The organism is Amycolatopsis alkalitolerans (assembly GCF_006152065.1).
GTDB classification, from domain to species: Bacteria; Actinomycetota; Actinomycetes; order Mycobacteriales; family Pseudonocardiaceae; genus Amycolatopsis_E; species Amycolatopsis_E alkalitolerans.
In genome coordinates, this window is record NZ_VDFW01000029.1 from 1 (window position 1) to 57671 (window position 57671).

General features: G+C 68.7%; 52 protein-coding genes, 1 tRNA gene, 4 pseudogenes and 1 CRISPR repeat array (1 of these 58 running past the window's edge). Of the genes and pseudogenes, 47 read left to right on the forward strand and 10 right to left on the reverse strand.

The genetic code is table 11. The features are described from left to right. Positions 1 to 80 precede the first annotated feature (80 nt). From cas3 to FG385_RS26255, 11 genes are all read left to right on the forward strand, one after another. Entirely contained in the window at positions 81 to 2723 is a 2643-nt protein-coding gene (gene cas3, locus FG385_RS26210; protein ID WP_139099471.1) for a CRISPR-associated helicase Cas3', read from the forward strand. Further along, entirely contained in the window at positions 2713 to 4356 is a 1644-nt protein-coding gene (gene casA / locus FG385_RS26215; RefSeq protein WP_139099472.1) for a type I-E CRISPR-associated protein Cse1/CasA, read from the forward strand. The genes cas3 and casA overlap by 11 nt, the downstream gene beginning before the upstream one ends. Then, the gene (gene casB, locus FG385_RS26220) at positions 4353 to 4970 is read left to right on the forward strand and encodes a type I-E CRISPR-associated protein Cse2/CasB (RefSeq protein ID WP_037364597.1); all 618 of its coding nucleotides are present in this window, start codon (positions 4353 to 4355) and stop codon (positions 4968 to 4970) included. Before casA ends, casB begins: the two co-directional genes overlap by 4 nt. Before the next feature lie 9 nt (positions 4971 to 4979). Beyond that, complete coding sequence (gene cas7e / locus FG385_RS26225; protein ID WP_139099473.1) at positions 4980 to 6110, forward strand: type I-E CRISPR-associated protein Cas7/Cse4/CasC; 1131 nt, start codon at positions 4980 to 4982, stop codon at positions 6108 to 6110. Beyond that, positions 6107 to 6844 carry a type I-E CRISPR-associated protein Cas5/CasD gene (gene cas5e, locus FG385_RS26230; RefSeq protein ID WP_139099474.1) on the forward strand — a complete coding sequence of 246 codons (738 nt, stop codon included), beginning with the start codon at positions 6107 to 6109 and terminating at the stop codon, positions 6842 to 6844. The genes cas7e and cas5e overlap by 4 nt, the downstream gene beginning before the upstream one ends. Further along, positions 6835 to 7509 carry a type I-E CRISPR-associated protein Cas6/Cse3/CasE gene (gene cas6e, locus FG385_RS26235; protein ID WP_037364604.1) on the forward strand — a complete coding sequence of 225 codons (675 nt, stop codon included), beginning with the start codon at positions 6835 to 6837 and terminating at the stop codon, positions 7507 to 7509. Before cas5e ends, cas6e begins: the two co-directional genes overlap by 10 nt. After that, positions 7506 to 8456 (forward strand): type I-E CRISPR-associated endonuclease Cas1e, encoded by a 951-nt coding sequence (gene cas1e / locus FG385_RS26240; protein ID WP_037364606.1) that lies wholly within the window; start codon positions 7506 to 7508, stop codon positions 8454 to 8456. The genes cas6e and cas1e overlap by 4 nt, the downstream gene beginning before the upstream one ends. Next, complete coding sequence (gene cas2e / locus FG385_RS26245; protein WP_081655202.1) at positions 8453 to 8884, forward strand: type I-E CRISPR-associated endoribonuclease Cas2e; 432 nt, start codon at positions 8453 to 8455, stop codon at positions 8882 to 8884. The genes cas1e and cas2e overlap by 4 nt, the downstream gene beginning before the upstream one ends. A 65-nt stretch (positions 8885 to 8949) precedes the next feature. After that, a CRISPR array of direct repeats spans positions 8950 to 12273; the repeat unit is 28 nt; unit sequence GTGCTCCCCGCGCAGGCGGGGATGATCC. Positions 12274 to 12704: 431 nt separating this feature from the next. Further along, on the forward strand, positions 12705 to 12872 hold the full coding sequence (locus tag FG385_RS34065; protein WP_158684522.1) for a hypothetical protein: 168 nt from the start codon (positions 12705 to 12707) through the stop codon (positions 12870 to 12872). Then, a complete protein-coding gene (locus FG385_RS26250) occupies positions 12869 to 13576 on the forward strand; it encodes a cytochrome b N-terminal domain-containing protein (RefSeq protein WP_139099475.1) in 708 nt (235 codons plus the stop codon). Before FG385_RS34065 ends, FG385_RS26250 begins: the two co-directional genes overlap by 4 nt. Further along, positions 13573 to 14571: a hypothetical protein gene (locus FG385_RS26255; protein ID WP_051166191.1), complete on the forward strand. Its 999-nt coding sequence runs from the start codon at positions 13573 to 13575 to the stop codon at positions 14569 to 14571. Before FG385_RS26250 ends, FG385_RS26255 begins: the two co-directional genes overlap by 4 nt. Here the strand turns inward: FG385_RS26255 and FG385_RS26260 are convergent. From FG385_RS26260 to FG385_RS26275, 4 genes and pseudogenes are all read right to left on the reverse strand, one after another. Continuing rightward, a pseudogene (locus FG385_RS26260) lies at positions 14553 to 14929 on the reverse strand (arsenate reductase/protein-tyrosine-phosphatase family protein). The gene FG385_RS26255 and the pseudogene FG385_RS26260 sit on opposite strands and share 19 nt — an antisense overlap. A 58-nt stretch (positions 14930 to 14987) precedes the next feature. Next, positions 14988 to 15551: pseudogene (locus FG385_RS26265) on the reverse strand (ACR3 family arsenite efflux transporter); the annotation flags it as partial. Positions 15552 to 15762: 211 nt separating this feature from the next. Further along, positions 15763 to 16080, reverse strand: a pseudogene (locus tag FG385_RS26270) (IS1380 family transposase); the annotation flags it as partial. Positions 16081 to 16280: 200 nt separating this feature from the next. Beyond that, complete coding sequence (locus tag FG385_RS26275; protein WP_139099476.1) at positions 16281 to 16976, reverse strand: GntR family transcriptional regulator; 696 nt, start codon at positions 16974 to 16976, stop codon at positions 16281 to 16283. A 165-nt stretch (positions 16977 to 17141) separates the two neighbouring features. Between FG385_RS26275 and FG385_RS26280 the strand changes: the two genes are divergently transcribed. From FG385_RS26280 to FG385_RS35715, 11 genes and pseudogenes are all read left to right on the forward strand, one after another. Further along, positions 17142 to 18329, forward strand: coding sequence for a CaiB/BaiF CoA transferase family protein (locus FG385_RS26280; RefSeq protein ID WP_235022802.1), 1188 nt, complete (start codon positions 17142 to 17144; stop codon positions 18327 to 18329). 10 nt (positions 18330 to 18339) lie between these two features. Continuing rightward, positions 18340 to 20430, forward strand: coding sequence for a hydantoinase/oxoprolinase family protein (locus FG385_RS26285; protein ID WP_037364614.1), 2091 nt, complete (start codon positions 18340 to 18342; stop codon positions 20428 to 20430). Positions 20431 to 20432: 2 nt separating this feature from the next. Next, positions 20433 to 22304 (forward strand): hydantoinase B/oxoprolinase family protein, encoded by a 1872-nt coding sequence (locus tag FG385_RS26290; RefSeq protein ID WP_037364616.1) that lies wholly within the window; start codon positions 20433 to 20435, stop codon positions 22302 to 22304. A gap of 5 nt (positions 22305 to 22309) precedes the next feature. Next, the gene (locus FG385_RS26295; RefSeq protein ID WP_037364921.1) at positions 22310 to 22924 is read left to right on the forward strand and encodes an isochorismatase family protein; all 615 of its coding nucleotides are present in this window, start codon (positions 22310 to 22312) and stop codon (positions 22922 to 22924) included. Continuing rightward, on the forward strand, positions 22921 to 23814 hold the full coding sequence (locus FG385_RS26300) for a hydroxymethylglutaryl-CoA lyase (protein ID WP_037364618.1): 894 nt from the start codon (positions 22921 to 22923) through the stop codon (positions 23812 to 23814). The genes FG385_RS26295 and FG385_RS26300 overlap by 4 nt, the downstream gene beginning before the upstream one ends. Before the next feature lie 477 nt (positions 23815 to 24291). Then, on the forward strand, positions 24292 to 24528 hold the full coding sequence (locus tag FG385_RS26305) for an acyl carrier protein (RefSeq protein ID WP_037364620.1): 237 nt from the start codon (positions 24292 to 24294) through the stop codon (positions 24526 to 24528). A gap of 4 nt (positions 24529 to 24532) precedes the next feature. Further along, complete coding sequence (locus tag FG385_RS26310; protein ID WP_106965007.1) at positions 24533 to 25765, forward strand: beta-ketoacyl-[acyl-carrier-protein] synthase family protein; 1233 nt, start codon at positions 24533 to 24535, stop codon at positions 25763 to 25765. Positions 25766 to 25786: 21 nt separating this feature from the next. Further along, positions 25787 to 26551, forward strand: coding sequence for an SDR family NAD(P)-dependent oxidoreductase (locus tag FG385_RS26315; RefSeq protein ID WP_037364621.1), 765 nt, complete (start codon positions 25787 to 25789; stop codon positions 26549 to 26551). A gap of 26 nt (positions 26552 to 26577) precedes the next feature. Beyond that, the gene (locus tag FG385_RS26320; RefSeq protein WP_139099478.1) at positions 26578 to 28632 is read left to right on the forward strand and encodes a beta-ketoacyl synthase N-terminal-like domain-containing protein; all 2055 of its coding nucleotides are present in this window, start codon (positions 26578 to 26580) and stop codon (positions 28630 to 28632) included. Beyond that, positions 28629 to 30365 carry an acyl-CoA dehydrogenase family protein gene (locus FG385_RS26325; protein WP_139099479.1) on the forward strand — a complete coding sequence of 579 codons (1737 nt, stop codon included), beginning with the start codon at positions 28629 to 28631 and terminating at the stop codon, positions 30363 to 30365. The genes FG385_RS26320 and FG385_RS26325 overlap by 4 nt, the downstream gene beginning before the upstream one ends. 352 nt (positions 30366 to 30717) lie before the next feature. Next, positions 30718 to 31137, forward strand: a pseudogene (locus FG385_RS35715) (recombinase family protein); the annotation flags it as partial. Positions 31138 to 31191: 54 nt separating this feature from the next. Here the strand turns inward: FG385_RS35715 and FG385_RS26335 are convergent. Then, positions 31192 to 31587: a hypothetical protein gene (locus FG385_RS26335; protein ID WP_139099480.1), complete on the reverse strand. Its 396-nt coding sequence runs from the start codon at positions 31585 to 31587 to the stop codon at positions 31192 to 31194. Positions 31588 to 31726: 139 nt separating this feature from the next. Continuing rightward, a tRNA-Arg gene (locus FG385_RS26340) sits at positions 31727 to 31799 on the reverse strand. 165 nt (positions 31800 to 31964) lie between these two features. Here FG385_RS26340 and FG385_RS26345 point away from each other — a divergent pair. Next, positions 31965 to 32873 carry a cation diffusion facilitator family transporter gene (locus FG385_RS26345; protein WP_139099481.1) on the forward strand — a complete coding sequence of 303 codons (909 nt, stop codon included), beginning with the start codon at positions 31965 to 31967 and terminating at the stop codon, positions 32871 to 32873. Between the two features lies 1 nt (position 32874). Here the strand turns inward: FG385_RS26345 and FG385_RS26350 are convergent, their stop codons facing one another. Both FG385_RS26350 and FG385_RS26355 read right to left on the reverse strand, forming a co-directional pair. Then, positions 32875 to 33543: a DUF305 domain-containing protein gene (locus FG385_RS26350; protein ID WP_139099482.1), complete on the reverse strand. Its 669-nt coding sequence runs from the start codon at positions 33541 to 33543 to the stop codon at positions 32875 to 32877. Further along, positions 33543 to 34349 carry a DUF3105 domain-containing protein gene (locus tag FG385_RS26355; protein WP_139099483.1) on the reverse strand — a complete coding sequence of 269 codons (807 nt, stop codon included), beginning with the start codon at positions 34347 to 34349 and terminating at the stop codon, positions 33543 to 33545. The genes FG385_RS26350 and FG385_RS26355 overlap by 1 nt, the downstream gene beginning before the upstream one ends. Before the next feature lie 89 nt (positions 34350 to 34438). Here FG385_RS26355 and argS point away from each other — a divergent pair, with 89 nt between their 5' ends. The 24 genes from argS (at position 34439) to FG385_RS26475 (ending at position 56992) form a co-directional block, all read left to right on the forward strand. Beyond that, on the forward strand, positions 34439 to 36094 hold the full coding sequence (argS, locus tag FG385_RS26360; RefSeq protein ID WP_139099484.1) for an arginine--tRNA ligase: 1656 nt from the start codon (positions 34439 to 34441) through the stop codon (positions 36092 to 36094). Between the two features lie 3 nt (positions 36095 to 36097). Further along, complete coding sequence (gene lysA / locus FG385_RS26365; protein ID WP_139099485.1) at positions 36098 to 37531, forward strand: diaminopimelate decarboxylase; 1434 nt, start codon at positions 36098 to 36100, stop codon at positions 37529 to 37531. A gap of 2 nt (positions 37532 to 37533) precedes the next feature. After that, positions 37534 to 38841, forward strand: a complete 1308-nt coding sequence (locus FG385_RS26370; protein WP_139099537.1) for a homoserine dehydrogenase — start codon at positions 37534 to 37536, stop codon at positions 38839 to 38841. Next, positions 38838 to 39896 carry a threonine synthase gene (thrC, locus tag FG385_RS26375; RefSeq protein ID WP_139099486.1) on the forward strand — a complete coding sequence of 353 codons (1059 nt, stop codon included), beginning with the start codon at positions 38838 to 38840 and terminating at the stop codon, positions 39894 to 39896. The genes FG385_RS26370 and thrC overlap by 4 nt, the downstream gene beginning before the upstream one ends. Beyond that, a complete protein-coding gene (thrB, locus tag FG385_RS26380) occupies positions 39893 to 40774 on the forward strand; it encodes a homoserine kinase (protein WP_139099487.1) in 882 nt (293 codons plus the stop codon). The genes thrC and thrB overlap by 4 nt, the downstream gene beginning before the upstream one ends. 363 nt (positions 40775 to 41137) lie before the next feature. Beyond that, positions 41138 to 42994: a transcription termination factor Rho gene (gene rho / locus FG385_RS26385; protein ID WP_139099488.1), complete on the forward strand. Its 1857-nt coding sequence runs from the start codon at positions 41138 to 41140 to the stop codon at positions 42992 to 42994. Positions 42995 to 43124: 130 nt separating this feature from the next. Then, the gene (gene rpmE / locus FG385_RS26390; RefSeq protein ID WP_139099489.1) at positions 43125 to 43352 is read left to right on the forward strand and encodes a 50S ribosomal protein L31; all 228 of its coding nucleotides are present in this window, start codon (positions 43125 to 43127) and stop codon (positions 43350 to 43352) included. 87 nt (positions 43353 to 43439) lie between these two features. Continuing rightward, the gene (gene prfA / locus FG385_RS26395; protein ID WP_139099490.1) at positions 43440 to 44504 is read left to right on the forward strand and encodes a peptide chain release factor 1; all 1065 of its coding nucleotides are present in this window, start codon (positions 43440 to 43442) and stop codon (positions 44502 to 44504) included. Positions 44505 to 44619: 115 nt separating this feature from the next. Then, positions 44620 to 45483 carry a peptide chain release factor N(5)-glutamine methyltransferase gene (gene prmC, locus FG385_RS26400; protein ID WP_139099491.1) on the forward strand — a complete coding sequence of 288 codons (864 nt, stop codon included), beginning with the start codon at positions 44620 to 44622 and terminating at the stop codon, positions 45481 to 45483. A 123-nt stretch (positions 45484 to 45606) separates the two neighbouring features. Further along, a complete protein-coding gene (locus tag FG385_RS26405; RefSeq protein ID WP_139099492.1) occupies positions 45607 to 46257 on the forward strand; it encodes an L-threonylcarbamoyladenylate synthase in 651 nt (216 codons plus the stop codon). Continuing rightward, on the forward strand, positions 46257 to 47417 hold the full coding sequence (locus FG385_RS26410) for a glycosyltransferase family 4 protein (protein ID WP_139099493.1): 1161 nt from the start codon (positions 46257 to 46259) through the stop codon (positions 47415 to 47417). The genes FG385_RS26405 and FG385_RS26410 overlap by 1 nt, the downstream gene beginning before the upstream one ends. 396 nt (positions 47418 to 47813) lie before the next feature. Further along, positions 47814 to 48014, forward strand: a complete 201-nt coding sequence (locus FG385_RS26415) for an AtpZ/AtpI family protein (protein WP_139099494.1) — start codon at positions 47814 to 47816, stop codon at positions 48012 to 48014. A gap of 87 nt (positions 48015 to 48101) precedes the next feature. After that, complete coding sequence (locus tag FG385_RS26420) at positions 48102 to 48440, forward strand: ATP synthase subunit I (protein WP_139099495.1); 339 nt, start codon at positions 48102 to 48104, stop codon at positions 48438 to 48440. Then, positions 48437 to 49165 carry a F0F1 ATP synthase subunit A gene (gene atpB / locus FG385_RS26425; protein ID WP_139099496.1) on the forward strand — a complete coding sequence of 243 codons (729 nt, stop codon included), beginning with the start codon at positions 48437 to 48439 and terminating at the stop codon, positions 49163 to 49165. The genes FG385_RS26420 and atpB overlap by 4 nt, the downstream gene beginning before the upstream one ends. 77 nt (positions 49166 to 49242) lie before the next feature. Beyond that, a complete protein-coding gene (locus FG385_RS26430; protein WP_139099497.1) occupies positions 49243 to 49500 on the forward strand; it encodes a F0F1 ATP synthase subunit C in 258 nt (85 codons plus the stop codon). A gap of 2 nt (positions 49501 to 49502) precedes the next feature. Continuing rightward, the gene (locus FG385_RS26435; protein WP_139099498.1) at positions 49503 to 50033 is read left to right on the forward strand and encodes a F0F1 ATP synthase subunit B; all 531 of its coding nucleotides are present in this window, start codon (positions 49503 to 49505) and stop codon (positions 50031 to 50033) included. Next, complete coding sequence (gene atpF, locus FG385_RS26440; RefSeq protein WP_160148889.1) at positions 50033 to 50563, forward strand: F0F1 ATP synthase subunit B; 531 nt, start codon at positions 50033 to 50035, stop codon at positions 50561 to 50563. Before FG385_RS26435 ends, atpF begins: the two co-directional genes overlap by 1 nt. After that, the gene (locus FG385_RS26445; protein WP_139099500.1) at positions 50560 to 51381 is read left to right on the forward strand and encodes a F0F1 ATP synthase subunit delta; all 822 of its coding nucleotides are present in this window, start codon (positions 50560 to 50562) and stop codon (positions 51379 to 51381) included. The genes atpF and FG385_RS26445 overlap by 4 nt, the downstream gene beginning before the upstream one ends. 51 nt (positions 51382 to 51432) lie before the next feature. After that, a complete protein-coding gene (gene atpA, locus FG385_RS26450) occupies positions 51433 to 53079 on the forward strand; it encodes a F0F1 ATP synthase subunit alpha (protein WP_139099501.1) in 1647 nt (548 codons plus the stop codon). A 14-nt stretch (positions 53080 to 53093) separates the two neighbouring features. Further along, positions 53094 to 54047: a F0F1 ATP synthase subunit gamma gene (locus FG385_RS26455; protein ID WP_139099502.1), complete on the forward strand. Its 954-nt coding sequence runs from the start codon at positions 53094 to 53096 to the stop codon at positions 54045 to 54047. Between the two features lies 1 nt (position 54048). Further along, entirely contained in the window at positions 54049 to 55488 is a 1440-nt protein-coding gene (gene atpD / locus FG385_RS26460) for a F0F1 ATP synthase subunit beta (protein WP_139099503.1), read from the forward strand. 105 nt (positions 55489 to 55593) lie between these two features. Then, the gene (locus FG385_RS26465) at positions 55594 to 55950 is read left to right on the forward strand and encodes a F0F1 ATP synthase subunit epsilon (protein ID WP_139099538.1); all 357 of its coding nucleotides are present in this window, start codon (positions 55594 to 55596) and stop codon (positions 55948 to 55950) included. Positions 55951 to 56077: 127 nt separating this feature from the next. Then, a complete protein-coding gene (locus FG385_RS26470; RefSeq protein WP_139099504.1) occupies positions 56078 to 56512 on the forward strand; it encodes a DUF2550 domain-containing protein in 435 nt (144 codons plus the stop codon). Between the two features lie 183 nt (positions 56513 to 56695). Beyond that, complete coding sequence (locus tag FG385_RS26475; RefSeq protein ID WP_139099505.1) at positions 56696 to 56992, forward strand: hypothetical protein; 297 nt, start codon at positions 56696 to 56698, stop codon at positions 56990 to 56992. Between the two features lie 4 nt (positions 56993 to 56996). Here FG385_RS26475 and FG385_RS26480 read toward each other — a convergent pair whose 3' ends face one another. Next, a complete protein-coding gene (locus tag FG385_RS26480) occupies positions 56997 to 57569 on the reverse strand; it encodes a cob(I)yrinic acid a,c-diamide adenosyltransferase (protein ID WP_139099506.1) in 573 nt (190 codons plus the stop codon). A 10-nt stretch (positions 57570 to 57579) separates the two neighbouring features. Then, a protein-coding gene (locus FG385_RS26485; RefSeq protein WP_139099507.1) for a M16 family metallopeptidase crosses the window boundary here: on the reverse strand, positions 57580 to 57671 show its end. Its footprint extends 1414 nt past the window's final position; the window shows 92 of its 1506 coding nt (coding positions 1415-1506); the start codon falls outside the window, past its right edge; its stop codon occupies positions 57580 to 57582.

Genomic DNA, 57671 nt, shown 5'->3' on the forward strand with positions numbered 1-57671 from the left:
CATCGTGAAAGCCGCACTCACCCTGACCCATTTTGAACATCGAATGATCAAATGAAAGTCGTTGAGATCACGTCAATGTTGTGGCGCTGTTCGTTGACCAGTTCGGTGGCGACCGGATGCTGGCCCGGTCCGCGATGCAGTTCTTGGCGGGCTCGCACGATTTGGGAAAGGCAACTCCGGCTTTCGCGGTGCAGCATGTCGGGCTCGCCCAGGTCATGCGCGAACACGGGCTCTATATGCCCACCGGCAAGAGCGGGCTGGTGGATCGGCACGTGGCCCACCACGCGGTGGCGAGTCACCATTTGCTGGTTGGATGGCTGGTCGGGAACGGGTGGCCGAAGAATGTCGCTCGGACGTGGGGCGCGATTCTGGGCGGGCATCACGGTGTCCCGCCGGACGCCGATTCGGAGAAAGCAGCCCGGCCGAGCGAGGTTCCCGACTTGTACGGCCGGGACACCTGGTCGGCTGTTCAGCGGGAACTGGTGGAGCGTGTCGTTGGCCGCGTGGGCTTGAGAGCCCGTCTGGACAGGCTGGCCGAGGTGTCCTTGTCCGCCCCGTTTCAGGTGCTGGCGACGGCGTTGGTGATCGTGTCGGACTGGATTGCCAGCAATCAGGACCTCCTGCCGTATCACCATGGGCGGTTGCCCGAAGTCACTGCAGACCAGGGCCGGGTGCGGCAGGCTCTCGCTCGACTTCAGCTGCCCTGCCCATGGGCGCCGCGCCCACCGGTCGGTGACAGGGAGTCCTTCTTCGCGGCGCGCTTCCGGTTACCCGCTGGCGCGCGACCTCGCCCGGTGCAGGAGGCGGCCTGCGAGGTGGCGGAGGCGATGACCGAGCCTGGGCTGCTGGTCGTCGAAGCACCGATGGGTGAGGGCAAGACCGAGGCAGCGCTGGCGGCGGCCGAGATCCTGGCGGCTCGGTGGGGCGCGGGCGGTGTGCTGGTCGCGCTCCCGACGCAGGCAACGACCGATGCCATGTTCACGCGGGTGGTCGACTGGCTGGATGGGATGAAGGCAGCAGGGTGCCACGTGGGGGGCTCGATCGTGCTCGGCCATGGCAGAGCACGGTTCAACCGTTTGTATGAGGGGCTTCTCCCGGCCGGTCGGCTCCGGCAAGTGGGCTGTGACGAGCGAGACGGCGACGGACCTGACCACGCTGTCGCGGCTCATTCCTGGCTGGCCGGGCGGAAGAAGGCGTTGCTCGCGAACTTCGCTGTCGCGACGATCGACCAGTTGTTGTTCGCAGGGTTGAAAGCGCGCCACCTGATGCTGCGCCATTTGGCGCTGGCGGGCAAGGTCGTGGTGATCGACGAGATCCACGCCTATGACGCCTACATGAACTCGTATCTGCTCAAGGTGCTTACCTGGCTGGGGGCCTATCGCGTGCCGGTTGTGACGCTTTCGGCGACGCTGCCGGTCGAGCAACGCAGGGCTCTGCTGGCGGCGTACCAGTCCGGATCGGGATCTGACGCGGTCGCGACAAGTGACGAGACCACATACCCGGCGCTGACGTGGACCCGCGGCAACTCCACGACGACGCGCGCGGTGCCGGCCTCGGGACGGTCTACTTCGGTCGCCCTGAACAGTCTCCCGGATGATCTCGACCATCTGGTGTCGCTGCTGTGCGACACGCTTGCCGAGGGAGGAACGGCGCTGGTCGTGCGCAACACCGTGCGCCGGGTTCTCGCCGCCGCGCAGCGGCTCGAGCAGGAGTTTCCTGGCGAGGTCAGCGTGACGCATGCGCGTTTCATCGTGGCTGACCGGCTGCGCAAGGACACCGAACTGCTGGATCGCTTCGGCTCCCCACAACGGTCGACGCACCGGCCGTGGCGGCACATCGTGGTCGCGTCGCAGGTCGTGGAACAGTCGCTCGACGTGGACTTCGACCTTCTGGTCACGGATCTGGCGCCGATCGATCTCGTCCTGCAACGCGTAGGCCGAGTCCATCGGCACCAGCGGGATCGGCCCGCGAGACTCCGTCATGCGTGTGTTTACGTCACGGGAGCGGATTTCGACGCGAGCCCGCCCCAGCTCGACCCGGCTGCTGAGCGCTACGTGTACGGGCGGTATCCCCTGCTACGTGCGGCGGCGGTCCTGGTCGGCCATTTCGGTTCGACAGTCGATCTGCCCGGCGACATCGCCCCGCTGGTCCAACTCGCCTACGGGGCCGGTGACATCGGTCCCGCCGAGTGGCAGGAGGCCATCGCCACGGCACGTGAGCAGTGGTCGGATCGCACGGCGCGGCGCGAGCAGCGGGCCCACGATTTTCAGCTGGCGGGGCCGACGCGGCCTGGTAAGGCGATCGTCGGGTGGCTGTCGGCCGGCGTCGGAGAAACCGATGACGACGCGCAGGGTCAGGGGCAGGTCCGGGACGGGGCGCCGAGCCTGGAAGTACTGCTCGTCTGCCGCGACGCGGACGGCCAGTGGCGCACGCCGGCGTGGCTCGCCGATCAGGGGAGATCGCCCATTCCCTGTGAGAAGACGCCGCCGAACGACCTCGCCGAAGTCATGGCCGCGTGCGCGTTACGCCTCCCGCTCACCTTCAGCAACGCCGCCGCGGAAGAAGAGCTCTGGCAGGCTACGCCGCCGGCGTGGGAGCAGTCTCCACTGATTTATCGGCTACCTGTCCTGGTCGTGGATGAGGACGGGTGGGGTCGGATCACCGACCGCCGCATCCGCTACAGCCAGGAGCGCGGATTGGAGGTCTTCGACGATGCCGGGTGAGAGCGAGTTCAATCTTCTCGACGAGCCGTGGATCCTTGTCCTGGCGCCGAATGGGCGCGAGCACGAGGTCTCGATCCTCGAGTTGTTCGAGCAGGCGGCCGGTTTGACGGTGATCGGGGGTGAGGTTCCCACCCAGGCCTTCGCCATCACGCGGTTGCTGCTGGCGTTTCTGCATCGCGCGCTCGATGGCCCGCAAGATCAGCAGGAATGGGCAGGTCTGTGGCAGGAACCGATGTTGCCGATGCCGGTGATCCAAGATTATGCCGCGCGTGTCCGGTCTCGCTTCGACCTGTTCGATCCGCAGGCCCCGTTCTTCCAGGTCGCTGATCTGCGGACAGAAAAGGGAGAGGCCTCCGGGCTGGAGAAGATTGTCGCGGATGTGCCCAATGGCGAGCCGCTGTTCACCACGCGGTCGGCGTCGAGCCTGCGGCGGCTTCGCCCTGGGGAGGCCGCGCGCTGGCTCGTTCACGTGCATGCCTTCGACCCGTCGGGCATCAAGTCGGGTGCCGCAGGGGATCCCACTGTGAAAGGCGGTAAGGGATATCCCATCGGTCCGGGCTGGTCCGGTCAACTCGGCGGTGTCCTGGCGCAGGGACGTAATCTCCGTGAGAGCCTGTTGCTGAACCTGATCGCCCGGGATGTGCCGTCCTATGTGGACGTCGGTGGCCCTGGTGACGTGCCGCCGTGGGAGCGGGAGCCGGACACGGCGCGGTGGCGGGAGCGCCCGCCGGAGGGCGCGATCGATCTGTACACGTGGCAGACCCGGCGGGTCCGGCTGTTCGGTGGCCGCGATGGGGTCACCGGTGTGTTGCTGTCCAATGGCGACAAGATCCAGCCGCAGAACCGGCACATGGTGGATCCGCACAGCGCCTGGCGATACAGCGAGGCGCAGAGCAAGAAACTCAAGACGACCGTCTACATGCCGCGGGCGCATGACCCCAATCGGTCGGTGTGGCGGGGCTTGGCCGCGATGTTGCCGTCGGTCTCGCCAACGACGGGCCGGGGCGATCAGCCGCAGGCCTTTCTGGCCCCGGGCGTGCTGAAATGGGTCGACGACCTGGCCGCGGAGGGCGTGCTGCCCGACGAGTTCGTGGTGCGGCTGCGCGCGCTCGGAGTCGAATACGGTGCGCAAAGCGCGACCTACGCCGAGATCGTCGACGATGTGTTGCCGTTGCCGGTGCTGCTGCTGCGGGAGGCCAGGCCGGACGCGGGCCGAACGGCCACGGGCGCTGTCGAGGACGCCGAGCAGGCGGCCGGGCGGGTATGGCGGTTCGCGGAGAACCTCGCGCAGGCCGCGGGGGCGGAGCCGAAGTCGGGCGCGGGTGATCGAGCACAGGAAACGGTGTATGCGGTGCTCGAGCGGCCGTACCGGGAGTGGCTTGCCGGGCTCGGACCTGGCCGGGAACTCACGGTGGCTCGCACCGCGTGGCAGCGAACCGTGTGGGGCGCCTGCCGGCAGATCGGTGACCAGCTGATCAGCGGGGCACCGGCGGCGGCCTGGTCCGGACGTGAGGTGAACCAGCGGTTGGTGAACGTGCCGCTGGCGGAGGTGTGGTTCCACTCGGCGCTGCGCACAGCACTTTCGCTCGTGTTCGCCCCCTCGGCGGACCAGGACCTGGAGGCAGTCCGATGACCCTGGCGGCGGCGGACACCCGATCGCGGCGGCTGGGCCCACTCGGCCGGGCGCTGGCGTGGCGGATCGAACGGCTGCAGCGCGAGTACCTGCGCGCCGCACCCTCCGCGCGTGCCGATCTGGCGCGGTTGCGGCGCGGGCTGGGGAAGCCCGCGGGCAGCGTGCCGGACCTGTGGGAGATCACGGTGGGCGCGGTCCCGGAGGAACTCACCTGGCAGCGGGACGAGCCGAGCTACGCCGAGCAGGCCGCCCATGCGGCGCTGACCCTGTACGCGCTGCACCAGCAGTCGCTGACGGTGCCCGCCCACGTGCCCGGGGTGTCGTTCGGGCGTGCGGTGGGCCGTCTGCGGTTCAGCGATGCGCGCAGCGAGGAGGCCGTGACTCGGCGGTTCATGGCGGTGGCGACCGCCCAGTCGGTCGACGAGGTGCTCATGCACGCTCGCGGCCTGATCACCCAGCTGCGTACCGAGCGGCAGGGGCTCGACTACGCCCGGTTCGCCGATGACGTGGCCGGGTTGCTCACGCCGGCCGGTGCGCAGCGCGTCCGGTTGGCGTGGGGACGCGCGTTCTATCGGACCACGGCCGATGACGACTCCACCAGCGATCCGGAATGAGGACAGTTCATGAGCCAGACTTTCATCGACCTGCACATCCTGCAGACCGTGCCGCCGAGCAACATCAACCGTGATGACACCGGTAGCCCGAAGACCGCGACCTACGGCGGGGTACGCCGGGCACGGGTCTCCAGCCAGGCCTGGAAGCGCGCCACGCGCGTCGCGTTCGACGACTACCTCGACCGCAATGAGCTGGGAGTGCGCACCAAACGCGTACCGGAGCTGATCGCCGAGGCGATAGAAACTCGCGCTCCGTATCTGGGGCAGCAGGCACGGGAGCTGGCCGCCGAGACGACACGGCAGATCGGCATGAAGGTCGACGTACCGAAGAAGCAGACCGGGCACGAGCCGGCCCCCGAGGTCGGCTACCTGGTGTTCCTGAGCCGGCGGCAGATCGAGAATCTGGCGCAGGCGGCGATCGAGGCCGCCGATTCCGACGACGTGGGCAAGGCACTCAAAGCGGCGAAGGTCAAGGAACTCGCCGACCGTGATCATTCGGTCGACATCGCACTGTTCGGGCGGATGGTGGCCGACCAGGCCGACATCAACGTCGACGCCGCCGCGCAGGTCGCCCACGCGATCAGCGTGCACCCCGTGGAGACGGAGTTCGACTACTTCACCGCGGTCGATGATCGCAACACCGAGGAGGAAACGGGTGCCGGCATGATCGGCACCGTCGAGTTCAACTCCTCGACGCTCTATCGTTACGCGACAGTCAATGTGGGCCGGCTGCGCGAGACCCTCGGCGACACGCTCGCGACCCGGCGGGCCGCGGAGGCTTTCGTGTCGGCGTTCGTGCGGTCGATGCCGACGGGCAAGCAGAACACCTTCGCCAACCGCACCCTGCCGGAGGCGGTCGTGGTGCAGGTGCGTGAGAGCCAGCCGATCAACCTGGTCGGTGCGTTCGAGCATCCGGTCCGGGAACTCGGTGTGGTGGGCCGGATCAAGGCCGCGTCGGACGCGTTACGTGACGAGGCCCGCGAGATCGAACGCGCCTACGGTGAGTGCCCGATCGCGGCGTGGGTGACCCGGGTCGGGGACGACACGGCCGGTCTGGACGATCTCGGTCAGAACGTGGCGCTTTCCACGCTCGTGACCGACGTGGGCGATCTGGTCGCGGCCCGGCTGGACCAGTCATGAGCGTGGTCGCCTTGCGGCTGGCGGGACCCCTGCAGTCCTGGGGTGCCGGCAGCCGGTTCGTGCGGCGGGCGACCGAGCGGGAACCCACCAAGAGCGGCGTGATCGGACTCGTCGCCGCCGCGTACGGGTTACGCCGGACCGACCCACTCGAGGACCTGCTCGGGCTGCGCCTCGGCGTGCGCGCCGACCAGCCCGGCCAGCTCATGAGGGACTTTCAGACCGCCCAGCGCGCGAAACGCGAACGCGACGGCAGCCTCACGTGGCACTCGCTGCCGCTGTCGCATCGCTACTACCTCACCGACGCCGCGTTCCTGGCTGTGTTGGAAGGGGACCGGTCACTGGTCGAGAGCATCGACCAAGCCATCCGAGCGCCCCAGTTCCCCCTCTACCTCGGTCGCCGATCGTGCCCACCCGCTGGGCCTATCGCTCTGGGCGTGACCGACGACGACCTGCACACCGCGCTCGCCACCTGGTCGTGGCAGGCCGGCTCAGCCGTGCAACGCCAGCACCGCGAGCGCGTGGTACGACTCGCGATCATGCGAGACGCCGCGCCCGGCGAGCCCGGCACGGAGTCGATGCGCGACGCACCGGTGAGCTTCGATCCCAACCGTCGCGAATACGCCTGGCGACCCGTCACACGCGGCAGCGTCGAGATCGCCAACCCGCACGGCGTGGTCGACCCCTCCACGGAGCACAACCCGATGTCGGCGTTGGGAGGACCTTCGTGTTCCTGACCCAGATGCCGATCAATCCTCGCCGCCGCGGATCGCGGTTGTTGCTGTCGTCACCGCACGCGATGCACGCCGCCGTACTGGCCGGATTCGCCGATGCGCGACCCACCGAGCGAGGGCGCGTGCTGTGGCGCGTCGACACCTACGGCACCCATCGGGTTCTGCTGTTCGTCGCCAGCCCGGGCAAGCCCGACTTCACCCACATCGTCGAGCAAGCCGGCTGGCCCTCCACCGAGGCGTGGGACACGCGCGTCTACGACGGGCTGCTGGAGTCGCTGCGCAAAGGACAACGATGGCAGTTCCGGTTGACCGCCAACCCCGTGCACTCGGTCCGGCTGCGCGACGGGGAGGACACCAAACCCGTCGGACACGTCACGATCGCGCAGCAGCAACAATGGCTGCTCGGCCGGGCCGCCCGGCTCGGATTCCGTATCCCCGACAGTGCGGTCGGACAGGGCGAACACGACCTCGCGGTGGTCGAACGAGGCATCCGCCGCTTCGGCCGCAAAGGTGTGCGGGTCACGCTGTCCACAGCGACGTTCGAAGGCCACCTCGACGTCGAGGACACCACGCTGCTCAAACGCGCGCTGACCTTCGGCATCGGCCGCGCCAAGTCCTACGGCTGCGGACTGCTCACCCTCGCCGCCCCGGCCGGAAGCTCCGCATGAACACGATCGGCCGGCACGTCTCCCAGCCGAAGGACCTGGTGCGAGCATCCGACCGGCTGTCGTTCCTCTACCTCGACCGCTGTGTCGTCAACCGCGACAGCAACGCGATCACCGCGACGGACGAGCGCGGAACCGTGCACATCCCGGCCGCGGCAGTCGGGGTTCTGCTGCTCGGTCCCGGCACCACGATCACCCACCAAGCGATCACCCTCATGTCCGACAGCGGATCGACCGTCGTATGGGTCGGCGAGCGGGGCGTACGCTACTACGCTCACGGCGTCTCACTCGCCCGCTCATCGCGGCTGCTGCTCGCACAGGCCGAAGCGGTGACCAACACCCGGTCTCGCTTGCGTGTCGCGCGGGCGATGTATGAGATGCGCTTCCCCGACGAAGACGTCTCGACCCTGAACATGCAGCAGCTACGAGGCCGGGAAGGCGCCCGCGTCCGCCGCGTGTACCGCGAACACTCCGAACGCACCGGAGTGGACTGGACCAGTCGGACCTACGATGTCGACGACTGGGACGCCGGCGACGAGGTGAACAAGGCCCTGTCCGCCACCAACGCCGCGCTCTACGGCATTGTGCATTCCATCATCGTCGCACTCGGCTGCTCGCCAGCGCTCGGATTCGTCCACACCGGACACCACAGATCCTTCGTCTACGACATCGCCGACCTGTACAAAGCCGAACTCACAATCCCGGTGGCCTTCGACATAGCCGCAAGCTCATGTGACGACATCGCAGGCGAAGCACGACGGCGTGTGCGAGACGCTCTCCACAAAGGCAAACTCCTGCAACGATGCACCCGCGACATCCAACGCCTCCTGTTGGGCGACGAAGCCGACGACAAGACCGGTGACGACTACTTCGAGGTCGACGTCCTCTCGTTGTGGGACGAGCGCCACGAATCGGTGCCCGGCGGCGTTTCATACCGGAGCGACACATGATCGTCATCGTCCTGACCGCCGTGCCACCCGGACTCCGCGGGCACCTCACCCGGTGGCTACTGGAAATCAGTCCAGGCGTGTTCGTCGGGCATCTACCCACCCGCGTCCGCGAACTGACATGGGAACGCGTCATCGAGTTCGTCGACGACGGACGAGCGCTCATGGTTTACACCGTGAACGGCGAGCAACGACTCGCGTTCGAGGTACACGGACACGACTGGACACCTGTCGACTACGACGGCATCACCCTCATACGCCGACAAACGGTCCCCGACTACATCCCGGCCAACGGACCGACACAGCAACAACGAAGACCAGCCCGCCCCTCCCGTGGTGGAACGTCCATGCGAGATGAGACCGTGTGGAAACGTCGGCAAGCGCGACGAAAATTCCGCCCGAAACCACCGCCGGCAAACGAGAAAGATTGATCTTGAGTCGGGGCAAAGTGAAGCAAATCGAGCAGATCTGATCACATCGACCCAGGTCAAGAAGTGTGCTCCCCGCGCAGGCGGGGATGATCCGCGGGCAACCCAGATGAACGCGTTGGGGACGGCGTGCTCCCCGCGCAGGCGGGGATGATCCGCCGAAAGGCAATCCCCTGTGGTAAACGGAATTGTGCTCCCCGCGCAGGCGGGGATGATCCCTGTCTACGCTCATACACTAGATGTCCACCGCGGTGCTCCCCGCGCAGGCGGGGATGATCCCGGTCGCGTCGATGCTCGGCACGCCGTCCACGAGTGCTCCCCGCGCAGGCGGGGATGATCCGAACAAGCAGGAGCGCCGCAAGATCTACCGGCAGTGCTCCCCGCGCAGGCGGGGATGATCCGCCCCAGAGCCGAAGAGACCAGTACGGAGCGACGTGCTCCCCGCGCAGGCGGGGATGATCCGCACTCGCAGCCCCTCGGGCTGCGCAGTAATCCGTGCTCCCCGCGCAGGCGGGGATGATCCTTCCGAGGTTCGTGAGCCGCTCAACCGGAGAGTGTGCTCCCCGCGCAGGCGGGGATGATCCCACGCTAGAGATCGACTACGACGCGTGGTCCGCGTGCTCCCCGCGCAGGCGGGGATGATCCGGGACCGACCCGGCGGCAGGAGAAGGAGACCACGTGCTCCCCGCGCAGGCGGGGATGATCCCCCGGTTGCCGTGCACAACCTGGCCGCCGCCGTGTGCTCCCCGCGCAGGCGGGGATGATCCGTCCTGCAAGCCCGACCCGTATTCGGTGGTGGTGTGCTCCCCGCGCAGGCGGGGATGATCCGTTCGTCGGCGACTCGCAGTCGGCGAGCATGGTGTGCTCCCCGCGCAGGCGGGGATGATCCGCAGCTGTCGCCCGGTCGCCAGGGCCGGCGAGAGTGCTCCCCGCGCAGGCGGGGATGATCCGTCTCTTTGCGCCACGTGGACAGCATGGCGTATGTGCTCCCCGCGCAGGCGGGGATGATCCGTGCTTGGTGGGCCACAGAACCCGACGTGGGTCGTGCTCCCCGCGCAGGCGGGGATGATCCGGGACTCGCAGTCCATGGAGACTGGACTGGACGGTGCTCCCCGCGCAGGCGGGGATGATCCCCGGGGGAGAGAACCAGGTTCGCCAAGATGGCCGTGCTCCCCGCGCAGGCGGGGATGATCCGTGGCTGTCCGACAGCCCACCGGAGCAGTGGGAGTGCTCCCCGCGCAGGCGGGGATGATCCCGCCGTGGAGGTCGGGTTCTGGGCCATGTTGTTGTGCTCCCCGCGCAGGCGGGGATGATCCGGAGGCAGACGACATGCAGCCCCATACGCTTCCGTGCTCCCCGCGCAGGCGGGGATGATCCAATCTCGACGGCGACGGGTGGAGCACATTCGACGTGCTCCCCGCGCAGGCGGGGATGATCCGCGCCAGGACCCCGAACCCGAGACCGAGCCGGAGTGCTCCCCGCGCAGGCGGGGATGATCCCGCCAGCGACCCGAATAGAGCCTTGATCCCCTCGTGCTCCCCGCGCAGGCGGGGATGATCCGGCGACGTGATCACGATAATTATGCGGGAGGAGGTGCTCCCCGCGCAGGCGGGGATGATCCTTCAAGCTGGTAGTCGAGAAGGCCACCTCGAAGGTGCTCCCCGCGCAGGCGGGGATGATCCTTGTTGAGGTAGACCGTGGCCCGCCCGCCCGGGGTGCTCCCCGCGCAGGCGGGGATGATCCCGTATTGCCGACGCCGCGGATTACTCCGTCGCCGTGCTCCCCGCGCAGGCGGGGATGATCCCCGGCCCGCGAGGATGGCGCACCGGGGGCATGAGTGCTCCCCGCGCAGGCGGGGATGATCCGCGCGAGCTCTCGCAGGTATTGACTCATTCTCTGTGCTCCCCGCGCAGGCGGGGATGATCCGGGCCCGTTCGCGGCCACGCAGACTATCGCAGAGTGCTCCCCGCGCAGGCGGGGATGATCCGACACGGAAGGTATAGCAAACCACCGGGTCTAGGTGCTCCCCGCGCAGGCGGGGATGATCCGGTGGCGGAGCCTGGGTAGGTCATCGGGCCCCCGTGCTCCCCGCGCAGGCGGGGATGATCCGAAGTCCACCAGAGGAATGCCGTTGGTGCGAGCGTGCTCCCCGCGCAGGCGGGGATGATCCACTCCGTGAACCCGAGAGGGGGCCAGTCGTGCCGTGCTCCCCGCGCAGGCGGGGATGATCCGCCGCCACAGGTTCTTTTCGCCCCGACCAAAGGGTGCTCCCCGCGCAGGCGGGGATGATCCCCGTCGTTCCTGCGCCCATCCCTCACACTGGATGTGCTCCCCGCGCAGGCGGGGATGATCCCCGCAGCCCGATGTTGAGCAGAGCCACCGTGTGGTGCTCCCCGCGCAGGCGGGGATGATCCCAGGAGCGCCGCGACCCAGGCTATGACCATCACGTGCTCCCCGCGCAGGCGGGGATGATCCGCATACGGAGACAGGCACTGTCGCGGTGTTCCGGTGTGCTCCCCGCGCAGGCGGGGATGATCCCTGGGTGCCGCAGTGGCGGAGTGGGCGCTGGGAGTGCTCCCCGCGCAGGCGGGGATGATCCGTGGGGACCGGGATGCGCGGCGACGATTCTCATGTGCTCCCCGCGCAGGCGGGGATGATCCGGAACTCCAGGACAACCCCCACGCCGAGCACCTGTGCTCCCCGCGCAGGCGGGGATGATCCGACTACCCCGACGTCGAGATGCGCGTCACCGTCGTGCTCCCCGCGCAGGCGGGGATGATCCGCCGCACTCGTTCAGCACCCGGAACAACTCGTCGTGCTCCCCGCGCAGGCGGGGATGATCCGCGGACTTCGGGTCGTGCGCTCGGACAGCTGACGTGCTCCCCGCGCAGGCGGGGATGATCCGGGCGACGGCGTCGCCCCGAACCTGCTTGGCACGTGCTCCCCGCGCAGGCGGGGATGATCCGTCACGTCCGTCCGCCCGGCCGCGAGCGGAGACGTGCTCCCCGCGCAGGCGGGGATGATCCGTCGTCGGCCCCAACGCCTCTGCGATAGTCTGCGTGCTCCCCGCGCAGGCGGGGATGATCCGACATCCGATCCCCGGCTGCAGTCGATCGCAGGGTGCTCCCCGCGCAGGCGGGGATGATCCTGAGATCAGTCCGGCGGTAACAGGAGCCCGCGTGTGCTCCCCGCGCAGGCGGGGATGATCCCGCCGCAGGGCACGAGCCCCCGAAGTCCGGGAAGTGCTCCCCGCGCAGGCGGGGATGATCCCAACAGCGTGTCACCGACTGTCCACCCGGACACGTGCTCCCCGCGCAGGCGGGGATGATCCCGCCATGTCAGCTCGATCAACCAGATCCCGGACGTGCTCCCCGCGCAGGCGGGGATGATCCCTCTGCGAAATCTTGTCACCGACACGAGGCCCACGTCGGCAGGACCGTACGTAGAGATGCCGAAGCGAGGGTCAACGCGGCGTTGCCCCTCGCCGAACTCAAGCTTGGGCTCGGTGAGGATCTCGACGTACATCAGCTACTTCTCCGACGGCGGCGGCCTCCAGAGCGTGGCGGCCGGTTGGTTGTATGTCGACGTGCGCTTGGCGCGGGTCGATCTTGATGCTGCTAGCCGCGCGCCGGGAGGCGGCAGGCGGCGACTTCGGTCGAGCGGGGTTTCGGCAGAAAGGTGGAAATAGTCCGGTTAGGACCGTCTGGTCAGTGGCGATCGTCCTCGGGGCAGGGGACTTTGGCCACTACATCTGCCGTCGCGGGGGCGAACACCATGCCTGCAGACAGCAGGCCGGCGATACGGCCGGATCAGGAGGTATGGCATGGCTGTTTTCGCCCGCGGGCCGGTGGATCTGAACACCACCGGTCACTACCTGCATTGGGGCGTCATCCAGATCTCGGTGGCGAACCTCGTCGTCATCCTGTTGATGCTGCTGGTGTTCGCGCTGGCCATCGCGTTGCCGTTTCCCCGGGGAGGCGACCGGCGATGAGCACGGGACCAGGCAAGGGGCAAACGCGAACGGACGAGTTCGGCGACGGCGTGGACCCACGGAACTGGACCGCTCGCCTGCGGCGACGGGCGGTGCGCGCACTGCCGCCGGACAGGCTGATGCCCGACCGTCAGCCGGCATACGTGTCGAGCTGGATCTACGTCTTCGGGGTGCTGACCCTCACCGCGCTGATCTGGGTGATCTTCTCCGGCACCTGGCTGGCACTGGAAGGCCCGGTGTGGTGGCACACCTCGCCGGTCGGGCATTTCGTGAACTCCCTGCACCTGTGGGGCGTGGAACTCTTCTTCTTCTTCATGGTCATCCACCTGTGGGGCAAGTTCTTCATGGCCGCCTGGCGCGGCCGGCGCGCGGCAACCTGGGTGACGGGCTCGATCGCGTTCCTCGGCTCGATCGCCACCGCGTTCACCGGATATCTGGTACAGACCAACTTCGATGCACAGTGGATCTCGACCCAGGCGAAGGACGGCCTCAACTCTGTCGGCATCGGAGCCTGGTTCAACGTCCTCGACACCGGGCAGATGCTGCTCTGGCACGTGCTGCTGCTCCCACTGGTACTGGGCGTCCTCATCGTCTGGCACATCCTGCTGGTACGCAGGCGCGGGGTGGTCCCCCCAATCGGGGCCGAGCCCGAGGAGCAGGAACAGCTGGCGGCTGCACCGGAGACAGAAGGGACGCGACGATGACGACCCGAACCGGCACGCGACCGAGCAAGCGCCACCACGCCGACGGGCCGTGGCGCGGCCCGACGCGGCACTACGACCTGGTCAAGGAGTTCGTCATCGCGCTGGTCGTGACCGGCATGCTGACGGCTTTGCTCGCCACCGTACTCAGCTCGCCAGACGATCACGCCATCAGCCTGCGTCAGTGGGCCAACGCGGATCCGGCGGACTTCGTGACCACCACCGTCACCGAACTCGGCGGTACCAGCGACACAGCGACCTACGGCCCCCCGTACAACGACAGCAGCCAAGGGCAGCACATGGGACCGGTCACGCTGCAGAAGTGGGGCGGCATACGGGAACCGGTCGACCCGGCCACCGACTTCGTGCTCGGCCCGCTGAAGGCGGTTCCGGATGACCCGCGCCTGACGCAGGCGCTGCGGACCTACACCTCGGCTTCGGCTGCCCAGCAGCTGCGCTGGGCCGGTGACTACGACGACGCGCTGAGCAAGGCTCCTGGCAACGACCCCGCCAAGGTCGCACCGGGAGACTACGGGCCCGTACCCGTGCTGACCGGCCGCCTGCTCCGGCTGGCCCAGACCGGCGGCCTTGATAGCGCGCTCGTCGGCAACAGCGGGTTCTACACCACGAACTACACCAAACCCCTGCTGTTCCTCGCCGACGGAGGCTACTTCGCCGGCATCGCCGACTCCCGGCACCTCTCGGGCGACCAGTGGGGCATGATGAACGAGACCGGCAACTACCCCGGCCAGGCGTGGCTGTGGCTCTACACGTTCTGGTACCAGATCCCGTCGTTCGCACACTCCGACAACGCCGATGCCTGGATCTGGGCACTGATGGCGCTACTGAGCCTGATCCTGATCTGCGTGCCGTTCATCCCCGGACTGCGCAGCGTGCCCCGCCTGGTCGGGCTCCACCGCCTGATCTGGCGACGCTACCACCGCGACCACCCACCAGCCACGGCAACACAGGGACCGGCTCACCCACCGGACTCCTGAACCCCTCGCCCGGGCCTCACAAGTTCCGCGAGCAGCGCGCGGACCATCCGGTCGATCTCGTCGTGGATCCGCCGGACCTCCCCGACCGGCCTGTCCGCAGGGGTCGTCGAGCTGCCAGTCCAGATAACGCTTGCCGGGAAAGACCGGGCACGCGTCGCTGCAGCTCATCCTGATCACGACGTCGGCCGCGCGGACGGCCTCCCGTGGTCAGCGGCTCCGGGAACTCCCGCGACAGGTCGAAGCCGAGCTGGCCCATGACCGTCACCACGGCGGGATTGAGGGTGTTCGCCGGCACCGACCCGGCCGAGCGCACCGTGACCGCGCCGCGCGCGTGGTGGTCCAGCAACGCGGCCGCCATCTGCGAGCGACCCGCGTTGTGCACGCAGACGAACAGCACCTCAGGCGTCAGGTTTGCCTCATCGTGGACGAAGGGCGAACGAGACGTACACCAGCGCGAGGAGCACGGGCACCTCGATCAGCGGGCCGACCACCCCGGCGAGCGCCGGCCCGCTCGTGGCGCCGAACGTGGCGATCGCGACCGCGATGGCCAGCTCGAAGTTGTCGCCCGCCGCGGTGAACGCGAGCGTGGTGGTCCGCTCGTAGCTCTGCCCGCGCGCCTTCCCCAGCGCGTACGACCCGGCCCATCACGGCGAAACAGGCCAGCGGCGACAGCGCGATACGCGCGACGTCGAGAGGATGGCCGGTGATCTGGTGCCCCTGCAGCGCGAACAGCACGACGGGCCCGACCTTGGCGACCAGCGGGATGCTGAGGAAGATCAGCACACTCTTGGCGATCCACCATCCCGACACGGCCAGTTGCGTGGTCGGCAGACCGAGCCAGCCGAGCAGCACCGACAGGTAGAACCAGCCCAGCACCCCGAACATGAGCACCTGGAACACGGAGTTCAGCGCCACGAGCACGCCGCAGCCTCCCGGTCGCCGCACGCCAGGTCGTTCCAGATGATCACCATCGCGATGCACCACCCCGATCATGCGCGCGTGGGCCGCGCGGGGCTTCGCCGTGGAACGGCACGTACGGATCGCTCCACAGATCCGTCCCGGAGGCCCGGATGCCTGAGAAGATCCCGAAAGCCCAACCCGACGGCATTTCCCAGGTCCCGACATCAGACAGGCCGGCAGGCGCGCAGCACGGCCCCCCAGCCCTCCGGCTCTGTTTTCCGCTCACGAGATTTTCATGAGCGCCGACAACGTCGAGGGGGCGTAGACCCCGCCGAACAGTGCCCTCATCCCACCCGAGCGCACGACATCGACATCGTCGATGCAGTCCGCGCCCGCGCACATTCCCGCGATCAGCGTGCCCAGTTTCGGGCCAGGGTTCGCCGATCCGGACGCGATACGCGGCGCGGCGATGGACACTTTCTCCGCCAGCAGCTGCGGCAGTCCGGTCTGCTCAGCCAGGGCCATCACTGGCACCAGCCCGGCCGGCGACACGAGATGGTCATCGTCGAATAGCGCCGACTCTTCGGCGAACCTGTGCGAGACTTGCACTCGAAGTGCCTTCCAAGGCTGGGTCCGATTGCTGCGTGAGAACTCCAATCATCCCAGCTCAGAAGGCACTTCTCCTATTTCGACACGCCCACCGGACCCCACCCGTCGGTGGATCGAGGCTTAGTAAGCAAGCCGCGATGAAGTGCCTGCATTTGTGACCCGCAGCGTCCTGAGTGAGTGTCTGGTCAGGCTTGTGCGGTTCAGCTTGCTGATTCGGTGGGCGGGGTCGTTTTTTCCGTGGAGCGGATGGAGTGCCAGGCCGCGCGGATGTGGCTGCGCATGACCGACTCGGCCCAGTTTTCGTCGCCTCCGGCGAGTGCGGTCACCAGTTCGTGGTGGTGGGCCAGGCTGCGCAGCAGGGCCTCCGGGGTGTAGCGCGCGAACGTTCGCCAGACCAGCGGCACCTGGATTACCGAGGCGGTCACGTTGTTCAGGCGCTCGTTGTCGGCGCTTTTCAGGATCATTTGGTGGAACTGGTTGTTCAGTTCGGTGAGCTTGTCCACGTCAGAGGGGTGGCCGCCGGGGGCCAGCTCGTCCATCCGGCAGGCCATTTCGTTCAGTTTGGTCACGTCTGCTGTGCCGGCGATGGCGGCGAGCCGGCAGCCCCACGGTTCCAGCACCGAGCGCAGGCTGAAGATCTCGTCCAGGTCCCGTTCGCTCCAGCTTTGCACCTGCACGCCGCGGTGGCGCTCGTAGCGCACCAGCCCTTCTGCGGTCAGCCTGCGGAACGCCTCGCGGACGGGGGTACGGCTGACCCTGGTCGACTCGGCCATCTCACTCTCGCGCAGCCATTCACCCGCAGCCCGTCGGCCGGACAGGATCTCCTCGCGGATCAGCCGGTAGGCGTGATCCGCCGCGTGCACGGTGTCGGAGTGGTCCCGATTGGCGTCGCTCATTGTCAAGGACAGTAGCGACCAGAAAAGTTGTATGCAACATCTCGGATCGTGCGTTGACAGCGCACGTCCAGTCGCATAACTTCCAGTGAATCATGTCGACGCTTGATGACAGATGACAGTTGATTGTATGCAACTGTGTGGATGGGTGGATCTATGAGTAACCCGATGCCCCTGGATGACGTCCGGGTCGTGGAGCTCGGTCAGCTGCTGGCCGGACCGTTTTGCGGCCAACTCCTTGGGGATTTCGGCGCTGAAGTGATCAAGGTCGAGGACCCGAAGGGTGGCGATCCGATGCGCCAGTGGGGTCGTGAGCGCCCGTACGGCAAGTCTCTGTGGTGGCCGGTGGTGGCCAGGAACAAGAAGTCGGTCACCGCGAACCTGCGTTCCGGGGCGGGCCAGGACATCGTGCGCAGGCTGATCGAGAGCGCGGACGTCCTCGTGGAGAATTTCCGCCCTGGCACCCTGGAGCGTTGGGGGCTCTCGCCGGAGAAGCTGTGGGAGCTCAACCCCAGGCTGATCATCACCAGGGTGAGTGGTTTCGGTCAGACCGGCCCTTACTCCTCCCGCGCGGGCTACGGCTCTATCGGTGAGGCGATGGGGGGAATCCGGTATGTGACTGGTGATCCGGACCGGCCCCCGTCACGGGCCGGTATCTCGCTCGGTGACTCGCTCGCTGCCACTTTCGCGTGTGTCGGCACGCTGGTCGCGCTGCACCAGCGGGCGCGCACCGGGCGGGGCCAGGTCGTCGACTCGGCCATCTACGAGGCCGTGCTGGCGATGATGGAATCGCTCATCCCGGAATATCAGATCGCCGGGTACCAGCGGGCGCGTACGGGTTCCACGCTGCCGAACGTGGCTCCCAGCAACGTCTACCCGACGGCCGACGGCGAGATCATCCTCATCGCCGCCAACCAGGACACAGTGTTCAAGCGGCTCGCCGAGGCGATGGACCGTCCGGAACTGGCCACCGACAAGCGGTACGCCACGCACGGCGCTCGCGGCGAGTCGATGGCGGAGCTGGACAACCTCATCGCCGGATGGAGTGCCAAGTACACCGCCGACGATCTGCTGTCCAAACTGAACGAGCACGGTGTGCCCGCAGGCCGGATCTACCAGGCCAAGGACATGCTCACCGACCCGCACTTCGCCGCGCGCGAGGCGATCACCCGGCTGATTCACCCCGAACTCGGGGAATTCGCCATGCACAACGTGGTGCCCAAGCTCTCCGAGAGTCCCGGCCGGATCCGGCACGTCGGACCGGAACTCGGTGAGCACAACGACGAGATCTATCGCGACCTGCTGGGACTTGGCGACGACGACGTTGTCTCGTTGCGCTCGGCCGGTGTCATCTGAGGAGGAGACTGTGACCTACCGGCTCGGCGTGGACGTGGGGGGCACGTTCACCGACATCCTGTTGATCGACGAGGATTCCGGTCAGACCTACCGGGCGAAGACCTCGTCCACTCCGGAGGACCAGTCCATCGGCGTCCTGCGCGGTATCGAGCGGGCCTGTGAACTCGCGAACGTGTCGCTGTCGGAGATCCGTGAGGTCTTCCACGGCACGACCGTCGCCACCAACGCGATCCTGGAGGACAAGGGTGCCCGGGTCGGCCTGGTCACCACCGAGGGCTTCCGCCAGGTCCTTCAGATCGCCCGTTCGTTCGTGCCCGGCGGTCTGGCGGGCTGGATCATCTGGCCGAAGCCGGAGCCGCTGGCCGCTCTGGAGGACACTGTCGAGGTTCATGGCCGCATCGCGGCCGACGGCAGCGAGGTCGCCCCGCTCGACGAGGGCGACGTGCGCGCCAAGCTGGGCAAGCTGCGCGAGCAGGGCATCGAGGCGCTGAGTATCAGCCTGATCAACTCCTACGCCAACCCTGGTCACGAGCAGCGGGTGGCCGCGCTGGCCGCGGAAATGCTGCCGGGTGTGCCGGTGTCGATCTCCTCCGCCGTGCTGCCCGAACTGCGGGAATACGAGCGCACCGTCACCACAGTGGCCAACGCCGCGGTACAGCCGCAGGTGGCCCTGTACGTGGACAACCTCGCGCGCAAGCTGAGCGATGCCGGCGTGGACGGCAGGCTGAGTATCCTGCGCAGCGACGGTGGTCTGGTTTCCGCCGACGTGGCCGCCGACAACCCGGTGAACCTGCTGCTGTCCGGTCCGGCCGGTGGGGTCACCGGTGCGACCTGGGTCGCCGAGCAGGCCGGGTTTCCCGACTTCCTCACCTTCGACATGGGCGGTACGTCCACCGACGTGGCGCTGGTGCAGGGCCTTACCCCGCGTATCGGCCGGGAGACCAACGTCGGTGACCTCACCGTGCGGGCTACCTCGGTGGACGTGCGGACCGTCGGTGCCGGTGGCGGTTCGATCGCCCACGTGCCCGCGCTGACCCAGGCGCTGCGGGTCGGCCCGCAGTCCGCCGGTGCCTCCCCGGGCCCGGCCGTCTACGGCCACGGCGGCACCCAGCCGACGGTGACCGACGCCAACGTCATGCTCGGCTACCTGCCCACCGACCTGGCCGGTGGCGAGATCACCCTCGACCGCGGGGCCGCGCGGGCCGCGGTCAAGACGATCGCCGACGCCACCGGCCTGCACTCGGTGGAGGCCGCCGCGGCGGGCATCATCGACATCGTCAACGAGAACATGTTCGGTGCGCTGCGCCTGGTCTCGGTCCAGCAGGGCTTCGACCCGCGTGATTTCGCCCTGGTCGCCTTCGGTGGTGCGGGCCCGCTGCACGCCAACGCGCTGGGCAAGCTGACCGGTTCATGGCCGGTGATCATCCCGCCGTCACCCGGTGTCCTCTGCGCCTACGGCGACGCGACCACCAACCTGCGCGACGAGGCCGCGCGCACCCTGGTCCGCCGGTTCGGCGAGCTGACCGACAAGAACCTGAAGGACCTGCTCACCGAGCTGGCCGGCAAGGCCCGCGCCACGCTCACCGAGCAGGGTGTGGCCGCCAGGGACCAGACCGTCGTCTACCAGGCCGACCTGCGGTACCACGGCCAGGGCTTCGAGATCCCGGTCACCATCGCCTTCGACACCTTCGGTGACGAGGGCGAGGCGGGTCTCGACGGCCTGCGCCGAGCGTTCGACGCCGAGCACGAGCGGCTGTTCTCGTTCGTGCTGGACAACGAGCACGAGCTGGTGACCATCCGGGCTACCGCGCACGGGCCCCGGCCGGAGGTCACGACTGCGCAACTGGAGGAGGACGGCAAGGACTCGTCCCACGCGCTGTACACCACCAACACCATCTGGGTCGAGGGTGCCGAGGTCGAGGCGGGCATCTACGACCGCACGCTGCTGCGTGCGGGCAACATGGTGACCGGTCCGGCGATCGTCACCGAGATGGACTCCACCACCCTGGTGCTGCCCGGGCACGCGGTCACGGTGCACGCCAGCGGCAGCCTCCTCATTCGCCCGGTCGACCAGACCGCCGACCGCACCTCGGAGAACTGACAATGGCACGTTTGATCGAGACCGCGACCGAAGCACTGCAGACCGTGGAGGTCGACGTAGTCACCCTCGACCTCATCGAGAACGGCCTGCGCAACGCCCGGCACGAGATGGACGAGGTGCTGTTTCGCACGGCGCTGTCCCCCGGTATCCGCGAGCAGCACGACGAGTTCCCGCTCATCGCCAACCGCGAGGGAAAGATGGTCGTCGGCCAGTTCGGCCTGTCCATTCCGGACTTCCTGGAGAACTTCGAGGAGGACATCGAGGAGGGCGACGTCCTGCTCACCTCCGACCCGTACTCCTGCGGCGCGGCCATCAGCCACGCCAACGACTGGCTGGTCGTGCTGCCGATCTTCTTCGAGGGCCGGATCGTCGGCTGGGCCTCGATGTTCGGCCACATGTCCGATGTAGGTGGCAAGACACCCGCCTCGATGCCGACCGACGCGCGCACCATCTACGAGGAGGGCGTGGTCATCCCGCCCTTCAAGCTGTACAAGAAGGGCAATCTGGACCAGGACGCCCTGAAGATCATCCTCAACCAGGTCCGCAAGCCCGACTGGAACCGCGCCGACCTCAACGGCATCGTCGCGGCCTGCCGCACCGCCGCCCGCCGGATCCAGGAGATGTGCGCCCGGTTCGGCGTGCACACCTACAACTCCGCGCTCGACCAGCTGCTCGACCGCAACTACCGGGCGATGAAGGTCCTGCTGGAGACCGTGTTCAAGGATGGCGAGACCATCTCGTTCACCGACTACATCTGCGACGACGGCCTGGGCTACGGCCCCTACGAGCTCAAGCTCAGCCTGACCCGGAGCGGGGAGAAAGTCACCCTCGACTTCTCGGGCAGCAGCCCGCAGGCGCAGGGGCCGATCAACTACTTCATCAACGAGAACCTCATCCGCATGTTCTTCGGGATCTACATGATCACCGTTGCGGACCCGCAGATCCTGTGGAATGACGGCTTCTACCCGCTGGTCGACGTCGTCATCCCGGAGGAGTCGTTCTGGAAGCCGAAGTACCCGGCGGCGCTCAACGCCCGCAACCACGGCATCGGCCGCGTGTTCGACCTGTTCGGAGGCCTGCTCGGGCAGACCAACCCGGACCTGCTCAACGCGGCGGGCTTCTCCTCCTCGCCGCACTTCATGTACTCCGGCACCTACAGCCAGGGTGAGCGCAAGGGCGAGTGGTTCCAGCTGTACTCGATCGGCTTCGGTGGCATCCCCGGCCGTCCGCTCGGCGACGGTCCGGACGGGCACTCGCTGTGGCCCTCGTTCGTCAACATCCCGTGCGAATACCTGGAGTCCTACTACCCGCTGCGCATCGAGAAGTGGGAGACGGTCGCCGACACCGGCGGCGCGGGCCTGCACCGCGGCGGCAACGCCGTAGACGTGGCCTACCGCTTCCTCGAGTCGGGCACCATCGCCATCCACGACGACCGCTGGCTGACCTACCCGTGGGGCGTCAACGGCGGCGCCCCGGGTGCCCGCAGCCGCAAGTGGATCGAGCGCGTCGGCGGAACCACGGAGGTGCTCGGCAGCAAGGTCCACGACGTGCCCGTCCAGCCCGGCGACCTGCTGCACTTCGTCACCTGGGGTGGCGGCGGCTGGGGCGACCCGCTCGCCCGCGACCCGGAGCTGGTGGCCCTGGAGGTCCGCCGCGGCCTGGTCACCGCCGAGGGTGCGCGCCGGTACGGCGTGGTCGTCGACGAGAACGGCGTGGTCGACGTGGCCGCCACCGACCATCTGCGTGCCGAGCTGCAAGCGAGCCGGCCGGCCTCGCTGCCGACTTTCAACACCGGCCCGGCCATCGAGACGATCCTGGAGCGCGCGCTGGAAGAGACAGGCCTGCCGGCACCGAGTCCGCCGGTCGCGGGGTGAGCTCGATGGGGCGGATCAACGAAGCTTTCGGCGGCCGTCTAGCCGCCGGCGCGCGGCCCGCGGTCGTGTCCATCGACCTGATGCGGTCATACTTCGTGGAGGGCAGCCCCCTGCGGCTGCCATCCAGCGAGTGCCTCGACTCGGCGGCCAGAGTGCTGGCCGCCGCCCGGGAAAACCATGTACCGGTGGTACACACCCGGGTGGCGTACGGTCCTGGTGGCGTGGATGGCGGCGTGTTCGTGCGCAAGGTGCCCGCGCTGCGCCATTTGTTCGACGGCGGCGGGGAACTGGGGGAGCTGATGCCCCAGGTCGCTCCGGCCGGTGCGGAGGTGGTGCTGGTCAAGCAATATCCGAGCGCCTTCTTCGCCACCCCGCTGGCGCCGATGCTGCGCGCCCAGGGAGTGGATACCGTCGTCATCGTGGGGGTCAGCACCAGCGGCTGTATCCGCGCCTCGGCGCTCGACGCCATCCAGCACGGGTTCATCCCGCTGGTCGTGCGCGAGTCGGTCGGCGACCGTACGCCGGAGATCAACGACGCCAACCTGTTCGACATCCAGGAAAAGTGTGGCGAGGTGGTCAGCGAGACCGAGGCCGTGACCTACCTGTCGGAGAAGCGATGAACGTTCAGATCGTCGAGGTCGCGCCCCGCGACGGCCTGCAGAACGAGTCGATCATCCTGTCCACCGAGGCGAAGGTCGAGCTCGTCGAACGGGCTGTGCGGGGCGGGGCCCGCCGGATCGAGGTGACCAGCTTCGTCAACCCGAAGCGGGTGCCGCAAATGGCCGACGCCGACGCGCTGATGGCCGCGCTGCCGCGACATGAGGGCGTGACCTACGCGGGTCTGGTGATGACCCAGCGCGGCCTGGAGCGGGCACTCGCCGCCGGGGTGGACGAGATCAACGCCGTGGTGGTGGCCACCGACACGTTCTGCGGCCGCAACCAGGGCATGACCACGGCCGAAGCCTGTGACATCGCCGCGAGTCTCGTCGAGTCCGCGCGGGCCGCCGGGGTGTGGAGCACGATCACCATCGGCGCGTCCTTCGGTTGCCCGTTCGAGGGCGAGGTGCCCGTCGAGCGGTTCACCGAGGTCTTGCTGCGGGTGGTGGACGCGGGGCCCGACGAACTGGCCCTGGCCGACACCATCGGTGTCGCGGTGCCTTCGGACATCACCACCCGGCTAGCGCTGGCCAGGGAGATCGCCGGGCCGGACCTGCCGTTGCGGGTGCACCTGCACGACACGCGGCACACCGGTGTGGCCAACGCGGCCGCGGCGGTGCAGGCCGGGGTGACCACATTGGACGCCAGCATCGGCGGCGCGGGCGGTTGCCCGTTCGCGCCCGCCGCGACCGGCAACGTGGCCACCGAGGACCTGGTGTACCTGCTCGAGCGAACGGGCCTGCCGACTGGGATCGCCCTGTCGACGACCATCGAGACAGCGGGCTGGCTGGAGGAACAGCTGGAAAAGAAGCTGCCGAGTGCCCTGCTGCGCGCGGGTGGGTTCCCGGCCTGACACGATCCCCCGCGGGGACTGGGCAACCCGCACCAGCGAGACCACGATGCCCCGTCCGGACCGGGCTACTCCACGCGCGTCGGGTGTGCCGACGCGCGCTGGTCGGCGAGACGAAGCAGGCCAGTAGACCAGGCGCGGGCCAAGGCTGTGGTCGCCCTCGGTAAGGCGAGCTTCCCGGAAGGATGTGATCGCTGTCGCTGCCCGTGGCCGGGTTGGGGGTTGACGTCCTGCGCGGTGGGTGCCCGTTCACCTGCGGGCCTTCTCGCGCAAGTGGCCTGGTGAGCTGGGTGAACGACGAGGACCGAGGCTGTGATCCTGGTTTGAACCCCCACAGTCGATCTACGACTGGCTGTAGTTACACGAACACGTCTAGTGCACACGTTCAGCGGCTACCGGCGGGAGTTGCCTCATGGCAACGTTGATATCGCTCCGCAAGAATCTTGCAAATCCCCCCGCGCTCACAGGAGACGACGCACGATGTCTGACGTGTCCCGCTATCTTTCTGTTGTTCTGAGCGAAAATTTCGAGGTCGTCGCCGAGGACATCGCGCCAGAGACGACTTTGGACGATCTTGGCGTGGATTCCGTTGCGACAATCGAACTTGTCGACATTCTCCAGGAGAAGTTCGGCATCAAGATCGCCGATGAGGAGCTGACCAACAAGAACACCGTCGAGCAGGTGATCGATACCGTCACGGCGAAGGTGGGTGGATAGCGCCGTGGCCAGTCGCGCTCCCGCCTCGATCACCGGGATCGGGCTCGTCACTCCGGCTGGCATCGGCCGTGCCGCGAACTGGGCCGCCGTGTGCGCCGCACGTCCCACCGCCCGTGTCGTCGATACGCTCAGCGAAGCGCCTGTCGGGTTCGCCAGCACCGTGCCCGGCACGTTCGACGTCGACCGGCTCACCGGGCGCCGTGTGTCCCGCCACTACGACCGCAGCACCCAGTTCGCGCTCGTCGCCGCGCGAGCCGCACTCAACGACGCGCGGATCACCGCGGCCGTGCTCGACGAAGCGCGAGTCGCGGTGGTGGTCGGCACCGCGTTCGGTGGGATCCAGGCGTTCGAGGACAACCATGCCAGGCTTCTGGCCGCGGGCCCGGAAGCGGTGAACGCCCGCTTTCTCCCGAAGAGCTTGGTGAACATGGTCTCCGGAATCCTGTCGATCGAGTTGGGCGCGACCGGACCCAACATGGTCGTCTCCACGGCTTGCGCGTCCGGCGCGACCGCGATCGGCATCGGCCTCGGTCTGCTGCGTTCTGACGGGGCGGACATCGTGGTCTGCGGCGGAACGGACGCCAGCGTCACACCGCTGCACGTGGCGGGGTTCCACAAACTCCGCGCGCTGACGCGAGCCCGAAAATATCCGCCTGCCTGCGCATCTCGCCCGTTCGATCGCGACCACGACGGGTTCGTCATGGCCGAAGGCGCGGGAATTCTGGTGCTCGAACGGGACGACGACGCCGCCGCGCGCGGTGTCAGGCCGTTCGCCCACCTCGCTGGGTATGGGGCCAGTGCCGATGCACACCACATCACCGCTCCTCACCCGGACGGGCACGGGGCCAAGGCCGCGATCCGTGCCGCGTGCCGCGACGCCGGGCTCGCCCTCGACGAGATCGACCATGTCAACGCACACGCCACCTCCACACCCACCGGCGACACGGTCGAAGCCGGTGTGATCGCAGACCTCATGCCCCGCGCGGTCGTGACCTCCACCAAGGGTGTCACCGGCCACACGCTGGGCGCGGCTGGAACAATCGAGGCCGCGTACGCCGCGCTGGCGTTGCGCGCACAGACGGTGCCACCAACCGCGAATCTCGACGTTCCGTGTGACCGGGCCCGTGAGCTTGACCTCGTCGCGTCCAACGCTCGCACCGGCCGGTTCGACACCGCCATCTCCAACAGCTTCGGCTTCGGTGGACACAACGCGGTTCTCGCCTTCACCGCAGCCTGACCAACGGAAGGAACCCTGGATATGGGGCAGATCGCTGTCGTCACCGGTGGCACCGCAGGCATTGGCCTGGCCTGTGCCAAGAAGTTCCTTGACGACGGGGGTACCGTCGTGATCTCCGGACGCTCCGCCGAACGGGGACGCAAGGCCATCGCCGAGCTCGGGGCGGGCGGCCGGGCCCGCTACATCCCGTGCGATGTCACCGATCCCAAGCAGGTCACCAGCCTGATCGAGGAGACCGTCGACGAACACCGACGGATCGATGTGCTGGTCAACAATGCCGGCGGTGTCACCGACGACGGTCGGCCAGTGTCCGAAGTGGATGACGACGCACTGGACCGCGCGTTCACCCTCAACGTCAACTCGGCGTTCTGGGCCTGCCGCGCCGTGCTGCCGCACATGCTGCCGCGCGGCTACGGCCGGATCGTCAACATGTCCTCGATCGCGGGCAAGACCGGTGCCGCCGGGCTCGTCGGCTACACCACCGCCAAGCATGCTCTGATCGGCTTCACCAAGACCCTCGCGAAAGAGGTCACCACGCGGGGTGTCACCGCCAACGCCGTGTGCCCCGGCATCACGGACACCGAGATGATCCCCCGGGAACTCCAGGGCGCCATCGAAACCGCCGGTGTCGACTTCGGCCAGGCCGCGGCCTACTACACCGGCGATCTCGGCCGCATGGTCGAACCGTCCGAAGTCGCCGCGGTCGTCGCCGTACTCGTGTCCCCTCAGGGAGGGGCGATTTCCGGTGCGGCGATCAGTGTCGATGGCGGTTTCACCCAGTACTAGCCTGTTTCGTTGGAGAGGACCAGACCGTGCCGACCATTCCGTGGCTGCACCACGACCCCAACCCGGGTGCCGCGGCGCACCTGATCTGTTTCCCCTACTCCGGCGCGCCCGTAACACTGTTCGATGTCTGGCGCATACCGGGAATCGACGTGCTCCCGGTGATCCTGCCCGGGCGAGGGCCGCGAGGCCACGAACCGTTCGCGCGGTCCTTGCGCACGCTTGCCGAGGAGATCGCCGACGAGGTCATCCCGCGGCTCACCGGCCGGTACTACTTCCTCGGCCACTCGATGGGCGCGTGGCTCGCGCATGCCGTCACCACTGTCCTCGCCGAACGCGTCTCCCCCGGCCCGGAGCGGCTGTTCATCCTGTCGGCCCCGCCACCACACCTACCGCCGCGCCGCTTCTCGTCTCTGCACGGGCTGCCCGATGATGACATCGTCGCCGAAGTCATCGGGCTTGGCGGGGCGCCCGAGTCGGCCCGCGACGCGATTCGCGCCAATGTCGACGTGATCCGCGCCGATGCCACCGCGGTCGGTCACTACCGTCCCGTGCGACACATGCTGCCCTGCCCGATCACGGTCATCAGCGGGACCAGCGACCCCCTGTTCGAGCTGGGTGACCTCGTCGGGTGGCGTGAAACCACGCACGCCAATGTCTCGCTCCACTTGCTCGAGGCCGGACACTTCACCGTCACCGAACAGCGTGACGAGATCATCCGCATCGCCGCACGCGATACGCACGCCTCTGCCCGCCACATCGACCCGATCGCGGTGATCGGCATGGCCTGCCGCCTTCCCGGAGCCAGCAACCCCGCCGAGTTCTGGGACCTGCTCCGCGACGGCCGCGCCGCCGTCGGGCCGGTGCCTGCCGACCGCGTCACCAACCCCCACGAGCCGATCATGCGGGCCGGCGGGTTCGTTACCGACGTGGACCAGTTCGATGCCGAACACTTCGGATTCAGCGCCCGGGAGGCACACCGCTCCGATCCGAGGTTGCGGCTGCTGCTCATGGCCGTGCAGGAGGCCATCGACGACGCCGGGCTCGCCCCGCCCGATATCGCGGGACCCCGCACCGGGATCTGGGTGGGCGAGAGCCATTCCGACTACTGGGATCTGTCCGTGCCCGTCGTGCCGCCGAACATCTACTCGCTGTCCGGCGGAGGGCTGAAGAGCTTCCTGTCCGGCAGGGTGTCGTATTTCTTCGACCTCCAAGGCCCGAGCATCACGCTCGACACCTCCTGCTCGGCGTCGCTCACCGCGATCCACACCGCGTGCCAGGCCCTGCGCAACGGGGAAGTGGACGCCGCGTTCGCCGCCGGGGCACACCTCATCCTCAACCCCGACGCCGGACCGTCACACGGCCTTGCGAAGGCCCTGTCCCCACGGGGCCGTTCCGCGTTCGCCAGCGCCGACGCCGACGGCTACGCCCGAGCCGAAGGCATCGCGGTCATCCTGCTCAAACGACTCCCCGACGCGGTTCGCGACCGCGACCCGATCCACGCGGTCATCGAAGGATCCGCCATCAACGCCAATGGCCAATCCGGCCGCAACATCGTCACCACCAGCGCACCCGGGCAGGTTCGCATGATGCGCGAAGCCCTCGCTGACGCCGGCTGCCACCCCAGCGAGATCGGATACATCGAAGCACACGGACCCGGTACCACCGTCGGAGACAGCGTCGAACTCACGGCCCTGCACGAGGTGTATGGAGCGAACCCCCACCCGTGCCTCGTCGGGTCGGTGAAGACCAACATCGGGCACCTCGAACCGGCCGCCGGGATCGCCGGGTTCATCAAAGCCGTCCTCGCGCTGCAACACGGGAGGGTTCCCGCCTCGCTACACCACAACGCACCCGCGCTAGCCATCGATTGGGACCACTCCGCGCTGCGCGTACCGACCGCGGTGGAGCCGTGGCCGTTCGACGGCCGTCGCCGCGCCGCCGTCTCCTCATTCGGGCTCTCCGGCGCGAACGCTCACGCCATCATCGCCGCCCCACCCACCCGAACCGGGTCGCGACCACGTCACCCGCAGCGCTCCTGGAACCTCCGCCGCTACTGGTACAGCGAGGTACTCGCCCGATGACACCCAACCCGATCTTCGGTGACCGCATGCCCGTGTGGGCCGAACTCGACGAACTCCTCGACAAACCCGAATTCGACCTCAGCCGCACCGGGATCAACGCCACCTACCAGCGCCTCCAAGCCTTCGGCCGGGTACTCGGACCGGCTACGGAAGTACATCGCGACGCCGAAAGACTCATGGCGGGAATGGAGTGGGCCGGGATCATAGACCCCGCGATGATGCACGCCGCGATGGTGCACTACGGGGTCGCCACCACCGCCCTCGTCGAATGCGGCCGCCCCGGTGGCGACCTCGACCCCCTCATCGCCGACCTCGACACCATGGACGCGCCCGGCGCGATCGTGGCCACCGAACTCGGGCGCGGCGGATCACAGGTCAATATCCGCACCGAGGCCCGCTACCACCGCGACCGCTCCTCCTTCATCTTGCACACCCCCGACGACACCGCATTGAAGATCATGCCCAACGTCGGCTGGACCGGACTTGCCCGGACGGCCGTCGTCAACGCGCGGCTCATCGTCGATGATACGGACCACGGGGTGCACGCCTTCGCATTCCGATTCCCGCACCCGCAAGCGCGGGTCACCGTGCTTCCCGGCGGGGCTCCGGTGCCGCTGGACTACTCAGTGATCCGCTTCCAGCACGCCGAGATCCCTTTCGGCTACTGGCTTTCCGACACCGCCACCATCACCGGCACCGGCGTCAACGACCCCCTTCCGGCCGGACAGCGTCTGGCGCGGTCCCTCAGCGGCGTCAACGCCGCCGTTACCTCAGCCGCAGTCGCCCTTGCTTCTGCCACCCGCGCCGCGGTCGCCATAGCCGCCCGGTACAACACACAACGCCTCATCGGCTACCCCGGCACACCCACGCTCGGGTTCTCCACCCACCGTGCCCAACTCGCCTCAGCGGTCGCCCACGTCTACGCCACCGGTTTCTACGTTGACAAAGTCCGCCGGGACTTCATCAACGAACGTCTCAGTACCGCAGCCACCGGCACGCCCCAACAAGTCGAGCACGCCAGCTACGCGCCCTGGCTCGCCGCCAACCGCGACCGCACCCTCGCCAAGGTAGCCGCCACGACCACTCTCGAAGGCATTGGCGCCACGTGCAGACGCCTCTGCGGTTTCCAAGGCGTCCTGCACGCCAACCGAATCGCCGTCTACGAGGACATGGCCCGCAGCTTCCACGCCGCCGGTGGCGACACCCGGCTCCTGCTGCTGGAAGCCGGGAGACAACTCATCGAAGGAACCAGCGCCCCCGCACGCAGCGCGCCCGGCATCGGCATGGGCGACTCGCGCTCAGTCTGCCGCCTCGTCTCTGTCCACGAACGCGTCCTCGCCGACCAACTGCGGCACCGCATCAACCACGACGACGCAGGTGATCACCTCCACGACATCGAGCGCCTGGCCCGCGTGCACATCGTGCGCCGCACCCTGCAGGAATTCCATCAAGCGGCAACGAACTCCGAAGGCCGGTGGCGCACCGTCCTCGACTCCGCACGACACCTCTACGGAATCGACGCCCTGCTGGACTCGGCCGGCTGGCACCTCAACCACGGCTCATTGCACCCCGGCGACCTCGACGTGCTACACAACGCCCACGCTGCCGCCGCCGAAGACGTCGCCCGACACCTCGACGCGCTCATCGACGGGCTCGCAGTTCCCCCCGGACGCGTCGGCGGGTTCATCGGACGAACCGACTACATCGACCGCGTCGCCGCACTGGTCCGATAGCCTGTGCCGCCCGAGGCCCCAGCCCGTGACACCCTCGACCCGAGGGCGTCACGTCACACCGCCCGAGCCGGTGCCCGACTGTCAACGCTGACCATCACCAACCCATCGACATTGCCCATCCATCACGCGATCACGCCCCTCGCCCCCAGAGTCTCGACCTCCTCACCTAATGGGAGCTACCGGGCCAGCCAGTAGGGCAGACTCGGTGCCGGTAGCTCCCATTAGACATCCCAGGAGCTGGGATGTCTGACAGGTCGAGCTCCTCCATGGGTCTGTAGGCGGGTACCGCCCCCACGGCTACGAAGTCGGCAGCAGCGGCAAGCTCACCATCGTCGACGACGAGAAGCCCGTCGTGGAACGCATCTTCACCACCTATGTCCGCGACAAACTCGGTGCAGCCGCCATTGCCAAACGCCTCACCGCCGACGGCTACCGCACCAAAGCCGGGAACCCCTGGTCCCAAGCCGCCGTGCTCGTCGTGCTGCGCAACCGCACCTACCTCGGCGAGATCTGGTTCCGCGACCGCTGGTACAAAGCCGAGGATCACCACCCGGCGATCATCGGCGAAGAGCTGTTCAACGACGCCCAGGACATCCTCGACGCCCGCGGCGAAGCCACTACCCACCGCGCCGTCGCCAACTCCGATTACTACCTGGCCGGGCGCCTGTTCTGCAGCCACTGCGGCAAGCGCTACCTCGGCACCGCTGCCAACGGCAACAAATACCGCTACCGCTACTACACCTGCTTCACCCGACACCGCTACGGCACCGAACACTGCTCCGCCGACCGGCTACCCGCCGACCAACTCGAACACGCCGTACTGACCTCACTGCTCGACCCCCTGACCCGCAGCGACCTCATCGAGCAGAGCCTGGCCAACACCGCCAGCGAGGTCGACGACCAACGCGCGACCTACACCGCCGAACTCGCCGCCATCGAACGCGACATCGCCAAGAACGAGGACGCCATCGACCGCTACCTCACCGCGTTCGAGAACGGCACGATGGACGAGGAAACCTGCTCGCCTCGAGTCAAGAAACTTGCTACCCAGCTCACCGAACAACGCGCTCGCCGCGACGAACTCGGACTGCTGATCGACGAGGCCACCGCGCCGGAAATGCCCGACACCAGCGCCCTGGAAACCCTGCGCGCGGACGTCGAAGCCGCAGCCGACGCTGGCAGCGACGAAGCCCTCCGCCGCGTCATACAAACCTTCGTCCACCGAGTGGACATCACCAGCCGCGAAACGGCTGCGCCCACGTTCATCATCCCCGGCGACGCCAATGTGCCAACCCAACGCTCCGCAGCCGCGTCACCAGGCACGACTACGGAGCGAAAGGTTCGCACATTGCCTGGATCGGTGCCCTCGGCAGGATTCGAACCTGCGACACCTGCCTCCGGAGGGCAGTGCTCTATCCCCTGAGCTACGAGGGCGCATCGCTGCGCGACGTAAAGAGCCTAGCGCATGCTCCCGGTCACCTGGTGGGCACCCCATGCGGAAAAAGGCGCCACGCGGTACCGTCCACGCGAAGTTAGGCTAGCCTGTATTGCACATATGCGCATGTCGCTATAACTTCACCGGGAAAGGAGGGCCACCGCATGGACCATGGTCACGGACACGGCGTGTCGAGCGCGTCCGGCCGGCATCTGCCCCGCCTTGTCGCGGCGCTGGCGATCGGCGCTGCCTTCCTTGTGCTCGAGATCGTGGTCGGCGTCCTGACCGGCTCCCTCGCCCTCATCTCCGACGCCGCCCACATGCTCACCGACGTGTTCGGGCTCGCGATGGCGCTGACGGCGGTCATGCTCGCGCGGCGCAGCGGCCCGACGTACCGGCGCACCTTCGGCCTCTACCGCGCCGAGGTGCTCGCCGCGCTGGGCAATGCCCTCCTGCTCTTCGGCGTCGCCGCGTACGTGCTCGTCGAGGCGATCGGGCGCGTCGCGCACCCGCCCGAGGTGCCGGGTCTGCCCGTGCTCCTCACGGCCTCGGCCGGGCTCCTCGCCAATATCGCCGCGTTCGCGCTCCTGCGCCGCGGCGCCAAAGAGAGCCTCAACGTCCGCGGCGCGTACCTCGAGGTCCTGGCCGACCTCATCGGTTCCGTCGGCGTCCTGGTGAGCGGCGCGATCACGCTCACCACCGGCTGGCGTTACGCCGACCCGATCATCGGTGTCGCGATCGGCCTCTTCGTGCTCCCGCGCACGGCCGTGCTCGCGCGCCGGGCACTGCGGATCCTCTTCCAGCACGCCCCCGCCGAGGTCGACGTCGAAGGTATCGCGGCCGGGCTCACCGCGCTCGCCGGCGTCCGCGACGTGCACGACCTGCACGTGTGGACCCTGACCTCGGGTATGGAGGTCGCCTCGGCGCACCTGGCCGTCGAACAGCACGCCGAACCCGCCCAAGTCCTTGCCCAGGCCCAGAATCTGCTCGCGAACGGCTACCACATCAAGCACGCCACCCTGCAGGTCGAGCCGTGCGAATCCGCCAAGCGGTGCGAAGAGCTTTCCTGGTGAGCTACAGCGGCTGCGCGTTGCGCGCCGTGAGCATCTGCTTCATCAGCACCATTTCCGCGCCCTGCGAGTCGAGCATGCTCTGCGTCAGCGTCTTCACCGCCGCCACCGACGTGTGATCGTGCGCGTACTGCGCCATCCCCGCGCCGCCCTGGTGGTGCCGCAACATCAGCTGCAGGAAGTACACGTCCAACTCCGCACCCGAGAGCGAACGCAGCTTCGCCAGCTCCGCGTTCGTCGCCATCCCGGGCATCGGCGCGTCACCGGCCGCCTGCATCCCCGCCATACCGTGCCCGGCCGGCTCCCGCATCCATGTCATGTACGCGCCGGGCGTCTGCTCGGGCTGGCCCCACAGCATTAGCCAGCCCTTCATCCGGCCCACCTGTTCCTGCTGCGTGCTCTGGATGTCGAAGGCCAGCTGCCGGACCTGCTGGTCGGTGCTGTGGTCCCGCGCCCAGTTCGCCATCGTCACGGCCTGCAGATGGTGCACCGACATGTCCTGCGCGAAGCCGACCTCCACCGAGCCGTCGCCAGGGACGGCTCGCTCGGCCGAGTTCAGCGCGCGCTGCGTCAGGAACATCCCGAGCGCCGCGCCGAGCAGCAGCACGGCGACCACAGCCGCGCCGACGGTGAGCGGGCGGACGCGCGTGGGCCGCGCCGAAGGCTCGGTCATCACGGGGTTCCGGTGGTCGAGGGCATACCGGCTCCGGTTTCGGTCTGCGCGCCGTCCGAGCCCTGGTAGTCCATCGGTTTCGCGTCCGGCCCGGGCGTGGCCGGATCGAACGGCGGCGGGTTGTCCGGGTCGAACGCGCCGGGCCCGAGCGCGTCACACGAGGCGCCGACCTCGGGAGTCGTGTTCTGGTTCGTGCGCAGCGCGGTGACGAACTGGTCGATCCGCTCGTCGTCGGCGCTGTCCACCTTCAGCTGATGGCCCCAGGACTGCAGCGAGACCGGCTTGTCGAGGCCCGGGTACGGCGACAACATCGTGTACGGCTTGCCCTCGACCTTGGTCTTGAGCTTGTTCAGCGCGTCACCGGTGACCTGGTCCGGGTTGTAGGCGATCCACACCGCCCCGTGCTCGAGCGAGTGGACCATGTTCTCCGAGCGGACCGCCTTCGGGTACGCGATCCCGTTGCACGCCGCCCAGTAGCCGTCGTGCGGACCGCCGATCGGCGGGCTGTGGTCGTAGGCGACCCGCTCGGTCGGCAGCACGTGCACGCTGCCCTTGTAGCTGCCCGTCACGATGCCGGCAAGCCCCAGCGACGGGTCGTGGTTGGCGTCGGTGGGCGCCCAGTCGGCGAGCGCCCGCTTCGGCGCCGACTGCACGAGGTAGTAGGCGACGACCACCGCGGCGAGCGCCACGACGGCGACGACCGCGATAACCGTCGCCCACGGAAAACCGCGCCTGGTGACGACCGACGCGCGCGCCGCTTTGACGGCGTTCTTCGACGAGGCCTTCTTGTTCGTACCGCTGGCCATGGTTCCCGCATCCGGTTGGTTCGAATTGTCCAGAGTGAGTGTAGGGACGGCATGTCAGAGCGCTGTCAACCGCCACATACACTCGCGTAGTGACTCCCGCCGTGCTTGCCGAACTCGTCCGCGCGTCCGCCGTGCAGGTGCTGACCGCGCGTGGCCTCGATCACGCTGTCCTGCCCGAACTGGTAACGATCGAGCGACCCCGCAACCCCGAGCACGGCGACTACGCGACCAACCTGGCCCTCCAGGTGGCGAAGAAGGCAGGCATGGCGCCGCGCGAGTTCGCCCAGGCACTGGCCGACGAGGTCGCGAAGGACAGCGGCGTCGCGACGGCCGAGGTCGCGGGTCCCGGCTTCCTCAACTTCCGCCTCGCCGCGGACGCGCAGGGCGAGCAGGTGCGCCAGGTGCTGGCCGCCGGTGAGCGCTACGGCTCCGGCGATGTCTACGCGGGCCGCAAGATCAACCTGGAGTTCGTCTCGGCCAACCCGACCGGTCCGATCCATCTCGGCGGCACTCGCTGGGCCGCGGTCGGCGACGCGCTGGGCCGGATCCTGGCCGCCCAGGGCGCGGACGTGACCCGCGAGTACTACGTGAACGACGCGGGCGCGCAGGTCGACCGGTTCGCCGAGTCGCTGATCGCCTCGGCCAAGGGGGAGCCGACCCCGGAGAACGGTTACGCGGGTGCGTACATCTCCGACATCGCGGCCGAGGTGCTCCGCCGCGAACCGAGCGCGCTGTCACTGCCCGAAGGCGAGCGGCACCAGCTGTTCCGCCGCATCGGCATGGGACTCATGCTCGACGAGATGAGGCACAGCCTGCACGAGTTCGGCACCGACTTCGACGTGTTCTTCTCCGAGAGCTCCCTGCACGACTCGGGCGAGGTCGACCGCACGCTGTCGGAGCTCAAGGCCTCGGGCAGCCTGTACGAGGCGGACGGCGCGTGGTGGCTGCGCTCGACGGCGTTCGGCGACGACAAGGACCGCGTGGTCGTCAAGAGCGACGGCGCCCCCGCGTACATCGCGGGCGATCTGGCCTACCTCAAGGACAAGATCGGCCGCGGGTTCGACGTCTGCGTCTATATGCTGGGCGCCGACCACCACGGCTACATCGCCCGGCTCAAGGCGGCGGCCGCGGCGATGGGGCACGATCCGGCCGTGGTCGAGGTGCTCATCGGCCAGCTGGTGAACCTGGTCAAGGACGGCCAGCCGGTCAAGATGAGCAAGCGCGCCGGCACCGTGATCACGCTCGAGGACCTGGTCGAGGCGGTCGGCGTCGACGCCGCGCGCTACGAGCTGGCCCGGTACTCGGTCGACTCGGTGCTGGAGGTCGACCTCGACCTGCTGCGCAAGCGCAGCGACGAGAACCCGGTCTACTACGTGCAGTACGCGCACGCCCGGCTGGCCTCGCTCCAGCGCAACGCCGCCGACCTGGGCCTGAAACTGGACCCGAACGCGGACCTGGGCCTGCTCACGCTCGCCCAGGAAGGCGAGCTGATCCGCACGATCGGCGAGTTCCCGGCGATCGTGCGCCGCGCCGCGGAGCTGCGTGAGCCGCACCGCGTGGCCCGGTATCTGGAGATCCTGGCCGGCGCGTTCCACAAGTTCTACGCCGTCGCGCCCGTGCTGCCGAAGGGAGACGAGGAGGCGACGGCACTCACCTTCGCGCGGCTCGCGCTGTGCGAGGCGGCGCGGCAGGTCTTCGCCAATGGGCTGCGGCTGCTCGGTGTCTCCGCCCCGGAACGGATGTAAGTCATGGCTCACCCCGCAGGTCCACGTCACGCCGACGTCCGCCCGCACGTCGACACGTCCGGCTTCCCGCCCGCCACGGCCCAGGAACTCGACAGGCTGTACCCGAAGGTGTGGCCCCGCAACACTTATCGCGCGCCCGACGGGGTCGTGCGCATCGCGGGCGTCGACGTCCGGGAGCTCGCGGCCACCTATGGCACGCCACTGTTCGTCGTGGACGAAGCCGACTTCAAATCGCGCTGTGCCGAGTACGCCGAAGCGTTCGACGACCCGGCGCTGGTGCACTACGCGGCGAAGGCGTTCCTGTGCACCGAAGTCGCGCGGTGGGTCGCCGCGCAGGGGCTGAGCATGGACGTGGCGAGCGGGGGAGAGCTCGCCGTCGCGCTGCGCGCGGGTTTCCCGGCGGAGCGGATCACCTTCCACGGCAACAACAAGTCGGTCGCCGAACTCGAGTCCGCAGTGGACGCCGGGGTCGGCACGGTGGTGCTCGACTCGTACTACGAGATCGCCCGGCTGGCCGACGTCGCCGCCCGCCGCGAGATCACGCAGGACGTGCTCGTGCGGGTCACGGTCGGCGTCGAGGCGCACACCCACGAGTTCATCGCGACCGCGCACGAGGACCAGAAGTTCGGGTTCTCCCTCGCCGCCGGCGACGCCGCCGAGGCCGTGCGCCGGGTGCTCAACGCGTCCTCGCTCAACCTCGTCGGCCTGCACAGCCACATCGGTTCGCAGATCTTCGACGCCGACGGGTTCGAGGTCGCCGCGCGCCGCGTGGTCGGGCTGCTCGCCGAACTCGCCAAGGAGCACGGCGAAGCGCTGCTCGAGCAACTGTCCCTTGTGGATCTCGGCGGTGGCTTCGGGATCGCGTACACCGACAAGGACAACCCGCCGCCGCCCGCGCAGATGGTCACGCAGATCCGCGAGATCGTGCGCAAGGAGTGCGAGTTCGCGGGGTTGCCGGTGCCGCGGATCGCGGGCGAGCCGGGCCGCGCGATCGCCGGCCCCGGCACGATCACGCTGTACGAGGTCGGCACCACCAAGGATGTTTCCCTGGGGGACAACGAAAGCCGCCGCTACGTCAGCGTCGACGGCGGGATGAGCGACAACATCCGCACGGCCCTCTACGACGCGCTGTACGACTGCCGCCTGGTCTCCCGCTCGGCCGACGACGGGGACGGCGCGGTCGACGCCGCGCTCTCGCGAGTGGTGGGCAAGCACTGCGAATCCGGCGACATCGTGGTCCGCGACTGCTGGCTGCCCGACACGCTCGCCCCCGGTGATCTGCTCGCGCTCGCGGCGACGGGCGCGTACTGCTATTCGATGGCCAGCAACTACAACCGGCTCCCGCGGCCCGCGGTCGTGGCGGTCCGCAACGGCATGCACCGGTTGCTGCTGCGCCGGGAAACCGTCGAGGACATGCTGAACCTGGAGGTGTCGTGACACTGTCCACTGCGGATGGCAAGGCAGTCCGAGTCGCGCTGCTCGGCTGTGGCACGGTGGGCAGCGAGGTCGCCAGGTTGCTGACCGAGCAGGCCGACGAGCTCGCCGCCCGCGCCGGCGCCCCGGTCGAGCTGGCGGGGATCGCGGTCCGCCGCCCCGACAAGCACCCTGAGCTGCCGCAGCATCTGCTCACCGCCGACGCGGCGGCGCTGGTCGAGTCCGATGTGGACGTGATCGTCGAGCTGGTCGGCGGGATCGAACCGGTCCGCACCTGGCTGCTCACCGCGCTGCGCAAGGGAAAGTCGGTCGTCACGGCGAACAAGGCGCTGCTGTCGGAGTACTCCGCGGAACTGTCCGAGGCCGCCGACTCCGCCGGGGCGGACCTGTTCTTCGAGGCCGCGGTCGCGGGTGCCATCCCGCTGCTGCGCCCGCTGCGCGAGTCGCTGGCCGGTGACCGCATCACGAAGGTGATGGGCATCGTCAACGGCACCACCAACTTCATCCTGTCCGCGATGGACTCCACCGGCGCCGGGTACGCCGAAACGCTCGACGAGGCGAGCCGTCTCGGGTATGCGGAGGCGGACCCGACGGCCGATGTGGACGGTTACGACGCCGCATCGAAGGCCGCGATCCTCGCCTCGCTCGCCTTCCACAGCCGCGTGACCGCGTCGGACGTGCATCGCGAGGGCATCTCGGGCGTCACCTCCTCCGACATCGCGGCCGCGAAAGCCTTGGGGCGCACGGTAAAGCTCCTCGCGATCTGCGAGCGCGTCACCGCCGACGACGGCACCGAGTCCGTGTCGGCGCGCGTGCATCCGGTGATGATCCCGCGAAGCCATCCGCTCGCGGGTGTCGGCGGCGCCTTCAACGCGGTGTTCGTCGAAGCCGATGCGGCGGGGGAGCTGATGTTCTACGGCCAGGGGGCCGGCGGCGCGCCGACGGCCAGCGCCGTGCTCGGAGATCTCGTCGCGGTGGCGCGCAATCGCGTGCTCGGGGGCCGTGGCCCGCGCGAGTCCGCGCACGCGAACCTGCCCGTGCGGCCGATGGGGCAGACCCCGACGCGGTACCACGTGAGCCTGGACGTGGCCGACCGCCCGGGTGTGCTCGCGCAGGTCGCGCAGGTCTTCGCGGACCACGGCGTGAGCATCGCGGCGGTACGGCAGCGTGACAGGCTGTCCACGGCGAGCCTGGTCATCGTGACCCATCTCGCACCGGACGCCGCTCTGGAAGCGACGGTCAGGGAGATCGGGAAGATGGACGTGGTGCGGGAAGTGGTCAGCGTGATGCGGGTGGAAGGCGAAGACGCATGAAGGCGGGCTGGCCGGGGATCATCGAGGCGTATGCCGACCGGGTGCCGATCCCCGCCGGGGCCAGGGTGGTCACCCTCGGCGAGGGCAACACCCCGCTCATGCCGGCGCCGCACCTGTCCGAACTCACCGGCGCCGAGGTCTACCTCAAGGTCGAGGGCGCCAACCCGACCGGTTCGTTCAAGGACCGGGGGATGACCGTCGCGATCACGCACGCGCTCGCGAGCGGTCTGCGGGCCGTCATCTGTGCCTCCACGGGCAACACCTCCGCCTCGGCCGCCGCGTATGCCGCGCGGGCCGGGCTCACCTGCGCGGTCCTCGTACCGCAGGGCAAGATCGCGATGGGCAAGCTCGCCCAGGCGGTCCTGCACGGCGCGCGGATCCTGCAGGTCGACGGCAACTTCGACGACTGCCTGGAACTCGCCCGCAAGACCGCGGCCGATCATCCCGTCACGCTCGTCAACTCGGTCAACCCGGTTCGCCTCGTTGGGCAGCGGACCGCGGCCTACGAGGTGTGCGACGTGCTCGGCAAGGCGCCCGACGTGCACTGCCTGCCGGTCGGAAACGCGGGCAACATCACGGCCTACTGGGCCGGGTACACCGGGTACGCGGCCGACGGGCTGGTCGAGAACACGCCGCGGATGTTCGGTTTCCAGGCCGCGGGCGCCGCGCCGCTCGTACTCGGCGAGCCGGTCAAGGAACCGGACACGATCGCGACGGCGATCCGCATCGGGAGCCCCGCTTCGTGGCAGGGCGCGGTCGGCGCGCGCAACGCGTCGGGTGGTCTGTTCGAGAAGGTCACCGACGAGCAAATCCTTGCGGCGTACCGGTTACTGGCCCGCAAGGAGGGCGTGTTCGTCGAGCCGTCCTCGGCCACCAGCGTCGCCGGGCTGCTGCTGACCGCGCAGGACGGGCGCCTGCCCAAGGGGTCGACGGTGGTCTGCACCGTGACCGGTCACGGGCTGAAGGACCCGGCGACGGCACTGGAAGGCAATGTCGAGGTCGAGCCGCTGGCGGTCGACCCGCGGGCCGTCGCGGCGGCGCTGGACCTGTCATGAACTCGTTCACGGTGACCGTGCCGGCCTCGTCGGCGAATCTGGGGCCTGGCTTCGACGCCCTCGGGCTCGCGCTGGGACTGCACGACGTGGTCGACGTGCGGGTCATCGACGCCGGCCTGAAGGTCGAGGTGGTCGACGCGGGCGCGGGCGGCGTCGAGGACGTTCCGACCGACGAGACGCACCTGGTGGTACAGGCCATCCGGCGCACCTGCGAGCGCCTCGACGTCCGGCCGCCCGGGCTGCATCTGCGCTGTTTCAACAAGATCCCGCACGCGCGCGGCCTGGGTTCCTCGGCCGCCGCGGTCGTGTCCGGGGTCGCGGCCGGCTACGCCATCGCGGAGAAACCGCTGGACGCCGAAGCCGTCCAGATCGCGGCCGAGTTCGAAGGCCATGCCGACAACGCGGCCGCCAGCCTGCTCGGCGGCCTGGTGATCGCCTGGTGCGAGGACGGCCGGTTCCACGCGGACCGCGTGACCGTGCACCGTGGCATCCGGCCCGTGCTCGCCGTCCCGGCCGTCAAATCCGCCACCGCCGCGACGCGCGGCCTGCTGCCGGCCAAGGTGCCGCATGCCGACGCCGCGTTCACCGCCGGCCGGGCCGCCCTTGCCGTGCACGCGCTGACCTGCGATCCTTCGGTGCTGCTGGCCGCCACCGCGGACCGGCTCCACCAGCACTACCGGGCGCCCGCCTACCCGGCGACGGCCCGGCTGGTACGTGATCTGCGCAACGCCGGCGTCGCGGCCGCGGTTTCGGGCGCCGGGCCCACGGTGATCGCATTGACGACAGACGGAATAATTCCGGCAGAGGTCGGTGTTGAAGGGTTCGTAGTAACCGAGCTACCAGTGGAAACCGCTGGAGTCCAGGTCACGGCCCGGTAGCGGGCGAGCGCCGGTTTCGCGGCACGCCGGGGGTGGTTGTTGCACCCCGACCCGGTGCGGTCTACCCTCGGGGGCGTTCGATCACCGTGCGCAGTCCGCACCCGGTGACGCCCCGGGGGATCCTTCCCGGATCGCATCTCCAGTTGAAGCCGATGATTCCGCGTAGCTGATGCAGGGATGGACCTCAGGCGGGTAACCGGTGGCAACGGTGACGAATATCCCGTGTGGCGGCCTTCGCCACTCCTGACCTGCCGGTCTCGATCCGGCGAAGACGCACGGGCAGTAGCGAACCGCTGCGCGATCAGATGCGGGCGGTAGTCCGCTGATCCACCTGGAGGCGTGGATCGGTCAGGAAGGACATGTGTGAGCAACACCGATCTTTTGAGCGGTGACCTGGACACTCAGGCCGCTCCAGCCGCGTCGGGATCAGCGGAACAGGCGAACGGTGCCGCGCCCAAGCGGCGGACCGGCGGCCTGTCCGGGATGGTGATCGCCGACCTGCGGGAGCTCGCGGCCGAGTTGGGTGTCGGGGACACCAAGGGTATGCGAAAGGGCGACCTCATCGCCGCGATCCGCGAGCGCCAGGGCAAGGTGCCCCGCAAGCGCGCTGCGGCGGCCGAGACGCTCCCCTTCGACGGCGTCACCGAGGAGCGGCCGAGTACCGCACCTGCCGAGAAGAAGCAGGACAAGCCCGCGGAGCGGCCGGAGAAGGCCCCGCAGGCGGAGAAGGCGAGCGAGCGGCCGGCCGGCGAAGTGGCCCCGCAGCAAGGTGAGGACGGTGCCCGCCGCGAGGGCGGCAACCGCCGTCGCCGCGGTTCCAACCGCCCGGCCGGCAGCCCCGAAGCGGCCGGCCAGCAGCGCACCGAGCAGCCGCAGCGTGAGCGTGACGGCGGCCAGGGCAACCAGGGCGGTAACCAGCGCCGCCAGCAGAACAACAACCAGCCGCAGAACAACCGTGGCCCGCAGGGCGACAGCGGTGACGACGAGGAAGGCGGCCGTCGCGGCCGCCGGTTCCGCGACCGTCGCCGTCGCGGCGGCCGTGGGGAGGGCGGCGGCCCGGACACCGAGATCCGCGAGGACGACGTCCTGCTGCCGGTCGCCGGCATCCTCGACGTGCTCGACAACTACGCGTTCGTCCGCACCTCGGGCTACCTGGCCGGGCCGAACGACGTGTACGTGTCGCTTTCGCTGGTGCGCAAGTACAACCTGCGCCGCGGCGACGCCATCACCGGTGTCGTCAAGCAGCCGCGTGAGGGCGAGCAGCAGCGGCAGAAGTTCAACCCGCTGGTGCGGGTGGACACCATCAACGGGCTCGACCCGGAGCAGGCCAAGAAGCGGCCCGAGTTCACCAAGCTGACCCCGCTCTACCCCAACGAGCGGCTCCGCCTGGAGACCGAGTCGCACAAGCTGACCACCCGCGTCATCGATCTGGTGATGCCGGTCGGCAAGGGCCAGCGCGCGCTGATCGTGTCGCCGCCGAAGGCCGGCAAGACCACGATCATGCAGGACATCGCGAACGCGATCACCACGAACAACCCCGAGTGCCACCTGATGGTCGTCCTCGTCGACGAGCGTCCGGAAGAGGTCACCGACATGCAGCGCTCGGTGAAGGGCGAGGTCATCGCCTCGACCTTCGACCGGCCGCCGTCGGACCACACCTCGGTCGCGGAGCTGTCCATCGAGCGGGCCAAGCGCCTCGTGGAGATGGGCATGGACGTGGTGGTCCTGCTCGACTCGATCACCCGCCTCGGCCGTGCGTACAACCTGGCGGCCCCGGCGTCCGGCCGGATCCTCTCCGGTGGTGTCGACTCGACCGCGCTGTTCCCGCCGAAGCGTTTCCTCGGCGCGGCGCGCAACATCGAGAACGGCGGCTCGCTGACCATCTTCGCCACGGCGATGGTGGAGACCGGGTCCACCGGTGACACGGTGATCTTCGAGGAGTTCAAGGGTACGGGCAACGCCGAGCTCAAGCTCGACCGCAAGATCGCCGAGCGGCGCGTGTTCCCGGCGGTGGACATCAACCCGTCCGGCACCCGTAAGGAAGAGCTGCTGCTCTCGCCGGACGAGCTGGCGGTGCACCACAAGCTGCACCGGGTCCTGCACGCGCTGGACTCGCAGCAGGCGATCGACCTGCTGCTGTCCCGCCTGCGCAAGACCAAGACCAACATCGAGTTCCTGATGCAGGTCTCCAAGACCGCGTTGGGCGCGGACGAAGACTGACGGGAGCGTGCTGCCGCCGGAATACCCCGGCGGCAGCACGCGTTGTTCCGTCTGGCAAAATCAATCCGCTGAAGTCCGGCTCCGGTTCACCCCGCGCGCGGGGACCCGGCGGCCACGATGAGAGGACCCCATGAAGAGCGGTATCCACCCCGAATACGTCCCGACCACGGTGACGTGCGGCTGCGGCAACACCTTCCAGACGCGGAGCACCAAGACCTCCGGCCAGATCACGGTTGAGATCTGCTCCAACTGCCACCCGTTCTACACCGGCAAGCAGAAGATCCTGGACACCGGTGGCCGGGTCGCGCGCTTCGAGGCGCGCTACGGCAAGCGTCAGAAGAAGACCGACGCCAAGTAGCTTGATCGACGGCGCCCGCCACCCGGACCCCGGGGGCGGGCGCCGCTGCTGTGTCCAGGGTTGTTCGCCGAAACAGAGGTCAGGCAAGTGGATTCGTCCTCCCTGCGCGGGCTGCGCGACGAGTACGCCGAGCTGGAAAAGCAGCTCGCGGACCCGGCCGTGCACGCGGACCAGGCCCGCGCGCGCAAGCTGGGCCGGCGGTACGCCGAGCTGAGCCCGGTGATCAAGACGATCGGCGAGCTGGACACGGCCCGCGATGATCTCGCCGCCGCCCAGGAACTGGCGCACGAAGACGCGGCTTTCGCGGCCGAGGCCGAGGAGATCGCCGCGCGGATCCCCGCGCTGGAAGCCCGCCTCACCGAACTGTTGCTGCCGCGCGACCCGTACGACGGCTCAGACGTCGTGATGGAGATCAAGTCGGGGGAGGGTGGCGAGGAATCCGCTCTGTTCGCGGGCGATCTGCTGCGGATGTACCTGCGCTACGCAGAGCGGCACGGCTGGAAGGCCGAAGTGCTCGACTCGGTCGAGTCGGATCTCGGCGGCTACAAGGACGTCACGGTTTCTGTGAAGGGCAAGGGAACGGATGGTGTCTGGGCCCGGCTGAAGTTCGAGGGCGGCGTGCACCGCGTGCAGCGGGTGCCGGCCACCGAGTCGCAGGGCCGCATCCACACCTCCGCGGCGGGGGTGCTGATCTACCCCGAGCCGGAAGAGGTCGAGGTCGAGATCGACCCGAACGACCTGCGCATCGACGTGTTCCGGTCCTCGGGCCCGGGCGGGCAGAGTGTGAACACCACCGACTCGGCCGTGCGCGTGACACACCTGCCGACCGGCATCGTGGTGTCCTGCCAGAACGAGAAATCGCAGATCCAGAACCGGGCGCGGGCGATCCAGGTGCTGCAGGCCCGCCTGCAGGCGATCGCGGAGGAGGAGGCCGCGAGCAAGGCGGCCGACGCGCGGCGTTCGCAGGTCCGCACGGTGGACCGCTCCGAGCGGGTTCGCACGTACAACTTCCCGGAAAACCGGATCTCCGACCACCGCGTGAACTACAAGGCGTACAACCTCGACCAGGTCCTCGACGGTGAACTGGACGGGGTGCTCGACGCGCTGGCGAACGCCGACCGCGAAGAGCGGCTCGCCGCGGCGGGGTCCTGAGATGCCCGGAAACCCGGACCTCACAAAGAGAATTGTCTTCCACGCGGAGGTTCGGTCCGGGGTGTCCGGCGCGGCCTTGCCGGGGACGTAGCGGCGGCTGTGGGAAAGTAGAGCTGTGAAGCGGCAACCGTTGCGCCTGGCGATCCTGGAGGCGACCAGGATCCTGGAGGATGCCGGCGTCGCGTCGCCAAGGACCGACGCCGAGCTGCTCGCCGCCCATGTGCTGGGGGTCGAGCGCGGGCGGTTGCCGCTGATCCCGCTGGTGGATCCGCCGGTCATCGACGCGCTCGGCCAGCTCGTGGCGCAGCGGGCCAAGCGCGTGCCGCTGCAGCACCTCACCGGCTGGGCCGCGCTCGGTGACATCACGGTGGGCGTGGGGCTCGGCGTGTTCATCCCCCGGCCCGAAACCGAGCTGCTGCTCGAGTGGGGCTTGCGGCTGCTGAAAGGCCGCGAGTACCCGGTGGTCGTCGATCTGTGCACCGGTTCTGGCGCGCTCGCGCTGGCCGTCGCGCACGCCCGGCGGGACGCGGTGGTCTACGCCGTCGACGTGGACCCGAACGCGCTGGCCTGGGCCCGGCACAACGCCGACGCGCGCGCCGCCGAGGGTGACACCCCGATCCGCCTGTACTCCGGCGACGTGGGGGACAGCACGATCTTCGCCGAGCTGGACGGCCTGGTGGATCTCGTGCTGTGCAACCCGCCGTACGTGCCGCCCGGGGGCGAGCTGCCGCCCGAGGTGATCGACTACGACCCCGCGCAGGCGGTGTTCGCGCCCGAGGCGGGGCTCGCGGTGATCCGCCAGGCCGTCGCGACCGCCGCCCGCCTGCTCAAACCGGGCGGCGGCATGGCGATCGAGCACGACGACTCCCACGGCGCCGCCGCACCGGCCCTCGTCACCTCGCGCAAGGTGCTCACCGAGGTCCAGGACCACAGGGATCTGGCCGGCCGGCCACGCTTCGTCACCGCCCGCCGGGCGTAGGAGAATGCCGTGAGGGGCCCCCTCATGCCCTTATGTGCCGTGAGGGACCCCCTCACGGCACGGCCGCTTCCCCACCACCACCCTCAACGGAGACGCTACGCGCCGCGGAATAGTCTTCAGCCCATGAGTGCGGTGTACGACTGCAGCCAGCCCGGTTCACGGGCCGACGGGCTCTCCGCGGCCGCGGGCGCGGTGCGTTCCGGTCGCCTTGTCGTGCTGCCGACCGACACGGTGTACGGCATCGGCGCGGACGCGTTCGACGCGGATGCGGTGCGTTCCCTGTTGCTGGCCAAGCACCGCGGGCCGGACATGCCGGTCGGCGTGCTGGTCGGCTCGTGGTCCACAGTGGACGGTCTGGTGCTCGGAATGCCGCCTCAGGCAAGGGCTTTGGTCGAGGCCTTCTGGCCGGGCGATCTCTCGCTCGTGCTGCCGCACGCGCCGAGCCTGCAGTGGGACCTCGGCAGCACGCGCGGCACCGTGATGCTGCGCATGCCACTGCACCCGGTCGCGCTCGAACTGCTGCGCGAGGTCGGCCCGATGGCCGTGTCGAGCGCGAACGTGTCCGGGCAGCCGCCCGCGGCCACCGCGCAGGAGGCGCAGGATCAGCTGGGCGAGTCGGTCGCGGTGTATCTCGACGGCGGCCCGAGCGGTGATCCGGTCCCCTCCAGCATCGTCGACCTCACCGGCAGCGAACCCGTCCTGCTGCGCGAAGGCGCGGTCAGCGCCGGCGCCGTGTCCGAAGTGCTCGGTTTCCCGGTGACCGTCCCGTCCTGATGACTCCGATCGCCACAGCCGGTCTCCCCATCCGGGAGTACATCCTCGTCGGGCTCATCTCGGCGACGCTGACCTTCCTGCTCACCGGTCTCGTCCGGCGCTTCGCGGTCCGCGCCGGCGCCATCGCCAACCCCCGCGCGCGCGACGTGCACGTCGTCCCGATCCCGCGGATGGGCGGTCTCGCGATGTACTTCGGCGTGGCCGGCGGGATGGCGATGGCGCACCAGTTGCCCGTGCTGCGCCGTGCCTTCGAGTACTCGCTCGACCCGGTCGGCGTGCTCATCGGCGGCGGCGTGATCGTGCTGATCGGCGCGATCGACGACCGGTTCGAGATCGACGCCTGGACCAAACTCGCCGGGCAGGTGCTGAGCGCGGGCATCCTGGTGATCTTCGGCGTGCAGTGGAACGTGTTCTGGGTGCCGTGGGGCGGCAACGGCGCCTCGCTGGGCCAGGTGGTCACCCTCGACAGCAACCAGGGCAGCCTGCTCATGGTCGGGCTGGTGGTCATGCTGGTGAACGCGATGAACTTCGTCGACGGCCTCGACGGGCTCGCCGCCGGTCTCGGGTTCATCGCCGCGACGGCCACCTGCGCGTTCTCGCTCGGCCTGCTCGATTCCGCGGGGGGCGACGTCGGCACGTACCCGCCGGCGCTGATCGCCGCGACGCTCGCGGGCGCGTGCCTCGGTTTCCTGCCGCACAACTTCCAGCCCGCGAAGATCTTCATGGGCGACTCCGGCTCGATGATGATCGGCCTGATGCTCGCCGGTGCCACCACCTCGGCGTCCGGCAAGATCAACTACACCCGGTTCGGCGGTTCGGACGCGCTCGCGCTGCTCTCCCCGCTGCTGGTGATGATCGCCGTGCTCTTCCTCCCCGTGCTCGACCTGCTGATGGCCGTCATCCGGCGCACGCGGCGCGGGGAAAGCCCGTTCGCGGCGGACAAGATGCACCTGCACCACCGCCTGCTCGAGATCGGCCATTCGCAGCGCCGCGCCGTGCTGCTCATCTACCTGTGGGCCGGGCTGCTCGGGTTCGGCGCCGTCTCGCTGACGTTGTTCGACACCACGGCGGTATTGTGGATCGGCGGCATCGGGCTGCTGTTCGCGACCGTGGTCTCGCTGATCCCGCGCCTGCGAAAGCCGCCCAATGGTGTCCTTTGAAGTACCTCAAACAGGCTTAGGAGTACGCCTGTACGGCATGTCTGCGGTGGCTGGTATCGTCCACTCCGTGAGCGGGTATCACCGCTCCGAGGCGAGTCTCCGACCAGCAGCGTGGCGATCGTGACCGATCGTCGTTCGCGCTTCCGGTGGGCACCCGCTTGTTATTGCCCGAAACATGTCAGGTACGTTAAGTCCAGATCGTGACGATTCACCCGCCGGAGTGAGTTCCGGCGGGAGAACCGGAAGGAGCCCCAGGTTGGGCGCGCTGGTAGTCGCCGCGGGATCGCCGTTCGATCCCCTCCTGGCGCCGGTGTCGGTGTCCGGCCGACTGCTCGCCGGAACCCGTTTCCGCCGTGGCTGCCGTCGGGTCGGTAACGAACAGCACGGTAGGCACATATGGCAGGGAAGCAGCCGAGTCCGGCTGAACTCATCGGTCTGGGGTCCTCGATCGTCGTCATGGTCGTCGGGTTCACGGTACTCGGCTGGTACATCGACGGGCGCGCGCACACTTCGCCCGCGTTCGTCTTCACCGGCTTGGCGGTCGGCATCGTGACAGCCATCGTGTTCGCCTACACCCAGTTCCGGAAGTTCCTGTAAGAGATCGAGGGTTCAGCCGTGTCAGCGACCGACGCAGTGTCAACCATTCCCGCGGGGAAGATGGTCAGCCTTCGCCGCCCCCTTCTGATGGCAGCGGCCATCGGCGCACTCGGCCTGCTCGCGACCGGTCTTCTCGGACACATCCTGATGGGCGTGTTCGGCTGCGCCGGGCTTGCGCTGGGCCTGCTCAACACCCGGCTGGTCCAGCGGTCGGTCTCCCGCGCGACCATCACGGAGAACCCGAGCAAGCGGGCACTGGCCTTCAACGCGGTCGGCCGGCTCGCCATCATCACGGTGATCGCATTCGGGCTCGCGCTGCTCGTGCGTCCTGACGGTTTCGGTGTGTTCGCGGGCCTCGCCGTGTTCCAGTTCATCATCACCGCCAGCACGGCTGGGACGGTAGTGAAGGAGCTTCGCCAGCAATGACCCAAGTTCTCGCCGCTGAGGTCGAGGTCGGCCACCACTCGACGTTCGAGTTGTTCGGCATGACCTTCAACAGCGACACCATCCTGGCCACCGTGATCGCCGCGGCGATCGTGATCGTGCTCGCGTTCGTCCTGCGCGCCAAGGTCACCTCGGGCGTGCCGAGCGGGATCCAGCTCGCCTGGGAGAGCGTGACCACGTGGATCCGGGGTCAGGTGGAGAGCAGCATCGGCGTCCGGGTCGCGCCCTTCGTGGTTCCGCTTGCCGTCACGCTGTTCGTGTTCATCCTGGTCTCCAACTGGCTTTCCGTCCTGCCCGCGCAGACCACCAGCGCCGATTTCATCCCGCCGCCCGCCTCGGACACCAACTTCACGTTCGCACTGGCCCTGACCGTGTTCGTCTGGTACCACGCGGCCGGGATGCGGCGCCGTGGCGCGGGCAAGCACGCCGCGCAGCTGGTGAAGGGACATGTCGCGTTCCTCGCGCCGATCAACGTGATCGAGGAGATCGCGAAGCCGATCTCCCTCTCGCTCCGGCTTTTCGGCAACGTGTTCGCCGGCACCATCCTGGTCTCGCTGATCGCGATGTTCCCCGCGTACATCCTCTGGGCGCCGAACCTGATCTGGAAATCCTTCGACCTGTTCGTCGGGTTCATCCAGGCGTTCATCTTCGCGCTGCTCACCGTCCTGTACTTCGGCCAGGCGATGGAGACGCATGAGGAACATTGATCTTTGACCAGTTGTCTCCAGCGCCGCGCAGCGGCGCATGCACATAGCGTTCCAACGAATATCGGTTAGGGAGAGTCATGGCAGACATCAACACCGCGATCACGATGGCCGGGGCCATGGTCGGCGGCGGCCTGATCCTGGGTGGCGGTGCGATCGGCGCCGGTATCGGTGACGGCCTCGCGGGCAGCCAGTTCATCGCGGGCATCGCGCGCCAGCCGGAGGCCCAGAGCCGGCTGTTCACGCCGTTCTTCATCACCGTCGGTCTGGTCGAGGCGGCGTACTTCATCAACCTGGCCTTCATGGCGCTGTTCGTCTTCTCGCTGGGCCAAGGCTGAGTATGTCGGGCGAGGTTCTTGCTGCGGGGAACAACTTCCTGATCCCCAACGGCACCTTCTTCGTCGAGCTGATCATCTTCGGCATCGTCCTGCTGGTCATCTGGCGGTGGGTGCTGCCGCCGATCCAGAAGGCGATGAAGGAACGGCACGACATGCTCCAGCGGCAGCTGGACGAGAACCATCAGGCCGCGGAGAAGTTCGAAGCCGCCAAGGCGCAGTACGCCGAGGAACTCGCGGCGGCGCGGGCCGAGTCGAGCCGGATCCGCGACGAGGCGCGGGCCGAGGGGCAGGCCATCATCGACGAGTACCGGGGCCAGGCGCAGAGCGAGATCTCCGCCGTGCTCCGGCGCGGTGAGGACGAACTGGCCGCGCAGCGTGCGCGTGTCCTGGCCGACCTGCGTGCCGAGATCCCCACGTTGTCGAGGACGCTCGCGAGCCGGGTGGTCGGGCACGAAATCGGCGCCGGGCACCAGGAGACGGTCGAGGCGTTCCTGGCCGAGCAGGGGTCCGGCGAGTCCGGAAAGGGAGAATGATGGACGCCGCGAGGTATGTCGGCACGCTGGTCGCGTTCGCCCTCATCGTCGGGCTGATCTGGTGGAAGATCGTGCCGCCGGTCCGCAAGATGATGCGGGCCCGGCAGGAGACGATCCGGCAGCAGATCGAAGAGTCCAAGCGTGCGGATGAGCGGCTCGCGGAGGCGGAGCGCAAGTACGCCGGCGCGGTCGCCGAGGCGAAGACCGAGGCGGCCGTGATCCGGGATCAGGCGCGTGCCGACGCGCTCCGGATCGTGGACGAGATGAAGGCGCGTGCGCAGCAAGAGGTCGAGCGCATCAAGCAGCGTGGCGAGGAGCACCTCGCGCAGCAGCACCAGCAGATCATCCGTGAGCTGCGGGCCGAGATCGGGCAGGCGGCGGCCGAGCTCGCCGGCCGGATCGTGCGCGAGCACCTCGCGCAGGCGGGTAACCGGACCGCGACGGTGGACCGGTTCCTCGACGAGCTCGATGAGACCTCCGCCCGGACGGACGAAGCGGTCCCGGCCGGAGCGGGTGAAGGGGCGTCATGATGCAGGCGAGCAGCAGGGAGTCGCTGGCGATCGTCCGCGAGCGGCTCGACGAGCTGACCGCGGACGTGAGTGTCGAAGCCCTGCGGCAGCTCGGGAGCGAGCTGTCCGCGGTCGTCGAACTGCTGGCCAGGGAACGGGTGCTTCTGCGGCATCTGGCCGATCCGTCGGCCGGTGAGCAGGCCAGGGCCGGCCTGGTCGGCCGGGTCTTCGACGGCAAGGTCGGCGCCACCGCCGTGCGGGTGCTGCGCGAGGTCGCCGGCCAGCGCTGGTCCCGCCCGCGTGACCTGGTCGACGCGGTGGAGCTGCTGGGGCGGCAGGCCGTGCTGACCGCGACGGAACGGGAGAACACCCTCGACGAGACCGAGGACGAGCTGTTCCGGTTCGGGCGCGTGCTCGGTTCGGAGAACGCGCTGCGGTCGCTGCTGTCGGATGCGACGGTGCCGGCGGAGCGGCGGCTGACGCTGCTGCACGGCGTGCTGGACCGCAAGGTCGGCCGGGACACCATGGACCTGCTGGAGCAGGCCGTGCGGGCACCCCGCGGCCAGACCCTGGACGTGCTGATCACGCAACTGGCCGACCTGGCTGCGCAACGCCGCCAGCGGACCGTCGCGTTCGTGACCGCGTCCGCGCCGCTGACCTCCGCGCAGGAGGAACGGCTCGCGCAGGTCCTCTCGCGCATCTACGCCAGGACGATATCGGTGCAGGTCGACGTCGACCCGGAGGTGCTCGGCGGGCTCGTGGTGCGCGTCGGCGACGAGGTGATCGACGGCAGTGTGGCGAGCCGGCTGGCCTACGCGAGCCGCGGTTTGCCGTCATGAGGCACCTACCCCACCAAGATTTGACCCACTGAGAGCAGGGACGGCAAGACCATGACGGAGCTGACGATCTCCTCGGACGAGATCCGGAGCGCGATCGAGAACTACGTCTCGACCTTCTCCGCCGAGACTTCGCGCGAAGAGGTCGGGACCGTCGTCGAGACCTACGACGGCATCGCGATCGTCGAAGGACTGCCCTCGACGATGACCCAGGAACTGCTGGAGTTCCCCGGTGGCGTGCTCGGCGTCGCCCAGAACCTGGACGAGCGCGAGATCGGCGCCGTCATCCTCGGTGACTACGAGGGCATCGAGGAGGGCCAGGAGGTCAAGCGCACCGGCCGGGTGCTGTCGGTCCCGGTGGGCGACGCCTTCCTCGGCCGCGTGATCGACCCGCTGGGCGCGCCGATCGACGGGCTCGGTGACATCCCCGCCGAGGGCCAGCGCGTGCTCGAGCTGCAGGCCCCGTCGGTCATGCAGCGCCAGCCGGTGTCGGAGCCGCTGCAGACCGGGATCAAGGCGATCGACTCGCAGACCCCGATCGGCCGCGGCCAGCGGCAGCTGATCATCGGTGACCGCAAGACCGGCAAGACCGCGGTCTGCGTGGACACGATCCTGAACCAGAAGGCCAACTGGGAATCCGGCGACCCGGCGAAGCAGGTTCGCTGCATCTACGTCGCGATCGGCCAGAAGGGCTCCACGATCGCCTCGGTGCGCAAATCGCTGGAGGACGCCGGCGCGATGTCGTACACCACGATCGTCGCCGCCCCGGCCTCCGACTCGGCCGGCTTCAAGTGGCTCGCGCCCTACGCCGGTTCCGCGCTCGGCCAGCACTGGATGTACCAGGGCAAGCACGTGCTGATCGTGTTCGACGACCTGTCCAAGCAGGCCGAGGCCTACCGCGCGATCTCGCTGCTGCTGCGCCGCCCGCCGGGCCGCGAGGCGTACCCCGGTGACGTCTTCTACCTGCACTCGCGGCTGCTGGAGCGGTGCGCGAAGCTGTCGGAAGACATGGGCGCCGGCTCGATGACGGGGCTGCCGGTCATCGAGACGAAGGCCAACGACGTGTCGGCCTACATCCCGACCAACGTCATCTCGATCACCGACGGCCAGTGCTTCTTCGAGACCGACCTGTTCAACCAGGGTGTCCGCCCGGCCATGAACGTCGGCATCTCGGTGTCCCGCGTCGGCGGTGACGCCCAGATCAAGGCGATGAAGAACGTCGCCGGCTCGCTGCGGCTGGACCTGTCGCAGTACCGCGAGCTGGAAGCGTTCGCGGCCTTCGCGTCGGATCTGGACGCGACGTCGAAGGCGCAGCTGGACCGCGGTGCGCGGCTGGTGGAGCTGCTCAAGCAGCCGCAGTACACGCCGTACCCGGTCGAGGAGCAGGTGGTGTCGATCTACCTCGGCACCAAGGGCCACCTCGACACGGTGCCGATCGAGGACATCGGCCGGTTCGAGTCGGAGTTCCTCGACCACGTCCGGCACAACCATGCGGGCGTCCTGGCTGAGATCCGGGACACCAGCAAGTTCTCGGACGAGACCGAGCAGCGGGTCACCGACGCGGTGAACGAGTTCAAGAAGAGCTTCACCCCGACCGGTGGCGGCTCGGTCGTCAACGAGGCTCCGGCGGCGCCGATGGACGAGTCCGAAGAGCAGCGTGAGTCGGTCAAGGTGAGCCGCCCCGCACCGACCAAGAAGTGATCGGATAGCCGAGGATGCCAGCACAGATACGGGTACTACGCCGGAGGATCCGCTCGACCCAGTCGATGCGGAAGATCACCAAGGCCCAGGAGCTCATCGCCACCTCCCGCATCACGAAGGCGCAGGCCAGGGTGGAGGCCTCCCGACCGTACGCGGCCGAGATCACCCGGGTGCTCAGCGCGGCCGCCGACTCGGCCGCGCTGAACCACCCGCTGCTCGTCGAGCGGGAGAGCCCGCGGCGCGTGGGCGTGCTGGTGGTGACCTCCGACCGTGGCCTGTGCGGCGGTTACAACGCCAACGTGCTGCGGCGGGCGGAGGAGCTCCAGGCGCTGTTGCGCGAGCAGGGCAAGGAGCCGCACCTTTACGTCGTCGGGCGGAAGGCGCTGAACTACTACCGCTTCCGCCAGCGTGAGGTGGAGGCTTCGTGGACGGGCTTCTCGGAGCAGCCCGCCTACACCGACGCCTCCGCGGCCGCGGGCCCGATGATGCGGGCCTTCCGCGCGGGGTCGGACGAGGACGAGGAAGCGCGCGAAACCTACCTTCCGGAAGGGGAGGAGGAGACGACCCGGCTGGCCGGGGTGGACGAGTTGCACATCGTCTACACCGAGTTCAACAACATGCTCAGCCAGACCGCGGTCGCCAAGAGGCTGGCTCCCCTCGAGGTCGAGTACGGCGTCGAGGGCGCGGTCCCGACCCTGTACGAGTTCGAGCCGGACGCCGACGCGCTGTTCCGTGCGCTCGGACCGAAGTACCTCGGTACGCGGATCTTCGCGGCGCTGCTGGAGTCGGCCGCGTCGGAGTCGGCGTCCCGCCGCCGGGCCATGAAGGCCGCGACGGACAACGCCAATGACCTGATCCGCGACCTCACGCTCGAGGCCAACCGGGCCCGCCAAGCCCAGATCACCCAGGAGATCAGCGAGATCGTCGGTGGAGTCGACGCGCTCGCCGCCGCAGGAAGTGATGACTGACATGAGTGCACCCACAGCTACCACCCCCGCGACGGGCAAGGCGACCGGCCGGGTCGTCCGGGTCACCGGCCCTGTGGTCGACGTCGAGTTCCCCCGCGAATCGGTACCGGCCCTGTTCAACGCGCTGAAGGTGGAGGTCACCTTCAGCGATCTGGCCAAGACGCTCACCCTCGAGGTCGCCCAGCACCTCGGTGACAACCTGGTGCGCGCGATCTCGATGCAGCCCACGGATGGTCTGGTCCGCGGTGTCGAGGTGGTCGACACCGGTGCCGGTATCAAGGTGCCGGTCGGTGACGAGGTCAAGGGCCACGTGTTCGATGCCCTCGGTGAATGCCTGGACGAGCCGGGCTACGGCACCGACCTCGAGCACTGGGCCATCCACCGCTCCGCGCCGCCGTTCGACCAGCTCGAGGGCCGCACCGAGATGCTGGAGACCGGCCTGAAGGTGGTCGACCTGCTCACCCCGTACGTGCGCGGTGGGAAGATCGGCCTGTTCGGCGGTGCCGGCGTCGGCAAGACCGTGCTCATCCAGGAGATGATCAACCGTATCGCCCGGAACTTCGGTGGTACCTCGGTGTTCGCCGGCGTCGGTGAGCGCACCCGTGAGGGCACCGACCTGATCCAGGAGCTGCGCGAGGCGGACGTCATCAAGAACACCGCGCTCGTCTACGGCCAGATGGACGAGCCGCCCGGCACCCGGATGCGGGTCGCGCTGTCCGCGCTGACCATGGCGGAGTACTTCCGCGACGTGCGCAACCAGGACGTGCTGCTGTTCATCGACAACATCTTCCGGTTCACCCAGGCCGGTTCGGAGGTGTCCACCCTGCTGGGCCGGATGCCTTCGGCGGTGGGTTACCAGCCGACGCTGGCCGACGAGATGGGTGAGCTGCAGGAGCGGATCACCTCGACCCGTGGCCGGTCGATCACCTCGATGCAGGCGATCTACGTGCCGGCGGACGACTACACCGACCCCGCGCCGGCCACCACGTTCGCCCACCTCGACGCCACCACGGAGCTGTCCCGGACGGTGTTCTCGAAGGGCATCTTCCCGGCGGTGGACCCGCTGGCCTCCAGCTCGACCATTCTGGACCCGCAGATCGTCGGCGAGGAGCACTACCGGGTGGCGCAGGAGGTCATCCGGATCCTGCAGCGCTACCAGGACCTGCAGGACATCATCGCGATCCTCGGTATCGACGAACTGTCCGAAGAGGACAAGCAGCTGGTCGGCCGGGCGCGGCGGATCGAGCGGTTCCTGTCGCAGAACATGATGGCGGCGGAGCAGTTCACCGGTCAGCCGGGTTCGAACGTGCCGCTGAAGGACACCATCGAAGCCTTCGACAAGATCACCAAGGGCGAGTACGACCACCTGCCCGAGCAGGCGTTCCACCTCGTCGGCGGTCTGGACGACGTCGAGAAGAAGGCCGACGAGCTCAACCGGTGACCCGGAGCGTCCCCGGCGGGGCCGTGATCCGGACCGGGTCGCGGCCCCGCCGGACGCTTCGACACACCGCGCGAACTAGACAAGGAGCTGACTGTGGCCGCTGAGATGTCCGTCCGGCTGGTGGCGGTGGAGCGGGAGGTGTGGTCCGGCCAGGCCACGTATGTCTTCGCGCGCACGAAGGTCGGTGAGATCGGTGTCCTCGCGCACCACGTGCCGCTGCTCGCGGAACTGGTGCAGGGCGAGATGGTGCGCATCGACTCGACCACGGGTGAGGAGATCTTCGCCGCCGTCGACGGGGGTTTCCTCTCCGTCAGCGAAGACGGCGTGAGCATCCTCGCGGAGTCGGCCGAACTGCGCGACGAGATCGACGTGGAGCAGGCCAGGGTCGACATCACCTCCGATGACGAGGCGACCCGGCTGCGTGGTCGCGCGCGGCTGCGGGCGGCCGGTCACGAAGCCTGACCGTGCCACTATTAGACTGTCCTGAAAACCGCCGTTCTCGAAGGAGGCCGACGTGGCCCGGTGCCCGTTAGGACTTGCCACGTCCGGTCTACGCCGCTAGGCGCGGGGCGACGAGCAGGTGACGGCCGTGGATGTCGCTGTGATCCTCCTGGTGGTCCTGCTCGGCCTGATCGTGGTCGCCGCGTGGTACGCGCTGCGCTGGGTCGGGATGCGGCGCGGCGGTGGAGTCAGCGTCGCCCTGCGGTGGAATCCCGACAACGCTCGTGCCGGCTGGCATCTGGGCATCGGCCGGTATGAGGGCGAGATGTTCGCCTGGTACCGGGTGTGGAGCCTGCGCACCGGACCGGACCGGGTGTTCGACCGGAACGCGCTGGTTATCGCGGACCGCCGCGATCCGGCCGGCACGGAGGCGTATGCCGTCCCGCCGGACGCGTCGGTGCTCCGGTGCGTCTCGCCGGACGGCACCCCGATCGAGATCTCGATGGGCCCCGGTGCTCTCACCGGTTTCCTGTCCTGGCTGGAATCGGCACCGCCCGGCCGCGGTATCCGCCGGGCCGGCTAATTGCCAATCCGACCTGAAGTAGGCAGACAGGTCAACCGGCGGCCGACCTACGGTTAGCCGCTAGCCGTGGCTGCCGGTCGGATTGGCAACGGTCAGCACTGTACGTCGCGGGTAATCGCGGCCGGTCGCGATCGGGCCTAACGTCCTTGGTGTCAGCGAAAATCCGAGCCGGGGACGGTCGAGATGAACAGACTTCTTCGCTGGGTGCTACGGCTCGATCAGGCCGGTTCGGCGGCGTTCATCGTGGTGGCGCTGGCCGCCGTGCCCGCCCTGGTTCTCGTGGGCCCGACGCCGGTGGTGCTGTGGGTGCTCGGCGTCGGCGTGATCCTCTACGCCGCGGCGCTGGCGGCGCTGGGCGTGCTCATGGCGTGGGGCCTGAGCCGGTCCGCGATCCGGGGCCAGACCGTCTCGTCGCGGCTGTGGAAGTCGATCCTCCTGTTCTCCGACGACGGGCACGTAGAGTGGCGCCGCCGCACCTGACCCCTCAGGACTCGCCGCCGGGCTGCCAGAGGACGTCGCCGCCCGGGTTGGCGACGCGGGCCAGGATGAACAGCAGATCCGACAGCCGGTTCAGGTACTTCACCGCGAGAGCGTTCGTCTGCTCGCCTTCGGCCTCGACGAGGGCCCACCCGCTGCGCTCGGCCCGCCGCGCCACCGTGCGCGCCTGGTGCAGGAAGGCCGCGCCGGGGGTGCCGCCGGGCAGGATGAACGAGGTCAGCTTCGGTACCCGCTCGTTGAACGTGTCGCACCAGCCTTCCAGGCGGGTGACGTACGCCTCGGTGATGCGCAGCGGGGGATAGGGAGGGTTCTCCACGACCGGAGCGCACAGATCCGCGCCGACGTCGAACAGGTCGTTCTGCACGCGCCGCAGGACTTCCGCGACCTCGTCGCTCACACCGCCCAGCGCGAGCGCCAGGCCGATGACGGAGTTCGTCTCGTCGACGTCGGCGTACGCGCCCAGCCGCGGTGAGGTCTTGGGGACGCGCGAGCCGTCGCCGAGCGCTGTCGTGCCGTTGTCGCCGACCTTCGTGTAAACGCGATTGATCCGTACGGGCATGGCTATGACTCTAGGACTGTTCGAAGAGGCGCATCGCGTCCGGAGCGTCGAAGTACACGTCGCCGGGAAACCGTGACCGCAGGTCGCGCACCAGGTTCCGGC

Coding starts and splice junctions, on each gene's coding strand:
- casA (WP_139099472.1), top strand. CDS start 2,713: ATGCCGGGTGAGAGCGAGTTCAATCTTCTCGACGAGCCGTGGATCCTT.
- casB (WP_037364597.1), top strand. CDS start 4,353: ATGACCCTGGCGGCGGCGGACACCCGATCGCGGCGGCTGGGCCCACTC.
- cas7e (WP_139099473.1), top strand. CDS start 4,980: ATGAGCCAGACTTTCATCGACCTGCACATCCTGCAGACCGTGCCGCCG.
- cas5e (WP_139099474.1), top strand. CDS start 6,107: ATGAGCGTGGTCGCCTTGCGGCTGGCGGGACCCCTGCAGTCCTGGGGT.
- cas1e (WP_037364606.1), top strand. CDS start 7,506: ATGAACACGATCGGCCGGCACGTCTCCCAGCCGAAGGACCTGGTGCGA.
- cas2e (WP_081655202.1), top strand. CDS start 8,453: ATGATCGTCATCGTCCTGACCGCCGTGCCACCCGGACTCCGCGGGCAC.
- FG385_RS34065 (WP_158684522.1), top strand. CDS start 12,705: ATGGCTGTTTTCGCCCGCGGGCCGGTGGATCTGAACACCACCGGTCAC.
- FG385_RS26250 (WP_139099475.1), top strand. CDS start 12,869: ATGAGCACGGGACCAGGCAAGGGGCAAACGCGAACGGACGAGTTCGGC.
- FG385_RS26255 (WP_051166191.1), top strand. CDS start 13,573: ATGACGACCCGAACCGGCACGCGACCGAGCAAGCGCCACCACGCCGAC.
- FG385_RS26275 (WP_139099476.1), bottom strand. CDS start 16,976: ATGAGCGACGCCAATCGGGACCACTCCGACACCGTGCACGCGGCGGAT.
- FG385_RS26280 (WP_235022802.1), top strand. CDS start 17,142: ATGCCCCTGGATGACGTCCGGGTCGTGGAGCTCGGTCAGCTGCTGGCC.
- FG385_RS26290 (WP_037364616.1), top strand. CDS start 20,433: ATGGCACGTTTGATCGAGACCGCGACCGAAGCACTGCAGACCGTGGAG.
- FG385_RS26295 (WP_037364921.1), top strand. CDS start 22,310: ATGGGGCGGATCAACGAAGCTTTCGGCGGCCGTCTAGCCGCCGGCGCG.
- FG385_RS26300 (WP_037364618.1), top strand. CDS start 22,921: ATGAACGTTCAGATCGTCGAGGTCGCGCCCCGCGACGGCCTGCAGAAC.
- FG385_RS26305 (WP_037364620.1), top strand. CDS start 24,292: ATGTCTGACGTGTCCCGCTATCTTTCTGTTGTTCTGAGCGAAAATTTC.
- FG385_RS26315 (WP_037364621.1), top strand. CDS start 25,787: ATGGGGCAGATCGCTGTCGTCACCGGTGGCACCGCAGGCATTGGCCTG.
- FG385_RS26325 (WP_139099479.1), top strand. CDS start 28,629: ATGACACCCAACCCGATCTTCGGTGACCGCATGCCCGTGTGGGCCGAA.
- FG385_RS26345 (WP_139099481.1), top strand. CDS start 31,965: ATGGACCATGGTCACGGACACGGCGTGTCGAGCGCGTCCGGCCGGCAT.
- FG385_RS26350 (WP_139099482.1), bottom strand. CDS start 33,543: ATGACCGAGCCTTCGGCGCGGCCCACGCGCGTCCGCCCGCTCACCGTC.
- FG385_RS26355 (WP_139099483.1), bottom strand. CDS start 34,349: ATGGCCAGCGGTACGAACAAGAAGGCCTCGTCGAAGAACGCCGTCAAA.
- lysA (WP_139099485.1), top strand. CDS start 36,098: ATGGCTCACCCCGCAGGTCCACGTCACGCCGACGTCCGCCCGCACGTC.
- thrC (WP_139099486.1), top strand. CDS start 38,838: ATGAAGGCGGGCTGGCCGGGGATCATCGAGGCGTATGCCGACCGGGTG.
- thrB (WP_139099487.1), top strand. CDS start 39,893: ATGAACTCGTTCACGGTGACCGTGCCGGCCTCGTCGGCGAATCTGGGG.
- rpmE (WP_139099489.1), top strand. CDS start 43,125: ATGAAGAGCGGTATCCACCCCGAATACGTCCCGACCACGGTGACGTGC.
- FG385_RS26405 (WP_139099492.1), top strand. CDS start 45,607: ATGAGTGCGGTGTACGACTGCAGCCAGCCCGGTTCACGGGCCGACGGG.
- FG385_RS26410 (WP_139099493.1), top strand. CDS start 46,257: ATGACTCCGATCGCCACAGCCGGTCTCCCCATCCGGGAGTACATCCTC.
- FG385_RS26415 (WP_139099494.1), top strand. CDS start 47,814: ATGGCAGGGAAGCAGCCGAGTCCGGCTGAACTCATCGGTCTGGGGTCC.
- FG385_RS26420 (WP_139099495.1), top strand. CDS start 48,102: ATGGCAGCGGCCATCGGCGCACTCGGCCTGCTCGCGACCGGTCTTCTC.
- atpB (WP_139099496.1), top strand. CDS start 48,437: ATGACCCAAGTTCTCGCCGCTGAGGTCGAGGTCGGCCACCACTCGACG.
- FG385_RS26430 (WP_139099497.1), top strand. CDS start 49,243: ATGGCAGACATCAACACCGCGATCACGATGGCCGGGGCCATGGTCGGC.
- FG385_RS26435 (WP_139099498.1), top strand. CDS start 49,503: ATGTCGGGCGAGGTTCTTGCTGCGGGGAACAACTTCCTGATCCCCAAC.
- atpF (WP_160148889.1), top strand. CDS start 50,033: ATGGACGCCGCGAGGTATGTCGGCACGCTGGTCGCGTTCGCCCTCATC.
- FG385_RS26445 (WP_139099500.1), top strand. CDS start 50,560: ATGATGCAGGCGAGCAGCAGGGAGTCGCTGGCGATCGTCCGCGAGCGG.
- atpA (WP_139099501.1), top strand. CDS start 51,433: ATGACGGAGCTGACGATCTCCTCGGACGAGATCCGGAGCGCGATCGAG.
- FG385_RS26455 (WP_139099502.1), top strand. CDS start 53,094: ATGCCAGCACAGATACGGGTACTACGCCGGAGGATCCGCTCGACCCAG.
- atpD (WP_139099503.1), top strand. CDS start 54,049: ATGAGTGCACCCACAGCTACCACCCCCGCGACGGGCAAGGCGACCGGC.
- FG385_RS26465 (WP_139099538.1), top strand. CDS start 55,594: ATGTCCGTCCGGCTGGTGGCGGTGGAGCGGGAGGTGTGGTCCGGCCAG.
- FG385_RS26475 (WP_139099505.1), top strand. CDS start 56,696: ATGAACAGACTTCTTCGCTGGGTGCTACGGCTCGATCAGGCCGGTTCG.
- FG385_RS26480 (WP_139099506.1), bottom strand. CDS start 57,569: ATGCCCGTACGGATCAATCGCGTTTACACGAAGGTCGGCGACAACGGC.